Here is a 57671-nt window from a genome sequence, read left to right on the forward strand (position 1 = left end):
GGCCCCCACCGCGGGGCTCCCCCGCCGGGGGCCCGGCCCCACGGGGGTCTGCTTTTTTTCCCCCGCCCCCGGCCCCCCCCCCCCCCCCGCGGGCCCCCCCCCCCCCCCGCGGCCCCCCCCCCCCCCCCCCCCCCCGGCCCCCCCCCCGCCGCTACGATCTACCGGCCGCCAGGCTCTGCCCGGCGGTACGGTAGAATGTCCCTCTTTATTGAATAACCTGCCGACCATGAGCCACTACGAAGGCGATCTCCGGACACCGGAACAGGCCCGTTTCGCCATTCTCGCCAGCCGCTGGAACGCCCGCATCACCGACGTGCTGGTGGCCGGTGCGCGCCAGAGCCTGGCCGGCAACGGCATCGACGAATCCGCCATCGACGTGATCCGCGTGCCGGGCGCATGGGAACTGCCGCTGGTGGCCGCCCGTCTTGCCGCCGCGCACGAGCATGCCGCGATCATCGCCCTGGGCTGTGTGATCCGGGGCGACACCCGTCATTACGAACACGTGGCCGATGGCTGCGCCGAGGGCCTGATGCGCGTGCAGCTGGACTTCGGCGTGCCGGTGCTCAATGGCGTGCTGGCGGTCGAGCGCGCCGAGGATGCCGAGGCCCGCGCCGGTGGCAGCCATGGCAACAAAGGTGAAGAAGCCGCACTGACGGCGTTGGAAATGGTCAATCTTCTGGAGCAGCTGCCATGAACAAGTCGAACCCGGGCAAGCCCTCCGGTAAACCCGTCCGCCGCGATGGCGTGGATCCGGTGCTGCGTTCGCGCGCGCGCCGCCGCGCCCTGCAGGCCATCTACGCGTGGCAGATCTCCGGCGGCAACGCTCAGACGGTCGTCGCCCAGTTCGCCCACGAACAGGCCCGCGAAATCGCCGACCTGGCGTACTTCGAGGCACTGGTGCACGGCGTGCTCGACAACCGCAAGGACCTGGACGAGGCGCTGGACCCGTACCTGGACCGCGGCATCGAGGAAGTGGATGCCATCGAGCGCGCCGCGCTGCGCGTGGCCGCCTACGAAATGCGTTTCCGCCTGGACGTGCCGTACCGCGTGGTGATCAACGAGGCCATCGAATCGGCCAAGCGTTTCGGCTCCGAGCACGGCCACACCTACGTGAACGGCGTGCTGGACCGCGCGGCGGTCGAGTGGCGCAAGGTCGAAAACGGGGGCTGACCCCGGGCCGGGAACACCCATGTCCCTCGCCGAATTCTCCCTGATCGAACGCATCCGCACGCGCACCCACGCGCGTGCCGATGTGCTGCTCGGCATCGGTGACGATGCCGCGCTGCTGCAGCCGCGCGCCGGCGAGCAGCTGGTGGTGACCGCCGACACGCTCAACAGTGGCGTGCATTTTCCGGCCGAGACCGCGCCGTACGACATTGGCTGGAAAACCCTGGCCGTCAATCTTTCCGACCTGGCGTCGATGGGCGCGCGACCGGCGTGGTGCACGCTGGCGTTGTCGTTGCCCGATGCGCAGACCGACTGGATCGACGCCTTCGCCGACGGCTTCTTCGCGCTGGCCGACGAACACGGCATCGTGCTGGTCGGCGGCGATACCACGCGCGGCCCGTTGTCGTTGTCGGTCACTGCCATGGGCCAGCTGGTGCCTGGAACGGCGTTGCGCCGTGATGCGGCCCGGGTCGACGACGAGGTGTGGGTCAGCGGAACGCTGGGCGATGCGGCCATCGCGCTGCGTGCCTGGCAGGGTGGCACCCTCGACGTGCGCGGCGTTGCCGACGATGCACAGGTCGATTACCTGCGCCTGCGGCTGGCGCGACCCACCCCGCGCGTGGCCTTGGGGCGCGCGCTGGTGGGCGTGGCCCACGCGGCCGTGGATGTATCCGATGGCCTGCTCGCCGACCTCGGCCACATCTGCGAACGGAGTGGCGTGGGCGCCCGGATCGACCCCAAGCGCCTGCCGGTATCCGCCGCCGCCCGTGCTCGCGTCGGTATCACGCAGGCTCGTGAGGCGGCGCTGCGCGGCGGTGATGATTACGAACTCTGCTTCACCGCCGCACCGTCACAGCGCCCCGCCATCGAGGCGCTGTCGGCACGTCTGTCGCTGCCGCTCACCCGCATCGGCACGATCATCCCGGGCAGCGGCATTGCCCACGGCAGCGACGACGACGCCCCGCGCGGCTACGAGCATTTCAACGAGCTGTAAGCCGCTCAAGCCGGTGGCAGCACCTTGCCCGGATTGAGGATCCCGTCCGGGTCCAGCGCGTGCTTGATCGCCCGCATCGCCGCCAGCGTGGCCGGTGTAAACGCCTGTGCCATGAAGTCGCGTTTGGCTAATCCGATACCATGCTCACCCGACAGCGTGCCCCCCAGCGCCAGGGTCAGTTCGAAGATCTTCGGCAGCGCGGCGTGCGCGCGTGCGTTCTCGTCGGCGTCGTCGGGGTGATACAGGATGTTGACGTGCAGGTTGCCGTTGCCGGCATGGCCAAAGGTGACGATGGTCAGCGTGTACTGCTGCGCCAGCGCCTGTACACCGGCGACCAGATCCGGAATGCGCGACACCGGCACCACCACGTCCTCGTTGATCTTGCCCGGTGCGATGCTGCGCAGCGCGGGCGACAGCGCCTTGCGCGCGGCCCACAACGTTTCGCGCGCGCTGCCTTCCATGGCCACATCCAGGGCCAGCATCCCATCGCCTTCGGCGGCGGTGGCGAGCGCCTGCAGCAGGTAGGGCAGGGTGTCGTGATCGCCATCGGCCTCGACCAGCAGCATCGCGCCGGCCTCCGGCACGTCGGCGCCATTGCGGCGCAGCAGCTCCAGGCTGCGTGCATCCATGAATTCCAGGCGGGTCGGTACCACCGGCTGCGCCATCAGCCGCGACACCGCCGCTGCGGCCGCGTCGGCATCGCGGTACAGCACGCGCAGGCCGGCCTGGGCCACCGGCGCAGGGGTGAGCTTCAAGGTGGCTTCGACGATCAAGGCCAGCGTGCCCTCGCTGCCCACCAGCAGGTGGGTCAGGTCGTAACCCGTGGCGTCCTTGGTATAGGCGCCGCCGCACTGGATCAGCTCGCCAGCGCCGGTCACCGCCACCAGCCCCAGCACGTTGTCGCGGCTGGTGCCGTACTTCACCGCGCGCGGGCCGCCGGCATTGCAGGCCAGGTTGCCGCCGATGCTGCAGATGTCGGCACTGGAGGGGTCCGGTGCCCAGAACAGCCCGTGCGGCATCAGCGCCTGCTGCAGGTCGCCGTTGAGCACGCCGGGTTCCACCACCGCGCAGCGGTTGCCGGGCTGGATGTCGAGGATGCGGTTCATGCGTGCGAACGACAGCACGATGCTGCCGTTCACCGGCACGGCCGCGCCGGTGGTGCCGGTGCCAGCGCCGCGCGCCACCACCGGAACGCCGTGGGCGCGGCAGGCGCGCACGATCTGCACCACCTGATCGCGGTCGCGCGGCAGCGCCACGCCGTTCGGTAGTGCGTGCCGCCAGGAGTTGTCCTGTGCGTGCGCGGCGAGCGCGGCAGCGTCGGTACGCCAGCCGTCGTCGCCCAGCAGCGCGTGCAGGGTGGCGATGAAGGCAGGGGGCAGGGAAGGGGAGGTCATGCCGGATTCCGGGGTTGCGCGGGGGCGCGCTGGATCAGCCGCCAGCCGATCACGGCAAGGACCAGCGGCAGCCACACCCAGCGCAGTTCAGAGAGGACCGTGGCCAACCCGCGCGCGCTGAAGAACTGGCCGGCGAAGGGCGAGACACGGATGGGGCGCCACGGCGCGAACAGGCGTTCGCCGCTCCACGGCCACCACAGGGCGACACCGAGGCCACCCGAGGTCAACGCGTCGAGCAGTGGATGCGACAGCGCGCTGAGGCCGACAAACGCGGCGGCCTGTACTGCGCTGGCCCGCAGGCGGGTGTACAGCAACGCGGCCAACAGGGCCAGCAGGGCGGCGAACAGGATCGAATGACTGGCGCCGCGATGGCCGAAGCTGTCGGCGTAGGGAATGTGCAGGGCGAAGGCCAGCACGTCGGCATCGGGCAGCATCGCGGCGACCATCCCGGCGCCCAGCAGCCGGCCGGAAATGCGCCCCCGGTCGGACGCGCACCACAGCGCCAGCGGAATGGCGGCATGGGTAAACACGCTGGGCATCAGCAATCCTCCAACCGGAACGCATCGCGCAGCCAGACCAGCTGCAGGGGCTCGCCACTGCCGTCAATCACATCGAAGCGGCACGGCTGCTGTGCCAACGCCGGATGCGCCAGCAGGAACAGCCGCGCAGCGAGGACCAGCTTGCGTCGTTTGCGCAGGTCGACCGAGGCGGCGCCGCCGCCGAAACGGGCGGTGGCACGGTAGCGCACCTCGACGAATACGGTGGTGTCGCCATCGCGCATCACCAGGTCCAGCTCACCGCCCTTGTAGCGCACGTTGCGTGCGAGCGGGCTCAGCCCGGCGCGGCGCAGGTGCGCGAGTGCGGCGGTCTCTACCGCCGCACCCCGCTGTGCCCGTTCGCTGGGCACGGCACTCAGTTGTTGCTGGCGACCGGCATTGGACGGCCGCCGCTGAAGGTCGACCACGCCGGCACCCGCAGCACGTTGCCGTTGCTGTCCAGGAACAGGGTGCCGGTGGCGCCGGCCAGGCCGCCTTCGGCGGCGACCTTGTCCAGGTAGGCGCTGATCTTCCAGGCGTCGAAGCCGAACGCGAACAGCCGGCCGGCCGCACCGCGTGCGCTGGGCAGCAGCTGCCCGGCGGTCGCGGCGGACGGCAGGCCGGCCACGCTGCGCACGTTCCAGGCTTCGTTCGGGTAGACGATGCCGTCCAGCGCCACGTCTTCTTCGGCCTTGCCGGTGCCCAGCGTGAGCTGCGAGGTGCCCACCCGCGTTGCACCGCCGGCACCGGCCAACGCCAGCTGCGGGGCCAGCGCGCGTGCCTGCGGTGCCTTCACCGCCAGCAGCACGCCGTCCACGGCGCCGGCCGCGCGGATCTGCGCGCCGATGTCACCGACCGCCTCGCCCACGCCGACGGTGGCCAGCACCTGGCCGCCGCGCTGGGTGAAACGTTCGCGGAAGGCGGCGGCAGTGCGCCGGCCGTTCTCGTCATTGCTGTGGATCACCAGCACCTTGGTGCGCTCGCGGCCGCGCAGGAACTCGGCGGCGATGATGCCGTCGTCCTCCGGTGCCAGCGAGAAGCCGGCGCTGCCGGCCGGCGGGCTGCTTTTGCCGCGATTCAATGCGAGCACCGGTACCGGCAGTTCGGTGCGGCCGAAGACCGCATCCACTTCGTCGCGGCCCAGCGGCCCGACGATGAAGTCCGCGCCGGCCACCACCGCCTTGTCGTAGGCGGCCACCGCACCCGCGGCGGTGCCGGCGGTGTCGATGAACTGGATGTCCGGGCGACGACGGGTTTCGCCGTAATAGCCACTGAGCAGGCCGTCGCGCACCGGCTGCGCGGCGGTGGCCAGGCGGCCGCTGAGCGGCAGCAGCACGGCCATCTTCACCGGCGGGCGGTAACCGTCGCTCATCGCCGGCGGACGCTTGCTGGTGTCGAACTGGGCCACGCCGTCGCGGTCGAACGGGCGCGGCAGCGGCAGGCCGCGCGCGATCAGTGCACGCCCGGCGAAGTTGTACAGCGGCTCGTTGGCCGGCAGCGCGGCGGCGCGTGCGCGCAGGGTGGCGTCGTCCAGCTTGCCGAGCAGGCCGGCGATGGCCTGCTGGTTGTCGGTGCGCGCCTGCCCGGTGAGCGAGGCGTGCGCGCGGGCGCGCTCGGTGGCCGCACCGATGGCGTCGCCGTTGGCCTGCAGCGCGTTGGCACGGGCCAGCTGCCAGCGCGTGCGCAGTGGTGCCGCCACGGTGTCGGAGGGTTCCTTGAGCAGCGCCAGTGCCTGCGCCGGCTGCTTGTCGGCCAGGGCCAGCTCGGCGCTGGCCAGGTTGTAGCGCTGGAGGGTGGCGCCGCTGAGCTGGCGCGGGGTGACCTGGGCCAGCAGGGTGCGCGCGCGGGCGGCGTCGCCCGCTTCATGCCAAGCGAAGGCCGCATCGGCCAGCGCGGCGCTGCGTGCATTGCCGCGCAGGGTGTTGGCCAGCGCTTCGAGCTGTACGGCGGCGTCGCGCGGTTTGCCCTGGTCGATCAACGCCAGGGCCTGGCTCTGCGCCGGCGACTCCGGGGCGCTGGTCAGGCTGGTCGTGGCGCAGCCGGCAAGCAGCAGCAGCGACAACGACAGGGCGGAGATCCGTGCGGCGGGCTTGTTCATGATCAGGTCCATTCGATGGGGGCAGCGGCCGTAGTCGTGTACACGGTACGATTCTACCCTTGACCTGCGAGTGCCGTTGCGATGAGTGCTGTCCCCACCCTGTATGTCGTTGCCACCCCGATCGGCAACCTGGCCGACCTGACGCCGCGCGCGCAGGACGTGCTGCGCTCGGTGGCGGCGATCTGCGCCGAGGACACCCGCCGCAGTGGCCAGCTGCTGGCGCACTTCGGCATCCAGCAGCCGCTGGTAGCGCTGCACGACCACAACGAAGAGGCCTTGGCCCAGCGCATCGTGGCGCGGCTGCAGGCCGGCGAATCGCTGGCCCTGGTCAGCGATGCGGGCACGCCGCTGGTCAGCGACCCCGGCTACCGGCTGGTGCGGGCGGCACGCGAGGCCGGCATCCGGGTCAGCCCGGTACCGGGCGCGTGCGCGGCGATCGCCGCCTTGAGCGTGGCCGGCCTGCCCAGCGACCGTTTCACCTTTGAAGGATTTTTGCCGGCGAAGGCGTCCGGCCGCCGCGAACGGTTGCAGGCGCTGGCGGGGGAAACCCGCACGCTGGTGTTCTACGAATCCTCACACCGCATCGCGGAGTCCCTGGCGGACATGGTTGCCGCGTTTGGCCCGGAGCGCCCTGCGGTGCTGGCGCGCGAACTGACCAAGCTGTTCGAGACCGTGCTTGATGGCGACCTGGCCAGCCTGTTGGCGCAGGTGGAAGCGGACGACAACCAGCGCAAGGGCGAATTCGTGGTGATGGTGCAGGGCGCCGCGAATGATGAAGAAGCGCAGTTGGCCGCCGGCCGTCGGATGTACGCCAAGCTGAGCGAGCATCTGCCGCCGTCCACCGCGGCCAAGCTGGCCGCCGAATTGACCGGTGCCCCGAGAAAATCGCTGTACGGCGGTTGATCCCGCGCAGCCACCCATGGGGTGGCTCTACCGTGGGGGCAATACGCTATGTAGAGCCACCCCATGGGTGGCTGCGCGCGGTGCCGGCACGAACGGCAGCCACCAACGAACGGCAGCCACCAACGAACGGCAGCCACCCATGGGGTGGCTCTACGGGTGTTGAACGAAGGAAGGGCGGAGCCGGCCGATAAGCCGGGTTTTGTCGTGGACAGTCATTCCTCTAGGCGCTGCGTCACCACAGCGCTCAAGCAACCTACCCGGTCCCGACGCGGGCCACGCCATTAGGACCCTATTTGGTCTTGCTCCAGGTGGGGTTTGCCGTGCCGGTCTGTTGCCAGACTCGCGGTGCGCTCTTACCGCACCATTTCACCCTTACCGGCTCCCCGAAGGGAACGTAGGCGGTATCTTTCTGTTGCACTTTCCGTCGGCTCGCGCCGCCCAGGCATTACCTGGCACCTTGCCCTATGGAGCCCGGACTTTCCTCGGCATCCGCAAGGGATGACGCGACTGTCTGGCCGACTCCGCCATGCGCAGTTTCGCACATCCACCGCATTACCGGGGCGGTAGCGGTGATCCAGTGGCGGCCGGTACAGCAGAAACAGCCGCGCCCACCGTCAATCGGGTGTCGCCGATGCAGGCGCCTTCCGGGCCGAACCGCCGCTCGTGGATGAAGCCCTGGCCGTTCACGTCCAGCGCGATGATCGTGCTTGCGCGCGTTCCATAGTCGGGGCTGCGGATGAACGCCGACGACAGCCAGCGCTCGCGGTCCAGGCCGATGCCGGTGTCGGGCAGGCTGGCGTCATCGGCGCGGGTTTCGTCGACCAGCGCCGCCCACAGCGGCGCCAGATCCTCGCGGCCGGCATCGACCCAGGCCCGCAGCGCGGCATTCAATGCGAGCGTCTTCGGCCAGGGCGCGTCGAGCGGTCCGTTCGACATGCCATGGATGCCGGGCGCCAGCGGCTGGCGCAGCAACGGGTGGTTGCCCAGGAACTGGCAGCTGTCGCGGTCGGCCAGCAGCAGGTTGAACGAAGCGAACGCGGGGGCGTCGGCGGCCAGGGTGGCGGCGAAGGCGGCCGCCGGGGTGTCGGCACGCAGGTAATCGGCCACCAGCGCGCCGCGCGACGGGCCGCTCTGCCGCGCCAGCGGGTCGCGGACGTTGGTGACTACCGCCATGCGGCCGTTGGCACCCACGCCGGCCCAGGTGCCGCCCGAACGCAGGTCGCGCCCGGCCAGCAGGCCGGCGTCCGGCGCCGCCCAGGCCGCCAGCGGCGCCGTGGGGCGGGCGTGGAACTCATCGCGGTTGCCGGCCATCAGCAACTGCCAGCGGGGGTGGACCTTCCAGGCCAGGGCGAGCAGACACATGGGTCGCATTGTGCCGGTTTTGCGCAGGAACGGGCTGGTTGCGACGGGGCTACCGATGAATGCGCGGCGATGTTTCACGCGGCCTCCACAGGCCTGAACTTCGGCCCAATCTCAAAAAATGAGACGAAACAGCAACTTGTGGATAAGCCTTGAACAAGTCTCTAAACATTGCTGCAAGCCCTTGATGTCCAAGGCGATTTACCGCTCGCAAAGTTGTTGACAACCCAATCGGCACTGCTAAGGTGGGCAACAGAGGCAAAACCGGGTTTTTTGTGGTTTTTCGTGGTTCAATGTTTCACCGGGCGAAGGAAAAGGTGCACGCGTCGTGTTTCAGGGCGAGACGGCCATCACGGTTGACGATAAAGGACGCATGGCGGTTCCCACCGCGCATCGCGACCTCGTCGCGCGTGTGAGCAACAACCGCCTGGTCCTGACCTACAACCCCTTCGAGTCCGGCTGCCTGTGGCTGTACGCCGAACAGGAGTGGGAGCGGGTCCGCGACGACGTCATGGCCAAACCCAACACACAGCGCGTCGTGCGCCTGCTGCAACAGAAGCTGGTCGGTTCGGCCGCGCATCTGGAGCTGGATGGCAACGGCCGCATCAGTATTCCGGCAAGCCACCGCGGCGCTGTTGGCATTGAAAAGAAGGCGGTGTTGCTCGGTATGGGCGACAAATTCGAATTGTGGAGCGAGCAGGCTCATCGCGCGTTGATCCAGCAGACGTTGTCTGACGGGGATCTGAGCGATGGGTTGCTCGACCTGAAGTTGTGACCCGGGGTGCCCGGGTGCGCGGTGGCGCGCAGACCGGTCACCTTCCGGTGTCGCAGTCGCCGGCGGGCCACCTGCCGGTGCTGTACACGCAGGTCCTGGACGGCCTGAGGGTGATCGAAAACGGAACGTATCTCGATGGCACGTTTGGTCGTGGCGGTCACGCCCGCGGCGTGCTCGAGCAACTCGGTCCTGGAGGCCGACTGCTGGTCATGGACAAGGATCCGGAGGCAATCGCGGTAGCCGAGCGTGATTTCGCGCCGGATCCGCGCGTCTCGATCTTCCGTGGCAGCTTCGCCGACCTGCTGCACTGGAATGAGACCGCCGAAGGCCTGGACGGCGTGCTGTTCGACCTGGGCGTGTCCTCGCCGCAGCTGGACGTGGCCGAGCGTGGCTTCAGCTTCGGCAAGGACGGCCCGCTGGACATGCGCATGGACCCGGACAGCGGCGAAAGCGCGGCGCAGTGGCTCAATCGCGTGGAAGAGCGTGAGCTCATGGACGTGCTGTGGACCTATGGCGAAGAGCGCCAGGGGCGCCGCATCGCCCGTGCGATCATCGCGCGCCGCGACAAGCAGCCGTTCACCCGCACCGCCGAACTGGCCGAGCTGATCGCCTCGGTGATGCCGCGTGGCAAGGACAAGATCCACCCGGCTACGCGCAGCTTCCAGGCCATCCGCATCCACATCAACCGTGAACTGGCCGACCTTGAAGCGGGCCTGGACGCGGCGATGGCGCGGCTCAAGCCCGGTGGCCGGCTGGCGGTGATCAGCTTCCATTCGTTGGAAGACCGCATCGTCAAGCAGTTCATGAACCGTCACGCCAAGGCGCCGCCGACCAACCGCCGGCTGCCCGAGCTGGCCGCGTTCGTGCCGACGCTGGACCTGATCGGCGGCGCCATCAAGGCCGAGGACGACGAACTGGCGGTCAACCCCCGCTCGCGCAGCGCCGTGCTGCGCGTGGCCGAAAAGCGCGCGGTGGCCGGATGAGCCGCCTGCTGCTGGTCGTGCTGCTGGCCTGCACCATCGCCTCGGCGATCGGTGTGGTGTTCATGCGCCACCGGCACCGCCAGACCTTCGTCGAGCTGTCGCGCGTGGAGCGCGCCCGCGACGAATTGAACATTGAATTCGGCCGCCTGCAGCTGGAGCAGGCGACCCTGGCCGAAGCCACCCGCGTTGATCGCGTGGCGCGCGAGCGGCTGGGCATGAAGTTTCCCGAGGCGGCCGACGTCGTGGTGATCCGGCCATGAACAAGTCCGGTCGCAACCGCGCACGCAACAGCTTCAACCTTCGCCAGCGCCTGAAGTGGGTGGCCCTGGCGCTTGGCCTGTGCTCGGTTTCGCTGGTCGGTCGTGCCGCCTACGTGCAGCTGGTCAACAGCGACTTCTACCAGCGCCAGGGCGAAGCGCGCTACCTGCGCGAACTGCCGATCAATACCTCGCGCGGCATGATCACCGACCGCAACGGCGAGCCGGTGGCAGTGTCCACCCCGGTCGCCTCGATCTGGGTGAATCCGCAGGAGCTGATGCGCTCGCCCGACCGCATTCCGGAGCTGGCCACCGCGCTGGGCATGCCGCTGGACGAACTGACGTCCAAGCTGAGCCAGAAGGCCGACAAGGAATTCATGTACCTGCGCCGCCGGATCAATCCGGACGAGGCAGAGAAGGTGGTGGCGCTGAAGATTCCGGGCGTGGCCTCGCAGCGCGAGTTCCGCCGCTTCTACCCGCAGGGTGAGGCGATGGCGCACGTGCTCGGCTTCACCAACATCGACGACCGCGGCCAGGAAGGGCTGGAGCTGGCCTTCGACGAATGGCTGCGCGGCAAGGCCGGCGCCAAGCGCGTGATCCGCAACCGCAAGGGCGAGACCGTCGAAAGCGATCTGCTGCGCGCCGCCGAGCCGGGCAAGGACCTGACCCTGAGCATCGATCGCCGTATCCAGTTCCTGGCCTTCAAGGAGCTGCGCAACGCGCTGATCGAGAACAAGGCCGCAGGCGGCTCGATGGTGATCATGGACGTGGCCACCGGCGAGGTGCTGGCGATGGTCAACCTGCCCACCTACAACCCGAATTCGGTCGGCGGCGCCGCGCCGGACACGCGCCGCAACCGCGCCGTGACCGACCTGGTCGAGCCCGGCTCGACCATGAAGCCGCTGACCATCGCCTCGGCGCTGCAGTCCGGCGCGGTCACCAAAGACACCACGGTGGACACCAACCCGGGCTACATGGCGGTTGGCCGCTACACCATCAAGGACGTGCCGCGGAACAACGGCGTGCTCAATGTCACCGGCGTGATCACCCGCAGCTCGAACATCGGCGCGGCCAAGATCGCCGCCAAGATGCCGGACCAGGTCTTCTACGACCACATCCACAGTTTCGGTTACGGCGTGGCCCCGCACAGCGGCTTCCCCGGTGAATCGGCCGGCGTGCTGCCGCGCCCGGCGCGCTGGAGCGGTCCGTCCAAGACCACCATGTCCTACGGCTACGGCCTCAATGTCAGCCCGCTGCAGATCGCCACCGCCTACTCGGCGCTCGGTAATGGCGGCAAGCTGATCGCGCCGACCTTCGTCAAGGGTCAGCGCAACGAAGGCAAGCAGATCATCGATGAGGCCGTCGCCAAGGAAGTGGTGGCGATGATGGAGACGGTGGTCACCCAGGGCGGCGCCAAGCAGGCTGCGGTGCTGGGCTACCACGTGGCCGGCAAGACCGGCACCGCACGCAAGGCCGGCCCCGGCGGCTACGAGCGTGGCCATTACAACGCGCTGTTCGCCGGCGTGGTGCCGGCCACCAACCCGCGTTTTGCCACGGTAATCGTCATCAACGACCCGCAGGCCGGCAAGTACTACGGCGGCCTGGTGTCGGCCCCGGTGTTCCACAACGTCATGGAGGGCGCACTGCGCCTGATGGACGTGCCGCCGGACGACATCGATTCCTGGTTGGCCGCCCAGCAGTCCGGAAAGATGGGACACGCCGCTTCGTCGCTGCCGACCCCGCCGCCGGCGGAGGCCGTGGTCGCGCCCGATGCCGCCGCCGAATTCGATGCCGCGCTGCCCAGCGCGCACGCCACGGTGCCGCCCGCGCAGGGAGGCACGCAATGAGCCAGATGATGTTGCTTTCGCAGTTGCTTCCCGATGTGGCGCTGAGCCACGACCCGTCCATCACCGGCCTGGTGCTGGACAGCCGCGCCGTGCGCCCCGGCAACGCGTTCGTCGCGATCGCCGGTTTCGGCGCGCATGGACTCGGCTTCGTCGACCAGGCCCGTGACGCGGGCGCGACCGCGATCCTGTTCGAACCGCCCGCACCGGACGAGTTGCCCGCACCGGCCGACGCCATTGCGGTGCCGGGCCTGCGCGCGCGCATGGGCGCGATGGCCGACCAGTTCCATGGGCACCCGTCGCGTGCGATGACCATGGTGGGTGTGACCGGCACCAACGGCAAGACCTCCACCGTGCAGCTGCTGGCCCAGGCCTGGCACCTGCTGGGCACGCGCAGTGGCAGCATCGGCACGCTAGGCGTTGGCCTGTACGGCGACGTCGTGCCGACCGGCTTCACCACCCCGCTGGTGCTGCAGATGCATGAAGTGCTGGCGCAGCTGCGCGACCAGGGCGCGGGTGCGGTGGCGATGGAAGTCAGCTCGCACGCGCTCGACCAGGGCCGCGTGGATGCCGTGCACTACGACGTGGCGGTGTTCACCAACCTCACCCGCGATCACCTGGATTACCACGGCGACATGGCCCAGTACGGCGCGGCCAAGGCCAAGCTGTTCCACCGCGCCGGCCTCAAGGCCGCGGTGGTCAACCTGGACGACAGCTTCGGCAGCGAACTGCTGCGCACGGTCGATGCCGGCATCGCCCACATCGGGGTCAGCTCGCGCGGTGCGCAGCAGGCCACGCTGCGTGCCGATTCGCCCCGGCTCGACGGCCGCGGCATCGCCTTCGACCTGGTGGTCGACGGTGCGCGCTACCCGGTGCAGTCGCCGCTGCTCGGCCGCTTCAACGTGGACAACCTGTTGGCCGTGGCCGGCGTGCTGCATGCGCTGGGCCATGCGCCGGACGCGATCGCGGCGCTGATTTCGCAGCTGCAGCCCATTGCCGGGCGCATGAACCGCCTCGGCGGCGAGCGCGGCCTGCCGACCGTGGTGGTCGATTACGCACACACCCCCGACGCGCTGGAACAGGCGCTGCAGAGCCTGCAGGGACACCTGCAGGGCCGGCTGTTCTGCGTGTTCGGCTGCGGTGGCGAACGCGATGCCGGCAAGCGCCCGCAGATGGCCGCCATCGCCGAACGGCTGGCCCAGCAGGTGATCGTCACCGACGACAACCCGCGCGGCGAAGACGGCGACACCATCGTGGCCGACATCCTGGCCGGGTTCACCGCGCCGGACGCCGTGACCGTGCAGCGCAACCGCGCGCGCGCGATCGGCCTGGCAGTGAAGCTGGCCGGTGCGGGTGACATCGTGCTGGTGGCCGGCAAGGGTCACGAGCCGTACCAGGAAGTGCGCGGGGTCAAGCATGACTTCGACGACACCCTGGTGGCGGCGGCCGCGCTCAGCGCGAAGGAGGGCCTGCTGTGAAGCGCACGCCGCTCTCTTTGATCGCCCACTGGGCCGGTGGCGAGATCCATGGCGAGGACACCGCCATCGACGCCATCAGCAACGACACCCGCACCCTGGCCCCGGGCAGCCTGTACGTGGCGCTGCGGGGCGAGCGTTTCGACGGCCATGACTTCGCCGCCGATGCGATCGCCCGGGGTGCCAGCGCCATGCTGGTCGAGCGCCTGCTCGACGTGGCGGTGCCGCAGATCGTGGTCGGCGACAGCGAGCACGCGCTCGGCCGCATCGCCGCCGGCATGCAGCGCGACCGCGCCGCCCGCGTGTTCGCCATCACGGGCAGCAACGGCAAGACCAGCGTCAAGAGCCTGCTGCTGGCGATCCTGGAGCAGGTCGCGCGCGAGCAGCAGACGGTCGTGTACGCCAACCCGGGCAACCGCAACAACGAGATCGGCCTGCCGCTGGCGGTGATCGACGCCCCGGAAGATGCCGACTTCGCCATCTACGAGATGGGTGCCGGCAAGCCGGGCGACATCGCCTACCTCACCGACATCGCGCGCCCCCAGTACGCGTTGGTCAACAACATCGCGCCGGCGCACCTGGAGCGCATGGGCAGCCTGCAGGGCGTGGCCAGCACCAAGGGCGCCATCTATGCCGCGCTGCCCGCCGATGGCGTGGCGGTGATCAACGCCGACGACGCCTTCGGCATCTGGTTCGAACAGCACATCATCGGCACGCCGCCGCGCAGCCGCCTGCTGCGCTACGGCTTGGACCACAGCGCCGACGTGACCGCGCAGGCGATCCGCGCCACCGCCGCAGGCAGCCAGTTCCTGCTGGTCAGCCCGGTCGGCAGCGTGGAAATAACCCTGGCGCTGCCGGGCAGGCACAACATCAGCAACGCACTGGCTGCCGCTTCGCTGGCGCTGGCCGCGGACATCGGCTTGGCGTCGATCGCCGCCGGCCTGGCCCGCGCCGAGCCGGTGCCCGGCCGCCAGATCGCGCACCGGCTGCCCAGTGGCGCCGTGCTGATCGATGACAGCTACAACGCCAATCCCGGCTCGCTGGCCGCCGCCATCGACGCGCTGGCCGCGGCGAAGGACGAGGCCTGGCTGGTGCTGGGCGACATGCGCGAGCTCGGCCCCGATGGTGAGGCGCTGCACGCGCAGGCCGGCCGCCGCGCGCGCGACGCCGGCCTGAAGCGGCTGTACACGCTGGGCACGCTGAGCGCGGCGGCATCGCAGGCGTTCGGCGACGGCGGCCGTCACTTCCAGAGCCACGACGCCCTGGCCGCCGCGCTGGCCGACGAACTGCATGCTGGTGTGCGCTGCCTGGTCAAGGGCTCGCGCGGCAGCGCCATGGACAAGATCGTAAAAGCGCTGCTGGCGCGAGGAGAGGAAACCCCCCATGTTGCTTGAACTGGCCCGATGGTTGCAGCAATTGGAGAGCCTGTTCGGGCTGTTCGGCTATCTGACGCTGCGCGGCATTCTTGCCGCGCTTACCGCGCTGTTCCTGTCGCTGTGGCTGGGCCCGGCGATGATCCGCAAGCTGGCCCAGTTCAAGGGCGGCCAGCCGATCCGCAAGGACGGTCCGCAGACCCACTTCTCCAAGGCCGGCACGCCGACCATGGGCGGTTCGCTGATCCTGCTCACCATCACCCTGTCGGTGCTGCTGTGGGCCGACCTGCGCAACCGCTACGTGTGGGTGGTGCTGGCGGTGATGCTGTGCTTCGGCGCCATCGGCTGGTACGACGACTGGATCAAGATCGTGCGGCGCGACCCGAACGGCCTGAAGTCGCGCTGGAAGTACCTGCTGCAGTCGATCTTCGGCCTGGCCGCGGGCTTGTTCCTGTTCTACACCGCCGATGTGCCCGCGGCGCTGACCTTCTATATCCCGATGTTCAAGTCCGTGGCGCTGCCGCTGGCCGGGATCAGCTTCGTGGCCATTGCCTACTTCTGGATCGTCGGCTTCTCCAACGCGGTCAACCTGACCGACGGCCTGGATGGGCTGGCGATCATGCCGACCGTGCTGGTGGCCTGCGCGCTGGGCGTGTTCGCCTATGCCTCGGGCAACGTGGTGTTCTCCAACTACCTGCAGATCCCGCAGATCCCCGGGGCGGGTGAGCTGGTGATCATCTGTGCGGCCATCGCCGGTGCCGGTCTTGGCTTCCTGTGGTTCAACACCTACCCGGCCATGGTCTTCATGGGCGACATCGGCGCGCTGGCGCTGGGCGCGGTGCTGGGCACCATCGCCGTCATTACCCGCCAGGAACTGGTGCTGGTGATCATGGGTGGTGTGTTCGTGATCGAGACGCTGTCGGTGATGATCCAGGTGGCCTCGTTCAAGCTCACCGGCAAGCGCGTGTTCAAGATGGCGCCGATCCATCACCACTTCGAACTGAAGGGCTGGCCCGAGCCGCGCGTGATCGTGCGCTTCTGGATCATCTCGGTGGTGCTGGTGCTGATCGGCCTTGCCACGTTGAAGGTCCGCTGATGAACGACCTGTCGCGCCAGGCAACCCGCCTTGAAGCCATCGGAGGCCGCTTCGATACGTGGCTGCTGGGCGCGATCATCGCGCTCACCGGGCTGGGCGTGGTGATGGTCGCGTCGAGCTCGATCGCATTGATGAGCAGTCCGTTCTACTACCTCAACCGCCACCTGATCTTCCTGGCGGTGGGTATCGCGCTGGCGGCCGTCGCCATGCGCACCGAGCTGAAGACCATCGAGCAGTACAACCAGATCCTGCTGCTGGGCTGCTTCGCGCTGCTGGTGGTGGTGTTCGTCCCGGGCCTGGGCAGCAGCGTCAACGGCGCACGGCGCTGGATCAACCTGGGCTTCTCCAAGTTCCAGACCGTTGAAGCGGTGAAGGTGCTCTACATCGTGTGGCTCTCCAGCTACCTGGTGCGCTTCCGCGACGAGGTCAATGCCACTTGGCCGGCGATGCTCAAGCCGCTGGGCGTGGCCGGCGCGCTGGTGGTGCTGCTGCTGCTGCAGCCCGACTTCGGCTCCTCCACCCTGCTGCTGGCGATCACCGCCGGCATGCTGGTGCTCGGCGGGGTGAACCTGCCGCGCATGTCGATGCCGATCGTGTTCGGCCTGGTCGCGATGAGCGCGCTGGCGATCATCGAGCCGTACCGCATGCGCCGCATCACCTCGTTCTGGGACCCGTGGGCCGACCAGCAGGGCGATGGCTACCAGCTGTCCAACGCGCTGATGGCGGTCGGCCGTGGCGAGTGGACCGGGGTGGGCCTGGGCAACTCGGTGCAGAAGCTGTACTACCTGCCTGAAGCGCATACCGACTTCATCTTCTCGGTCACCGCCGAGGAGCTGGGCTTTGTCGGCACCTGCCTGATCGTGGGCCTGTACGCGCTGCTGGCCGGCCGCGCCTTCTGGATCGGCATGCGCTGCGTGGAAATGAAGCGCCACTTCTCCGGTTACATCGCCTTCGGCATCGGCCTGTGGGTGAGCATGCAGAGCTTCGTCTCGATCGGGGTCAACCTCGGCATCCTGCCGACCAAGGGCCTGACCCTGCCGCTGATCTCCGCCGGTGGTTCCAGCGTGCTGATGACCTGCGTGGCGATGGGCCTGCTGCTGCGCGTGTCGTACGAGCTGGACCGCGCCGAGCGCCGCCAGGCGGTACGCATGGGTGCGAGCGAGCTCGATGAGCCGGCAGAGCGCGTCGAGGTGCCGGCCACTGCCGCCGCCATGGCAGATGCCGCGCCCAGTGCGTCGGCAGCCCGCGACAGCGCGCCGCGTGGCACCAGCCGCATGCAGCAGCGGATTGAACCGACCCTTGGGAGGATGGGATGAGCGCCCCGAATCTCCAGCGCCCGGTGATGATCATGGCCGGTGGTACCGGCGGGCACATCTTCCCCGGCCTTGCCGTGGCCAAGGTGCTGCGCGAGCGCGGCATTCCCGTGACCTGGCTGGGCAGCGAGGGCGGTATGGAAACCCGCCTGGTGCCGCAGCACGACATCCATATCGACACGCTGGCCATCAGTGGCCTGCGTGGCAAGGGCAAGCTGGCGCTGCTGACCGCGCCGGGCCGCCTGCTGCGCGCGGTGCGCGCGGCCGGCTTCCTGATCCGCGACCGCCAGCCGCGCGCGGTCATCGCGTTCGGCGGTTTCGCTTCCGGTCCCGGCGGCTTGGCCGCGCGCCTGCACGGCCTGCCGTTACTGGTGCACGAACAGAACCGCGCCCCGGGCCTGACCAACCGCGTGCTCTCGCGCTTCGCGCGCCGCGTGCTGACCGGCTTCCCGGGCAGCTTCGCCCAGCGCGAAGAGGCGGTGGGCAGCCCGGTCCGTGCCGAGATCGCCGCCGTCGCTGCACCCGAACAGCGGCTGTCCGGTCGCGAGGGCCCGCTGCGTGTGCTGGTGCTCGGTGGCAGCCAGGGCGCACGCGCGCTCAACAACGCGGTGCCCAAGGCACTGGCGGCGCTGGGCAGCAGCGTGGCGGTGGACGTGCGTCACCAGAGCGGCGAGAAGCTGCACGCCGAAGCACTGCAGGCCTATCAGGACGCCGGCGTCAGCGCGCGCGTGGAGCCGTTCATCGCCGACATGGCCGAGGCATTCGCCTGGGCCGACCTGGTGGTGTGCCGCTCGGGCGCGTCGACCCTGGCCGAACTGTGCGCGGTCGGCGTGGGCAGCGTGCTGGTGCCGTTCGCGGCTGCCGTGGACGACCACCAGACCCGCAACGCGGAATACCTGGTGGAGCGCGGCGCGGCCGTGCTGCTGAAACAGGACGACACGCTGGCCACGCAGTTGCAGGGCGTGCTGCGTGATCTGTCCGAACATCCGGCCCGCCGCATGCAGATGGCCACGGCCGCGCGTGCGCTGGCCAAGGTCGATGCGGCCGAACGCATCGCCGACATCATTCTCGAGGAATCCAAATGAACACCGCACCGCGCCATGGCGCAAGCCCGACGCGAGGCCGCGCATGATCCGCCGCCTTCACGACACCAACGACCTGGTCCGCGCGTTCCCGCGCGTGCACTTCGTCGGCATCGGCGGCACCGGCATGAGCGGCATCGCCGAGGTGATGCTGACGCTGGGCTATGAAGTGTCCGGCTCGGACAATGCCGACAACGCCGCCACCCGCCGACTGGCAGGCCTGGGTGCGCGCGTGATGCGCGGCCACTCGGCCGCCAACGTGCTGGGCACCGACTGCGTGGTGGTGTCCAGCGCGATCCGCGACGACAACCCCGAACTGATGGAAGCGCGCAGCCAGCGCATTCCGATCATGCCGCGCGCGGCGATGCTGGCCGAACTGATGCGCTTCCGCCGCGGCATCGCGGTGGCCGGTACGCACGGCAAGACCACCACCACCAGCCTCACGGCGGCGGTGCTGAGCGAAGGTGGGCTGGACCCGACCTTCGTGATCGGTGGCCAGTTGCTGGCGGCCGGCGCCAACGCCAAGCTCGGCGGTGGCCAGTGGCTGGTGGCCGAGGCCGACGAGAGCGACGGCAGCTTCCTGCGCCTGAACCCGCTGGTGTCGGTCATCACGAACATTGATGCGGACCACCTGGAAAACTACGGCAACGATTTCGCCCGGGTCCAGGCCGCATTCGCCGAATTCCTGCAGCGCCTGCCGTTCTACGGGCTGGCGGTGTTGTGCATCGACGACCCGGAAGTGGCCGCGCTCGCCGCGCAGACGCCGCGTCATGTCATGAGCTACGGCATGAGCAGCAATGCCGACGTGCGCGCCGAAGACGTGGTCCAGGACGGCCCGCGCATGCACTTCACCCTGCGCCTGCCCGAAGGCAGCAGCTACCCGGTCACGCTGGCCCTGCCGGGCGCGCACAACGTGCTCAATGCACTCGCCGCCGCCGCCGTGGGCTGGCAGTTGGGCGTGGCGCCGGACGCCATCGCCCGTGCGCTGGAAAGCTTCGCCGGCATCGGCCGTCGCTTCAACGACCTGGGCATCGCCACCACGCCCAGCGGCGCCAAGGTGCGTGTGATCGACGACTACGGCCACCATCCGCGCGAGCTGGCCGCCGTGTTCGCCGCCGCGCGTGGCGGCTGGCCGGACCAGCGCCTGGTGGTGGCGTTCCAGCCGCATCGCTACAGCCGCACCCGCGACCAGTTCGATGCGTTCGCCGCGGTGCTGTCCGAGGTCGACGCGCTAGTGCTCTGCGAGGTCTACCCGGCCGGTGAAGCGCCGATCCCGGGTGCCGACGCACGCTCGCTGGCCCGCGCCATCCGCGCGCGTGGCCGCAGCGAGCCCGTGGTGGTCGGCCAGGCCGCCGAACTCTCGCACGTGCTGCCCGACGTGCTGCAGGACGGCGACCTGCTGCTGCTGATGGGCGCCGGCGACATCGGCTATGTCGCCCAGCACCTGGCAACCGACGGCTTCAAGGAGACCCCTGCGGCATGAACACGATCACCTTCCCGCCGCTGCGCGTGACCGACCCGGCCGTGTTCGGCCGCGTCGCCGTGCTGCTGGGCGGTACCTCCAGCGAACGCGAGGTGTCGCTGGACTCCGGCCGCAACGTGATCGAGGCGCTGCGCGCGCGTGGCGTCAACGCCACCGCCGTGGACGGCATTCCGGCGCTGGCGCTGGCGCTGGTCGAAAAGCGCTTCGACCGCGTCTTCAACATCCTGCACGGCCACAACGGTGGCGGTGAGGACGGCATCGTGCAGGGCCTGATGGAGGCCTTCGGCGTGCCGTATACCGGTTCGGACGTGCTCGGCTCGGCGCTGGGCATGGACAAGATCCGCACCAAGCAGGTCTGGCTGTCGCTGGACCTGCCGACGCCGCAGTACCGGAAGGTCACCGCGGAAAACGTGCACGCCAACGCCGCCGAACTCGGCCTGCCGGTCGTGGTCAAGCCGGCCAACGAAGGCTCCAGCGTCGGCATCAGCCGGGTCACCGACGACGCGGGCCTGGATGAGGCGGTCGCGCTTGCTGCACGCTACGACGGCCAGCTGCTGATGGAGCAGATGGTGGTCGGTGACGAGCTGACCGTGGGCATCCTGGGCGACCAGGCGCTGCCGTCGATCCGCATCGTGCCCAAGGGCCAGTGGTACGACTACAACGCCAAGTACATCGCCGACGACACCCAGTACCTGTGCCCGGGCCTGGAAGGCGACGACGAAGCGGAGATCCGCCGCATCGCGCTGGACGCGTTCCGTGCCGCCGGCTGCCGTGGCTGGGGCCGCGTCGACGTGATGCGCGACCGCACCAGCGGCCGCTTCTATCTGCTCGAAGTGAACACCGCCCCGGGCATGACCAGCCATTCGCTGGTGCCCAAGGCGGCCGGGCAGGCCGGGATCGGTTTCGAGGAACTGGTCTGGCGCGTGCTGGAACAGACCCTGCCCGAAGGCTTCGGAACCGCGGAGCCCACCTACGCATGAACGCGGTGCTGCGCATCTTCGTCTGGTTGCTGGCCCTGTCGCTGGTAGCGCTGCCCGTGGTGGCGGTGCTCAACGGCTGGGTCGGTGCCGAACGCTGGCCGTTGGCCAAGCTGCGCGTGCACGGCGAATTCAAGCGGGTGCCGGCCGAACAGCTGCAGCAGGTGGTGCTGCCGTATGCGAAGTCCGGCTTCTTCGCGGTCAAGCTGCAGGACGCCCAGGACGCGATCGAAACGCTGCCCTGGGTGGAGAGCGCGCAGGTGCGCAAGCAGTGGCCGGACGTGCTGGAAATCACCCTGGTCGAGCACAAGCCGTTCGCACGCTGGGGCAAGGACCGGCTGCTGTCCGAGCAGGGCAAGCTGTTCGCCACCCCGCAGAAGCTGCAGGACCTCGCGCTACCGGACCTCGAAGGTCCGGACACCCAGACCGAGGAAGTGGTGGCGCTCTACAACGATGCGCGCGCGCTGTTCGCACCGGCCGGGATCGACGTGACCCGGGTACGGATGGATGCGCGTGGCAGCTGGTCGCTGCTGTTGAGCAACGGCACCGAAGTGGTGGTGGGCCGCGACGATGCGCGCTCGCGGCTGCAGCGCTTCGTGCGCGTGCTGCCGCAGCTGGCCAACCAACAGGTGCCGATCGAACGCGCCGACCTCCGATATACCAATGGTTTCACGCTGAGCTGGGGTACCCCGGCCCCGGCCGCGCCGGCCAATGTGGCGCACAGGACGCAGGACAGGACATGAATCGCAAGGGTGACAAATCGCTGATCGTCGGGCTGGATATCGGCACCTCCAAGGTGGTGGCGCTGGTCGGCGAATATTCGCCGGGCAACCCCATCGAGGTCATCGGCATCGGCTCGCACGAATCGCGCGGACTCAAGCGCGGCGTGGTGGTGGATATCGAATCGACCGTGCAGTCGATCCAGCGCGCGGTCGAAGAGGCCGAGCTGATGGCCGGCTGCGAGATCCGCTCGGTGTACGCCTCCATTTCGGGCAACCACGTGCAGTGCAAGAACTCGCCGGGCATCGTGCCGATCCGTGATGGCGAAGTGACCTGGGGCGACCTGGATCGGGTGCTCGACGCCGCCAAGGCGGTCGCTATCCCGGCCGACCAGAAGATCCTGCATGCCATCCCGCGCGAGTATGTGCTGGATGATTCGCAGGAAGGCATCCGCAACCCGGTCGGCATGACCGGCGTGCGCCTGGAGGTGCACGCGCACCTGGTGGTGTGCGCGCAGTCGGCCGCGGCCAACATCAGCAAGTGCGTGCAGCGCTGCGGCCTGCAGGTGGACGACCTGGTGCTGTCCTCGCTGGCCTCCAGCGTGGCCGTGCTGACCGCCGACGAGCGCGAGCTGGGCGTGGTGCTGGTCGACATGGGCGCGGGTACCACCGACCTGGCCGTGTTCGTGCAGGGCGCGATCTGCCACACCGCATCGCTGCCGATCGCCGGCGACCACGTCACCAACGACATCGCGCACATGCTGCGTACCCCAACCCCGGAAGCCGAGCAGATCAAGGTGCGCTATGCCTGCGCCCTGGCCCAGCTGGCCACCGCCGAGGAAAGCATCCAGGTGCCCAGCGTCGGCGACCGGCCGCCGCGCCGCATGCCGCGCCACGCGCTCGCGCAGGCGGTGCAGGGCCGTTACGAGGAAATCTTCGAGATGGTGCAGGCCGAACTGCGCCGCTCCGGCTTCGAGGAACTGGTGCGGGCCGGCATGGTGCTCACCGGCGGTGCCTCGAAGATGGAGGGCGTGGTCGAGCTTGCGGAAGAAATGCTGCAGATGCCGGTACGCGTTGGCATTCCGCAGCACGTCACCGGTCTGGGCGAAGTCGTCGGCAACCCGGTCCACGCCACCGGCGTGGGTCTGCTGCTGATGGGCAGCCAGATCGAACACCCCCGCCGTCCGTCGCTGCCCACCGGCCGCGCGGGCAGCATGTTCAAGAAGCTCAAAACCTGGTTCCGGGGCGAGTTCTAACGCCCCCGCGGTAGAGCGAGGCCATGCCTCGCTGCAACACCTGCAACACAACGCACCAACGGCAACACACAACCCACACAGCCGCAACGGCAACATGACGCGCAAAAGGCAGGAGGCCTGAACGCCCATGCCACCAGAAGCGGATATAACGAGGACACGGACATGGCGCATTTCGAACTGATTGAAAAGATGGCACCCAATGCGGTGATCAAGGTGATCGGCGTGGGCGGCGGCGGCGGCAACGCCGTGGCGCACATGGTCAGCACCAGTGTGGACGGCGTGGAATTCATCACCGCCAACACCGACTCGCAGGCCATCAAGAATTGCGGTGCCAAGCTGCAGCTGCAGCTGGGTACCAACGTCACCAAGGGCCTGGGCGCAGGCGCGAATCCGGAAGTGGGCCGCCAGGCCGCACTGGAAGACCGCGAGCGCATCATGGACGCCCTGCAGGGCGCCGACATGGTGTTCATCACCGCCGGCATGGGCGGCGGCACCGGTACCGGCGCTGCGCCGGTGGTGGCACAGCTGGCCAAGGAGATGGGCATCCTGACCGTCGCCGTGGTCACCAAGCCGTTCCCGTTCGAAGGCCGTCGCCGCATGCAGGTTGCGCTGAAGGGCATCGAAGAACTGAGCCAGCACTGCGACTCGCTGATCACCATCCCGAACGAAAAGCTGATCACCGTGCTGGGCCGCAACGCCACCATGATCCAGGCCTTCCGTGCCGCCAACGACGTCCTCCAGGGCGCCGTGCAGGGCATCGCCGACCTGATCGTGCGCCCGGGCCTGATCAACGTCGACTTCGCCGACGTGCGCACCGTCATGTCCGAAATGGGCCTGGCGATGATGGGTACCGGCACCGCGCGTGGCGATGACCGCGCCCAGGCCGCTGCCGAAGCCGCCATCCAGAACCCGCTGCTGGACGATGTGAACCTGGCCGGTGCCAATGGCATCCTGGTCAACATCACCGCCGGCGCCGACTTCACCATGGCCGAGTTCGACGAGATCGGCCGCACCATCGATGGCTTCGCGTCCGAAGACGCCACCGTGGTGGTCGGTACCGTGCTGGATCCGGACATGCAGGACGAAGTCCGCGTGACCGTCGTGGCCACCGGCCTGAACCGTGCCGTGGCTGCCAAGACCCAGCGTCCGGGCGAGCGCGCGCCGATCAAGCTGGTCCGCAATGCCACCACCGGCCAGCCGGAATTCGGCGACTTCGACAATGGCGGCGACGCCGTGTCCAAGGCCGTCGGCGGCATGGGCCTGGGCCTGCGTCGTCCGAGCGCGGACACCGTGGCGGCCTCGGCCCCCTCGGCCGGTCCGGCGACGGCTGAACTGCCCAACGATTACCTGGACATCCCGGCGTTCCTGCGCCGCCAGGCGGACTGAGGATTGCCAGCCGGGGTCTTGTCCTCCCCGGTGAGCGCCTCCATGTCCCTTGCTGCCGGGCCAGGATAGGCCCGGCAGTCTGCCGCCTCCGGTTCAGAAAGGAGCGGGAGTACTGCGTGTTATTCTTGTTTGTCACTGCCGCGCTGACCGCGCGCTTCCCCGGTTGGGCCCCCATGATTCCGCAACGCACCCTCAAGAACACGATCCGCGCCACCGGCGTTGGCCTGCACAGCGGTGACAAGGTCTACATGACCCTGCGCCCGGCACCGGTCGACCATGGCATCGTGTTCCGGCGCGTGGATCTGGACCCGGTGGTGGAAGTGCCGGCACGTGCCGACCTGGTCACCGAAGTCACCCTGTGCACCGGGCTGACCTGCAACGACGCCAAGATCCAGACCGTCGAACACCTGATGTCGGCCCTGGCCGGTCTGGGTGTGGACAACATCATCGTGGAACTGTCCTCGGCCGAGCTGCCGATCATGGACGGTTCCTCGGGCCCGTTCGTGTTCCTGCTGCAGTCGGCGGGGATTGCCGAACAGAACAAGGCCAAGCGTTTCATCCGCATTCTCAAGACGGTGGAAGTCACCGAAGGCGACAAGGTCGCCCGCTTCGAGCCCTATGAGGGCTACAAGCTCGGCTTCACCATCCAGTTCGACCACCCGATGATCCCGGCCAAGCAGTCGCGCGCCGAGATCGAGTTCTCCACGGCGGCCTACACCAAGGAAATCTCCCGCGCGCGCACCTTCGGGTTCATGCGTGACCTGGAGTACATGCGCGAGCGCAACCTGGGGCTGGGCGGTTCGATGGACAACGCCATCGTGCTCGACGAATTCCGCGTGCTCAACGACGACGGCCTGCGTTACGCCGACGAGTTCGTGCGCCACAAGATCCTCGATGCGATCGGCGATCTGTACCTCGCCGGCGGCCAGGTGCTGGGTGCCTACGAAGGCTTCAAGTCGGGTCATGCGCTCAACAACAAGCTGGTCCGCGCGTTGCTGGCCGATGCCACGGCGTGGGAGTGGGTGAGCTATGACGCGGCGGCTGAAGCGGCGCCGGTGGTTTATGGGGTTCCGGCTTACGCTTGATCGGGCGTCCGACCGTTCCAGCCACCCATGGGGTGGCTCTACGCCGTAGGGTGTTGATTTTGTTGGGTAAATTGCGGCGCTTCGGCGCCGTTTTGCGTTTTCGGGGTTAAGCCCGCGTGATCTTGACGTCGGTGAACCGTCCACGTACCGGCGTCACGGATTTGTGAACCCGATCCGGTTCTGGGCCGGATTTAACTCAATTTTAATAAAAGACTAACGACTGGAGGGCGAACGGCAGCTACGATGCTCCCCGGCTCCCCGCCAGATTCACATGATCGTGACGACGGCGAGGAAGGGGCGGGATGCCCCGATGCTTTCAGGACTTGGAGGAATCCACATCCTGGAGACAAGCCAACGCGTCGCGTAGCCCTTTGTGCGTGGCGGCTGAAACTGCGTGGGGGCCATTCCGGTTGTCGATCGCTGGGGAGCGTGGCGGAGGGGCAGACGCAGTTTTGACGGTCACCTTGGTGACCTTCAGCCCGATGGACCGGGCCGCGTCGATCAACTGAGCCTCGGCAAGCCGGACTTTGGCGTGCCAGACAGGAGATTCGACGACAAAAACGAGGTGCTCGCCGTTCACATTGGCCAGCCGGCAACGGGTGGCAAGCGTGGGAGGCAAATGGGGGCGCAATTGACGGTCCAGCGCGTCGAGCCACAGGGCACGACGCAGCGGGTTGCCGGCCTTGTCTCCCATGACTGCATCCAGCGCCGGTTTCGGCGTTGAGGCAGGACGGGCACTGGATTTCGGCTCAGACATGAAAACTCACTGATGGCATTCAAAAAGATCGTAATCAAAACGCGTGAAGGAAAGGCCAAGACGCCGCTGACGCGTTTGCGTTTTTACTTCGAAGACAGGCCCCGCGCCCTGCTGGGCAGTGTACTCGGGCTGGGTTGCCTGATCGGCGTCGCTGCCGGTTTCGGCGGCAGCCAGCTCAATGATTCCCGGCTTCATGCCAAGGTCGCCCAGCAGGAACGTGAGCTGGCGCAGGCCCGGGCAGAGGCCCAGACCCAGGTCAACGCCCTGGCCGCCCGCATGGGCGAGCTGCAGGCGCAGGCCACCCGGCTGAACGCCCTGGGCGAACGGCTGACCCAGATGGGCAAGCTGGAAGACGGCGAGTTCGACTTCAACGAGACCCCCGGCCTCGGTGAAGGCGAGCCTGGACCGACCCAGGACATCCCGGCCAGCGCGGTCAACGCCGACTTACAGGTGCTGGAGCAGCGCTTCGCTGCTTCAGGCCGCCAGCTCTCGGTGATGGAATCGCTGCTGTTCGACCACCAGCTGGAACAGAATTCGGTGCCGGGTCGCATGCCGATCCGCAACACCTACATCACCTCCAACTTCGGTACCCGCAGCGATCCGTTCGGCCGCGGTGCTGCTACCCACAAGGGCATGGACTTCCACGCCAAGGTCGGCGACCCGGTCATGTCCGTGGCCGACGGCGTGGTCAGCTTCGCCGGCGTGAAGGGCGGCTACGGCAACGTGGTCGACGTGGACCACGGCAACGGCTATGTCACCCGCTACGCGCACAATTCGCGCCTGGTGGTGAAGCCGGGCGACCTGGTCCGGGCCGGGCAGGAAGTGGCCAAGGCCGGTTCCACGGGCCGTTCCACCGGTGCCCACGTGCACTTCGAGGTCTGGGAACGCGGCCAGGTGGTCAACCCGCGCAAGTTCCTGGGCGATGGCGGCAATACCCCGGTCGGGCGGGTTTCCCGCGGCTGAGGGCGCCATCTGGCGGATCGACGGCGCTTGAAACCAAGCGCCCTCGTCCCAAGCTACAATGGGTGTTGCCATAGACAGGGCGCGATGCGCCCTGTTTCGTTTGCGGCGGGCGGCTCCCCAAGGAGCGTCGCCGTTGGGGCGTCTCATTCCAACCGGTTCCTTCAATGATCAACAGCCTGCTTACCCGCGTCTTCGGCAGTCGTAATGAACGACAGCTGCGCCAGCTCAACCGCATCGTCGCCAAGATCAATGCGTTGGAGCCGGAAATCGAAAAGCTCTCCGACGAGCAGCTCAAGGCCAAGACCCCGGAATTCAAGCAGCGCATCGCTGACGGTGAAGCCCTGGACAAGGTGCTGCCGGAAGCCTTCGCCGTCTGCCGCGAGGCCAGCCGCCGCGTACTCGGCATGCGCCACTACGACGTGCAGCTGATCGGCGGCATGGTCCTGCACCTGGGCAAGATCGCCGAAATGCGTACCGGTGAAGGCAAGACCCTGGTGGCTACGCTGCCGGTCTACCTCAACGCGCTGGAAGACAAGGGCGTTCACGTGGTGACCGTGAACGACTACCTGGCCCGCCGCGACTCGGCGCAGATGGGCAAGCTGTACAACTGGCTGGGCATGAGCGTCGGCGTGGTGTACCCGGGCATGCCGCACAGCGACAAGCGCGAGGCCTACGCCAGCGACATCACCTACGGCACCAACAACGAATTCGGCTTCGACTACCTGCGTGACAACATGGCGCTGTCGCGTGCCGACCGCTACCAGCGCGGCCTGCACTACGCCATCGTCGACGAAGTCGACTCGATCCTGATCGACGAAGCGCGTACCCCGCTGATCATCTCCGGCCCGGCCGACGACTCCCCGGAGCTGTACATCCGCGTCAACCGCGTGGTGCCCAGCCTGATCCGCCAGGAAGCCGAAGAAGGCGAGGGCGATTTCTGGGTGGACGAGAAGGGCAAGCAGGTGCACCTGTCCGAGGCCGGCATGGAACATGCCGAGCAGCTGCTGGTCGATGCGGGCATCCTCAATGCCGAGACCGAAGGCCTGTACGCCGCGCAGAACCTGACCGTGGTCCACCACCTCAATGCCGCGCTGCGCGCGCATGCCATCTACCAGCGCGATGTGGATTACATCGTGCGCGATGGTGAAGTGGTGATCGTGGACGAATTCACCGGCCGTACCCTGGCCGGCCGCCGCTGGTCGGATGGCCTGCACCAGGCGGTGGAAGCGAAGGAAGGCGTGCCGGTCCAGCGCGAGAACCAGACCCTGGCGAGCATCACCTTCCAGAACCTGTTCCGCATGTACAAGAAGCTGTCCGGCATGACCGGTACGGCCGACACCGAAGCCTACGAATTCCAGAGCATCTACGGCCTGGAAGTGGTGGTCATTCCGACCAACCGCCCGACCATCCGCAAGGACTCGCCGGACCAGGTGTTCCTCAACCGCAACGGCAAGTTCAATGCGGTGCTGCTGGACATCCAGGAGTGCAACAAGCGCGGCCAGCCCGTGCTGGTCGGCACCACCTCGATCGAAACCTCGGAAATGCTGTCCGAGCACCTGCGCAAGGCCGGCGTGCACCACGAAGTGCTCAACGCCAAGCAGCATGATCGCGAAGCGACCATCATCGCCAACGCCGGCATGCCCGGTGCGGTGACCATCGCCACCAACATGGCCGGTCGCGGTACCGACATCGTGCTGGGCGGTTCGCTGGAAGCGCAGCTGCACGAGCTGGGCGAAGAAGCCAGCGCCGAGCAGCGCGCCCAGGTCAAGGCCGATTGGCAGGTTCGCCACGACCAGGTCAAGGCCGCCGGTGGCCTGCACATCGTGGGCACCGAACGCCACGAATCGCGCCGTATCGACAACCAGCTGCGGGGTCGTTCCGGCCGCCAGGGTGACCCGGGCTCGTCCCGCTTCTACCTGTCGCTGGAAGACAACCTGATGCGCATCTTCGCCTCGGACTGGGTCCAGAAGGCGATGCGCATGATGGGCATGAAGGAAGACGACGTCATCGAGGACCGCCTGGTCAGCCGCCAGATCGAGAAGGCGCAGCGCAAGGTCGAAGCGCACAACTTCGATATCCGCAAGAACCTGCTGGACTTCGACGACGTCAACAACGACCAGCGCAAGGTGATCTACGCCCAGCGCGACGAGCTGCTGGACGCCGAGTCGGTGAAGGAAAACGTCGACGGCATCCGTGGCGACGTGATCTACGACATCGTGGCGCGCTTCGTGCCGCCGAACTCGATCGACGAACAGTGGGACCTGCCGGGCCTGGAGGCCACGCTGGCCTCGGACCTGGGCGTGCAGATGGACGTCACCGGCCTGGTCAAGCTGCATGAAGAGCTGGATGCCGAGGCGATCGCCGAAAAGGTGCAGGCCCGCATCGACGAGCACTTCGCGGAGAAGGAAGCCGGCGTCGGCGACGAGACCATGCGCGCGCTGGAGAAGCACGTGATGCTGACCGTGCTCGACCAGAGCTGGAAGGAGCACCTGGCCCGCATGGATTACCTGCGCCAGGGCATCTACCTGCGTGGTTACGCGCAGAAGCAGCCCAAGCAGGAATACAAGAAGGAAGCGTTCGAGCTGTTCTCGGAAATGCTGGAGAACGTCAAGCGCGAAGTGGTCACCCTGCTGGCCCGCGTGCGGATCCGCAGCGAAGAGGAAGTGGCCGCACTGGAGCTGGCCGAACGCCAGCAGGCCGAAGCCCGCCTGCTGCAGTCGCAGTTCCAGCACCAGAACGCCGGTGGCTACGGCGCCGACGAAGAAGCGGCCGAAGTGGAAGCCCAGCGCAATGGCGTCTCGCAGGTCACCCGCGAGGAAGCCAAGGTGGGCCGCAACGATCCGTGCCCCTGCGGCAGCGGCAAGAAGTTCAAGCACTGCCACGGTCAGCTGAGCTGATCGGACCGGATGCGAAAAGAGCCCCGCGAAAGCGGGGCTTTTTTTTTGTGCTGTGGGTCGTGCAATGCGACCTGATGTGTCTGCTGTTGTGTGATCCGCTGCGCTGAAGCGTCACTTTCAGGAAACGCCGACAGGGAGGCGTGGCGCATCCTCACCCGCTTCTCGGATGTATCCCAGAGGCGCGCGAAGGCATGCGCAGTAACGTCCTCAGCCCTGCCGTGGGTGCCTTGCTCCCGCGTCAGAACCGACATGCGTTGCGTGCCACGGCACGCACGCGCGTCGCGTTTCCCTGAGTCGCCATCCATGGAGTGTCATGAACAGGATCCATCGCCCGGTGCGCCATCGCACCTCCACCCCTTCCTCCTTTCTGCGCCCGGGCAACGCCCGCGTGCGCCGCCGCTCGCCGCTGAGCGCCGCCCTGCTGGTTGCGCTTGGCGTGTCGGCCGCCTCTCTGCCGGCGGCCTTCGCGGCCGTGCATGAGTTCAGCGCCGACGAGACGGTCAACGACCCGCGCCAGTACGCGGAAGGGTTCCGCATCAATTCCGGCGCAACCATCGATGTCGCCGGGCCGGGGATGATCACCTCCGGCGCGGCCGTAACGCTGGGTAGCGCGCAGAGTGACCACGGCAGCCTGCGTGTGTCAGGCGTGGGCCCACGTCTCGTCGTGCAGGGCACCCAGTCCATGCGTGTCGGCGACGGCGGAACCGGCCAGTTCCGGATGGACGGCGGCGCCGAGGCCACCATCTGGAGCCTGCTGGCGATGGGGTTCAAGGCCGGCAGCACGGGCACCACCGAGGTCAACGGCGACGGCACGCAGCTGTCCGCGGGCTGGCTGCAGGTGGGTCGCGCCGGCGACGGTGCGCTGCACATCGCGGACGGTGCGTCGGTCGTCACCACCCGGTCCTACACCGGCGCCAACAACCATGGCCTCAGCATCGGCGCAGAGGAAGGTTCCACCGGCATCGTCAGCGTGGGCAGTCGCGGCACCTTGAAGGTCACCGACAACTACCTGCGCGTGGGCGAGGCCGGTACCGGCGTCCTGCATATCAACGACGGCGGCCTCGTGGTCGCCGAACGTGGGGTGGGCGTGGGCACCGACGCAGATGGGAGCGGCGCCATCATGATCAACGCCGGTGGGCAGCTCAAGACCGCCCAGCTGACGTTGGGCGGCGGCACGCGTTCCAGCGGGTCCCTCGGCATCAGCGGCACGGGCGCGCAGGTGGACGCCAGCAGCGTATGGGTGGGCTCCCGCGGCGATGGCACGCTGCGCGTGGAAGACGGTGGCGTGCTGCGCGCGGACACCGAGGTGCGTGCGGAGCGCTACGACGGCGTGGGCGCGGGCATGTTGGGACAGAAGGGCCGGATCGAAGTCAGTGGTGCCGGCTCGGCGATCCAAGCGCCGCTCGTTCACACCACCAATGAGCTGCTGATTGAAGGCGGTGCCTCGATCCGCTCCGACACCGCCCTCATCAAGGATTCCTACGCGGACGGCCCGGCGGTGGCCACCCTCACCGGGGCCGGGTCGAACTGGACCAACCGTGGTGCGATGGAGATACGTGGCAACGTCGATGTTGTTGATGGCGCCACCCTCGAGACCGATACGCTGTCCATTTCAGGCGGGCTCAACTCGGCCACGCTCGCCGCGAAGCTGGTCAACGAACAGGTCCGCGTCAGCGGTGCCGGATCATCGATCCGCGCGTCCAACGGCATTGCTGTCGGTGCCGGCGTGTTTGAGCCGTACGGCATGCTGAGCGTTGCCAACGGCGGTGTCCTCGATGGCGGTACCGGGTTCGCGCTGGGGGTGTCGGGCTATCTGGTCGTGGGTGGCGGCGTCGACCAATGGGTTGCGTCCGTCGGCCCATCGTGGCGACCGGCCGAGGCCGCGGGCGAACTGTCCGGCGCGCCGATCGAGATGGCCGCTGGAGCGGGCGGTCTGGTGTTCAACCACACCGGCAACATTGAACTGGCCAATACCATCAGCAGCGTGAGCTGGACCGCCGGTGCGGTGACCAGCGTGGCCGGCACCACCACCCTCAGTGGTGACCTCAGCGCCTTTGGCGGCGACGTCAACGTGGCGGGCGGTGTGTTGGTCATCAACGCCGACATGTACACCGGCCAGGACCATGTCCACGCGGACCTGTCGCCCGCACAGCAGATCAACGTCAGCGGCGGCACGTTGGTGCTCAATGGCAGTTCGGGCTTCCGGCAGGCCTTCGATGACTCCAACGGCAGCCGCGTCGTACGCAGTTCCAGCGTACGCGTGCACGATGGCGGGATCCTGGCCGGCAACGCGACCGTGGGGCGCACCGAGGTGTCCAACGGCGGCGTGCTCTCGCCCGGCAACGGCGGTATCGGCACGCTCACCATCGATGGCGATCTGTTCGTCAATGCAGGTGCCGACGATGCAGCAGGCGTGGCGTCCAAGGCGTTTTACGAGGTGGATCTGCTCGGCAATGGCCAGGCCGATTTCATCGCCGTGACCGGCAGGGCGCACATCGGCCGTGGTGCCGACATCGCTGGCAACCACGGCGACGCCGGCGTGCGCGTGACGGGTCTGGACCCGGCCGTCAGCTACCAGCAGGGCCACACCTACGCGATCCTCGACGCGGCCGGCGGCATCGACGGCGGCTTCGATGATGTCAGCTCGACCTCGGCATTCATCACCCCCACGCTGACCCGGACCGACACCCAGGTGCTGTTGAACATTGCCGTCAACAGCGCGGATGCAGTGATGGACCCGGCGGCCGGAGACGGGGCGCCGCCCGCCGTGTTCCGCACCGTGGCCGTCACCGGCAACCAGCGCGCCACCGCCGCCGCATTGGACTCCCTGACGCAGTCGGGCGACGCGCTGGCGTTGTACAACAGCTTGCTGATGCTGGATGAGGCGGCCGCCCGCGTCGCGTTCGACGCACTCTCCGGCGAGGTGCATGCCAGCGCACGGGCGCTGCTGCTGGACGACCGCTTCCTGCGCGACGGCATCTCCCAGCGCCTGCGCCCGGACCCGAGCATGACCCCCAACGGGTCATCGGCGTGGGTGGCCACCAGCGGCGCGTCGCAGCGGCAGAACGGAAACGACGGCGTCGCCGGCACCCGCAACCACCGCCAGGGGCTGATGGCAGGGTACGACTGGACCTTTGGCGAGCACTGGACGGTAGGCCTGGCCGGTGGGCCCGAATCGCTGCGCCAGCAGATCCACGAACGCACCGCGACCACCGAGGTCGATGCCCTGCATGGCGGTCTCTATGCCGGGTTCCGCGCTGACCAGGCCTGGCTGCAGGCGGGCGCCAGTTACGCCGACTACGCGGTGGAAACCCGCCGCGCGCTGGGCGCCGGCAGTGCCTGGGCGCAGACCCTGGAGAGCCGTCAGGATGCGCATGCGGTGTCGGTGTTCGCCGAAGGCGGTTGGGACATCGAACTGGATGCGCTGACCCTGAGTCCGTATCTGGCCGTGGCCTACACCCGCCTGTCGAGCGAGGGCACCGTTGAAACCGGTGGCAGTGCGGCACTGGCCATTGCCGCCAGCAGGGACGAGGTGTGGACCACCACGGCGGGTGTTCGTGCTGCGTGGGACATCAGCGGCGGGCAGCAGGACGGGGCTCGCCTGGAGGCGGGGCTGGCCTGGCAGACGGCGGCGGGTGAACTGCGTGCGGACTCCCGTCATGCGTTCGTGGTGGGCAGCGACGCCTTCACCGTCGGCGGCCTGCCGCTGGCGCGCAACGTTGGCATCGCCGAGCTGGGCGTGTCGGTCAAGCCCACCGACAACAGCCGCCTGTCGATGCTCGCGCAGGGGCGTGCCGGTGGCGGCCAACGCGAGGTGGGCGCTCAGTTGAACTGGAGCGTGGCGTTCTGATCGCATCGGATCGGACGCGATGAAATCGAAAAGACCCCGCAGCAATGCGGGGTTTTTTTGGCTCGCAAATTGAGACGTGAATCACACAAATTCACTCAACACAGGTCAAAACAGCGCCGCAGATGACGCTGCACGCCTGACGCATGGGTGGCGAGCGCCACCCCCAGGCATTACCCTGTGCCTCCGGCCGCGGAAGGGGTTCCGCTGCGGGAGTGTCGCGCACCTGTGCCACGGGGAGTGGCCGCGTCGCGTTTTCGAGTCGCTATCCATGGAGTGTCATGAACAGGATTTTTCGCCTGGTGTTCAACCGCACCACCGGCCTGATGCAGGTCGCCTCCGAGCTTGCTTCCACGCACGCTTCCCCCGCGCAGTCCACCGCAGCCGTGCATCGTCGTGCGCCGTTGTGCGCGGCCATGACGGTGGCGCTGGGACTTTCCGCCGCCTCGCTGCCGTCGGTATCTGCCCAGGTTTACCCGTACACGGCCGATGAGACCATCACCACCCCGACCTCCCATTTCAACGGCTTCATGGTCGGCCCAATTGGACCCACGCCGGTCACGGTGACCGTGACCGGTAGCGGCACGCTCGTGTCCAACAGCGGCGGCGCGTCGGTGGCCACCAATGCAGGCAGCGAGGGCACCCTTACCGTGAACGGTCCGCAGGCCCTGCTGAAGGTCGACGGCAACGGTGCGACGCTGGTGGGCGAGCGCGGCAAGGGCACGCTGAACGTGCAGGGCGGCGGCCATGCCGACTTGAGCGGCCTGCTTGCGTTGGGCTCCGCGGCCAACGGCACCGGTCTGGTGGTGGTGGACGGCGCTGATTCGTTCCTCAACGCCGACGTCATCGAGGTGGGCCGCTCGGGAACAGGCACGCTCAACATCGCGAACAACGCCAAGGTCGAGGTGCGCAACACCGGCGGCAGCTATGGCATGAATGTCGGCGCTCTCGCCAGCGGCAATGACCGCAGCACCGGCATCGTCACCGTCGGCAGTGGTGGCCAACTGGTTGTCACCAACGCGGTGCGCCTGGGTGATGCCGGTACCGGTACGCTAAACGTGGACAACAACGGCAAGGTCAACGTCGGCGGCGACCTGCTGATGGGCGTCCGGGCCGGCGGCGTTGGAGCGCTGAACGTGAATGCAGGGGGCACGGTCACACTCGCGACCGGCAAAACGCTGAACATTGGCGTGGCGCAGGACGCGGTGAGCACGGTGACCATCGACGGCATCGGCGCAGTGGTGAACGCGCCCAACGTGGTCGTTGGCGGCAACGGTGGCGGCATTCTGAACGTGCAGAATGGTGGCGTGCTCAACGCAAGTGCGCTGGTGGCCGAGGTCGGTGGCAACAACCCCAACCGGCTTTCGACGATCAACGTGAGTGGCCCGAATGCGCGGATCAACGCCGGCACCGTAGAGCTTACTTCGGTGCAGCTCATGCTCGGCGGCTCCATCGTGTCGAACACCGCGCTGATCAAGGACAGTTCGAGCATCTCAGTGGCGCCCAGCATGATTCTGGAAGCCGGCTCGCACTGGACCAACAGTGGGCTGATGACGGTCAACAGCTCCTTCAACGTCATGGCGGGCGGGCGCTTGACCAGTGACAGCCTGCAGGTGTCCGGTGGCATCAACGCTGCCACGATGAGCCCTGCCGTCGTGACCGAAGGTGTGCACGTGAGCGGCGCGGGTTCGCTGATTACCGCCACCAACGGCATCACCGTAGGCGCAGCGGCCAGTGAGCCGTTCGGCCTCCTGATTGCCAGCGATGAGGGGCGCATCGACGCGGGCACCGGCCTCACCCTGTCCGGCAACGGCTTCCTGGTGCTGGGCGGGGAAGCGGCCAACTGGACGACGGCCACCGCAGCCTTCAATTGGAAGGCGGCCGAGACCGCCGGTGCGATCTCCGGCGCGCCGATCGACATGCAGGCCACGTCCGGCGGCTTGGTGTTCAACCACACCGGCGATATCAGCTTGGCCAACACCGTGCGCAGCGTGCCCAGCGGCACCACCTGGACCGGTGGTGCACTGATCAACGTGGCCGGCGACACCACGCTGACCGGCGACCTAAGCGCTTTCGGCGGAAAGGTCGACGTCCGCGCCGGCACGCTGGTGCTCAACTCCAACCTTTACACCGGCCAGGGCTACACCGACCCGTCGCTGGCGCTGGCCCAGCAGATCGATGTGTCCGGCGGCACGCTGGTGCTCAACGGAAGTGCCGGCTTCCAGCAGACCCTCAACCTGGGCGGCACCACCAGCGTGGTGCGCAGCTCCAACGTCAGCGTGCGCGATGGCGGCGTGCTGGCGGGCAATGCCACCGTGGGCGATACCTACGTGACCAACGGCGGCGTGCTCTCGCCGGGCCGGGGCAACGTGGGCACGATCACCGTTGACGGCAATCTGTTCTTCAACGCGGGCGTATCGGGCGCGGTCTCGTCGGCCGCGTTCTACGACGTGGACCTGCTCGGCAACGGCCAGGGGGACCTGCTGAAGGTCACCGGCCAGGCCTTCGTCGGGCGCGGCTCGAACCTGGCCAACAACGGTGACGCCGTCATGCGCGTGAACGGGCTGGACCCGGCCACCAGCTATCAGAACGGTCGCACCTATACCGTGCTGGATGCTGCCGGTGGCGTGCAGGGCGGCTTCGACGGGGTGAGCTCGCGGTCGGCCTTCATTACGCCCACGTTGAGCCATAACGGCAACCAGGTGGTGCTGACCATCACGGTCAACAATGGCGGCACCACGCCGGTCGATCCGGGTAATCCGGGTAATCCGGGTACGCCGGGTAATCCCGGAAATCCCGGTACGCCGGGAACCCCGGGAACCCCGGGCACGCCGCCGCCGGAAGTGTTCAATCCCGTGGCGCAGACCCCCAACCAGCAGGGCATTGCGAACGGCCTGAACAGCCTGCAGCAGTCCGGTGAGGCGCTGGCGCTGTACAACGCGCTGCTGATGCTCGACGAGGCGAGCGCGCGGACGGCCTTCAACGAGCTGTCCGGCGAAATCCACGCCAGCAACCGCGCGATGCTGCTGGATGATCGCTTCCTGCGCGAGGGCGTTTCCCAGCGCCTGCGGCCGGACCCGACCATGGCCGTGGAAGGCGCCTCGCTCTGGGTGGCCGGCAGCGGCAGCTCCAAGCGCCAGGACAGTGACGATTCGGCCGCGCGCGTGCGCCAGAACCGTGCCGGTGTGATGGCCGGCATCGACCTGAGCGTCGGTGGCAGCTGGACGCTGGGGGTGGCGCTGGGCTCGGAGCGGCTGCGCAACAAGGTCGACGACCGCAACGCCGACAGCGACGTGGACGCCCTGCACGCCGGCCTGTACACCGGCTTCCGTGGCGAGTCGTTCTGGTTGAACGGCGGCGCCAGCTACGCCGACTACCGCACGGACACCCAGCGCCGCGTGGGCGCCGGGCAGGCTTGGGCGCAGACCCTGGACGGCCGCCAGGACGCCAGCGCGATCACCGGCTTTGCCGAGGGCGGTTGGGACATCGAGCTCGACGCGCTCACGCTCACGCCGTACCTGGCGCTGGCCTACACGCGCCTGAGCAGTGACGCCTTCGCCGAAACCGGTGGCAGTGCGGCACTGGCGGTGGACTCGAGCGAGGACACGGCGTGGACCAGCACCGCCGGCCTGCGTGCGGCCTGGGACATCAGCGCGGACCAGGAAGGCGGCACCCGCATCGAGGCCGGCCTGGCCTGGCAGCATGCCGGTGGCGACCTGCGTGCCGACACCAGCAACCGCTTCGTGGCCGGCAGCGACCGCTTCACGGTGAGCGGCCTGCCGCTGGCCGGCGACGTGGCCATTGCCGAGCTGGGCTTCTCGTTCAAGCCCACCGACAACAGCCGCCTGTCGTTCTTCGCACAGGGTCGCAGTGGCGACGGCGCCAGCGAGTTCGGTGGTCAGCTGAACTGGAACATCCTGTTCTGATCGAAGGGGCTGGATGAAGCAAACGAAGGGCCCCGAAAGGGGCCCTTCGTGTGTCGAAGCATGTGTGGCTAAGACACGGTAGACAGCGTGGCATGTAGGCCGGACGTGTCCTCGACCAGACGCTGGGCATCGGTGGCGTCCATGAGCACCATGCGGATGCGGTTGCGGCGGCACTGCACGGTGCCGTCATAGGCGAGGGTCCGGCCAGTAAGCCGCCTGATCGCCAACGCGCAGGTCGTTTCAGACAACACCTGTTGCCGGTCAAGCAACGCGACCACCACCAGAATGGCCTCGCGGTTGCCAACCCGTCCGCACCGCGAACTCACGCGGATCTGGCCGGACTCCTGCTGAAGCAGCAGCGCCACCGCTTCGGTCAGCGCACGGTAGGCCGCCAACTGCAACGCCACCGTCAAGCGACAGGGATCGCCGATCAGGCGAGGTTGGGCCATGCGGTCGGTGGTGGACCACGCTTCACTGATTCCGCCCACCTGCAGTGCCAGATAAAGCCCGACATGCTCCAGCGCGGTGGGGTAGACCATGCTGGCCTGTTCGCGGAATTTGCGTGAGTACAGGCTGGAGGTGCGAATCAGGTTGCTGGCGATTTCATGATGGCCTTTTCGTTTCAGCCAATCGGCGGTTTCGCTGAGGTAGGTATCGATGCCGTCACCAATCCGGTTGATGTCTAGCGCACGCTGTCGCAGGTCCGTTTCGCCCGCCATCTGCGAAGTCTTCGCGAGGTTCGCCGACTGTTCCTCATCGAAGTCGCGCTGTTTGTACCGATGGTAGTAATGGCTGATGGTTGAGCCGAGCGCGAGCAGCGAAATCTCGATCACCACGAAGAACTGTTGCGTGCTGTACATGTCGGGGTCGAACGAAGCGGGCAAGCCGGTACTGGTGATGGAAAAACCAATCGATGCACTTAGAACGGGCAGGCTGACGGCGGCTCCCCACCAGCCGTGCAGTCGCGTCAGCAGGATGGCTGGAAGTGTCATTGACAGGTGCAGTGCGGTCTTGGCCGTTACGTACTCCGGAGGAAGCTGCGTGGCCAAGATGCCTGGGATAAGCATCGCCGTGAGGCAGGCGACAGTGGGAAGACGGTGCGAGGCGATCCAGTGGGTGCCCGTGTTTCGCCGCATCCACAGCAAGGCGAATGGGACAGCCGTCAGGATGCCGATGAAATCTCCGAGGAGATAGCGCGCCGCTCTTGAGGGCAAGGGCACGCTGGGAGGGATTGGCCACAGCAGCTGGGACATGCCGACGTTGAGCAGCGTTACAACCATGGCCGCGGCTGCTGCAACTGAGAGTATCCAGACATCTGTCGTGCGTTCCATTGCCTTGCGATGAAGGCTGATGACCAGCATCACAGCTGGCATCAAGAATGCCGACCCAAGCACGAACCAAGCAAGTCCGTGCGTTTCGATCATCGGGTAGCGCAGGTGAGTGAAATAGGCGTACTCGCCGATGAGCAGGTAAGGCCATAGTCGTGGCGGACAAAGCAATAGGGCTGCGACCCGGATGCCGGCGCCGATATGAAACTGGTCAACCGACACCTGTCGTGCAGCCCAGAAGGCCAATGCATACAGCACAGCAATCAACAGCCCATCGGGATAGATGCGCACGCGCAGCTTCAATTGAATTCCATTCTTCCACCAGTGCAACAGCACGCTCCGCCTCCTGTTGAGTACATGACGGCATCCACGGTGTGATGTCGGTGCGCGTCGTGCGAGGGAAGGTATCGGCGGTGCTTTGTGCAGGCAATTGATCCGATGCACTTTTCAGAATATGTTGAATGCGCGCTTTGTCGTTGGACTTTGATGCGCATCACTCTGGTAGTTGGATGCACTGCCAATGCGAGTGGCTAAAGCGACTATTTCGGTAGCTTTCACGCACGGTTGGCCGATTGCATGGCCTGGCGTCAACGGCGCGTTCTTTCAGGACAATTCCGTCTGGTCTGCCGGCTCGCGCGGCCGATTGCGCGGCGGCGCCGGGTCGGTGAATGCGCTTTCGTCGCCCCCCACGGGGGATTGCGCACCCCGGCGGTCATTCGGCATCCTGCCTGCATGCCCTCCCCCAAACGCTCGATCCATGTCGTGGCCGGCGTCATCACCGACGCCCGTGGCCGCATTCTGCTCAATCGTCGCACCGAGAACAGCGACATGGCCGGCCTGTGGGAATTCCCGGGCGGCAAGCGCGAGGCCGGTGAGACCTCGGAGCAGGCGCTGGTGCGCGAGCTGCGTGAAGAGTTGGGGATCGAGGCCGAGGTGGGCGAGTGGATCATGGACGTGCCCCAGGTCTACCCGGACAAGCACCTGCGGCTCGAGGTGCGGCATATCCGCAGCTGGAAGGGCTCGCCGCGCGGTCGTGAAGGCCAGGCCATCACCTGGGTGACTCCGGACAAGCTGTCGCGTTACTCCATGCCGCCGGCCGACCTGCCGGTGGTGGCCGCGCTGCGCCACCCGGACCGCTACCTGATTACCCCCGAACCGGATGCGGACGACGCCGCCGCCCACCAGGCGTGGGTCGCCCGGCTGGCCCGGGCACTGGAGGCAGGCGTTCGCCGCGTCCAGCTGCGTACGCCCACCAGCCCGGCGCGTGTCGCGCTGGCCGAGCAGGCCGTGGCCCGCCACCGGGGCGGCGTGCAGTGGTTGCTCAACCGCGATATCGACCTGGCGCGGCGGCTGGGAGTCGGCGTGCACCTGGGCAGCGAACAGCTGCTGCAGCTGGATACCCGGCCGCTGCCGGCCGGGCAGTTGGTGGCCGCCTCCTGCCACGACCTGGCCCAACTGCAGGCCGCCCAACGGCTGGGCTGCGATTTCGCGGTGCTGGGCCCCGTGCAGGCCACGACCAGCCACGCCGACGCCACGCCGATAGGCTGGGCCGGCTTTGAATCGCTGCGTGCGCAGGTGTCGCTGCCGCTGTACGCGTTGGGCGGGCTGGGGCCGGGCGACATCGTCGAGGCGCGCCGCCACGGTGCGCAGGGCATCGCCTCGATCAGCCAGCTGTGGGCCGGCGAGGCCGCAGGGGCCGGCCGCTGAGCCAGCGACGACGCTGCGCCCGGCCGGGCTCAGCGCACGGGCGCACCTCCAGGAACCAGCGTGACGACATCATGCGGGTGCTCCCCGCCACCCTGCACGCGCACCGTACCCGTGCCCGGGCCATGGGGACTGTGCAGCGAAAACGCGTAGAGCGTTCCCCATCCCAGCCCATGCGCATCGTCATCGCGTGCGGTCCAGCTCAGCCGGCCCGGCGCCGTGGAGACGGTCCAGTCGTTGTCGGGTTGCGCGTCGACATCGTGGAATCCGATGCCCCCGGGATCGACCGTGCCGGCCACCTCGACCGACAGTGCGCGCAGGCCAACGTGGTCGTGCAGGCGCAGGTTCGAGCCGCTGCCGCCCAGCCGCGCGGTGCCCGCGTCGATGTTCATCAGCGCGTAGTCGTAGCGCCACTGGCCGTTCGGCAGCTGGCGCGCCTTCATGGCCAGGATCGCGGAGCCGTTGCCGGTGTCCACGCGGGTGTTGCGTTCGGTGGGGTGGTTGCTGCCCGGCGCGACCCAGCGGTCGATGGCCGGGCCAAGCGCGTAGCCGCTGCTGCGGAACGTCCATAGATTGTTCGACCAGCGCGGCCGCACCCGCTGGGTCGCCATGGAGTTGAGCGGGTTGATGTCATCGCGCGCCACGTACCAGGTTTCAAACAACCAGCGTGCGCCCCGATGGGCGGTGGGCGAGACCTGCTGTTCGTTCACCCGCAGCCGGCCCTGGTATTGGTCGTCCTCCCTGGGATAGGTGGGCCGACCGGTGCAGTCCGGGTCGAACACGGAGCCACAGCGCCCCCACTGCCCGCTGTGCGCGAGGATCTCGTTGCGCGGGGACATGATCCACAACGCGTCATTGGTGCCGGCCGAATACAAATCCTCGCAGCCCGGCCCCACGGCGAAGCCGGGGGGCTCATCGGGATACAGGCAGTTGCTGTTGATCGCGAAGAAGGCATGCTTGGCCCAGGACGCGCCGATCTGCTGCAGGCCGCCCTCGGCGTTGACGCGGTACATGTTCCAGACCAGATACGGGTGCTGGTCGTTCTGGTACGGGCCGCCATCGTCGGAGAACATGCGACGCCAGGGAATACTCGCGGCCCAGCGCGCGCTGCTGGTGCCCAGCGGGTCGCCGGGAACGGTGGGCAGCAGCTCACCCGCGTTGAGGTTGTTCTTCAGTTCCGCATCCGGGGTGATCACCATCTCGCCACTGCCCGCGTTGCCACTGCACCCGTTGCAGCGGGTGAACTGCACCTTGTTCTCCAGCATCATCAGGTCGGTGCGGTAGACATCGCCGTCGGGTGCGGGCTCGCCGTCCCAGTGCCGCACCGGCGCCGGTACGCTCACCTGCGCGCCGGGCTGGGCTGCCTGGGTTTCAAGCCCCAGGCTGGCGATCACCCAGCCGGCGACCTCGGGCCTGCCGATGCGCGCCGCCAGCGCCGCGCTGATGCGCAGGTCCGAAGACACCACCGAGAGCCGCTGCCGCGCGGCGTCCAGCGTGGTCATCATCGCGTCCAGCTCGAACAGCACGGCGCCGCTGGCATCGAGGATGCCCAGGGTGTCGTTGCGGTTGGGCAGCGCGGCCAGCCGCAGCTGCTCGAGCGCGATGGGCGCTCCGGTCGGCAATTGCAACTGGCCCGCTGCGGCGAGATGCAGGGCGCCGCCCTGATAGCGCTGGATGGCACCATGGCGTGCAGCGATCGTGAGCGCATGCGCGCCGGAGACCCCAAGTGCGGGGCTGACCACGGTCGCGGCGTGCGGCGCATGCACGCCCGGCATGTCCAGGCGCAGCCCCAGGCGTTCGGCCAGGTCCTGGTTCCACTGCAGCTCGACCTCGCCCCCCGCGAACGACCACTGCCCGTGTGCAAGGAGCAGGGGAGCATCAGCGGCGGCCCAACCCGGAACGGCGGGCGCGAGCAGGGCCAGCAACAGCAGCGTGCGGCGCGCAGCGACTCGGTGTACATGCGTGATCATCGGGAACCTCCTGTCATCGGAGGCGCCAGTATCCGGACGCGACTCAGGCGCGAATGTGCGCTGATCTCTGCATTTTGGCGGCGATCGAAAGATGCAATCGCACCGCTGCAAAAGCGCCTAAAGCGTGATCCAGAAGCAGCCGTACTGGCGGCGCAGGCCGAACACGGTGCGTGCCGGCGTGGCCGTGCTGCCCAGGGTCTGTTCCAGCCGCAGGCCAATGGGGCGCGGACGGCCGGCGGGCGGGGCGGCGGCCTCCACGGCTTCCACCAGCGTGGCATCCGGGTTGGGCGGCGGCGGTGGCAGCGGCGCGTCGGTCTCGGGGTAGACCGGCGCGATGTCGATCAGCGGCCGCTGCACCACCGATTCCAGCCGCCCGATGATCTGGTTGGCGGCCGCGTTGGAGACGTTGCCCCACAGATAGATCGACGAGAGCCGGTTGACGTCCTGCAGGCTCACCGCATCGCGGATCTGCCCGGTCAGTTCGCTGAGCCGGCGCGCGCAGCCGGCGCGGTAGATGCCGGTGTTGCCGACCGATGCATTGCCCGCCGGCATGCGTGCGGTCGCGCCCACGGCATCGCAGCTGCGATCGGTGAACACGGTCTGGCCCTGCGCGTTGGTGCAGCGGTTCACGCGCTGCGCCTGCGCCGACGCCACGGAGGGGCCGCACAGGGCACAGAACGCCAGCAGGAGCAGGACAAGCAATTTCATCGCAGCAGAGTAGCGGCGCCTGCGTTATCTGCAAGCGATTGCATTGCCCGCGCTCAGCGGCCCAGCAGTTTCAGGACCTGGGTGGTCGGCTTGGCCAGGTTGAGCGTGTAGAAATGCAGCCCCGGCGCGCCACCGGCGAGCAGCCGCTCGCACAGCTGGGCTACCACGTCGGCACCGAAGGCGCGCACCGACTCGGCATCGTCGCCGTAGGCCTGCATGCGCTTGCCGATCCAGCGCGGGATCTCCGCGCCGCACTGCTCGGAAAAGCGGCGCAGCTGGCTGAAGTTGGAGATCGGCATGATGCCCGGCACGATCGGCACCTGCACGCCCAGCTTGCGCACGGCGTCGACGAAGTGGAAATACGCGTCGGGGTTGTAGAAGTACTGGGTGATTGCCGCGTCGGCACCGGCGTCGATCTTGGCCTTGAAGTGCTTCAGGTCCAGCAGGGCGTCCGAGGACTGCGGGTGGGTTTCGGGGTAGGCGCCTACCTCGATGTGGAACGCATCGCCGTGTTCGGCGCGGATGAAGCTGATCAGTTCCGAGGCATAGCGCAGGTCGCCGGGGTGGCCCATGCCCGAGGGCAGGTCGCCGCGCAGGGCCACGATGCGGCGGCAGCCGATGGCCCGGTACAGTTTGAGCAGCTCGCGGATTTCTTCGCGGCTGCCGCCCACGCAGGACAGGTGCGGGGCCGCGTCGAAGCGATGGTGCTGCTTGAGGTGGCGCACGGTCTCGGAGGTATAGCTGAGGGTCGAGCCGCCGGCGCCGAAGGTACACGACACATACTCCGGCGCGTAGGACTTGAGCTTGCCGGCGGTGCGATCAAGCTGGGCGCGCTGCTCGTCGGTCTTGGGCGGATAGAACTCGAAGCTGATGGCGGTCATGGGCGGCGGCGGCGACGGGTGTGAACCCATCATATCGCTTCATCGCGATGAATGTGAAGTGCGTCGCACCCGCCGTGCACGGGGCCGGGTCTACTGTAGACCTTACAGGCAGAGGGTAGCGACGATGGACATTCTGGTTACGGGTGGCACCGGCTTCATCGGACGGCGCCTGTGCGCGCGCCTGGTGGCGCAGGGGCATGCGGTGACGGTACTGACCCGCCACCCCGGCCGCACGACGGTTGCCGGGGCGCACAGCGTCGCCCGGCTGGAGGATGTCGGCCCGGTACACGCGGTGGTGAACCTGGCCGGCGAGCCGATCATGCAGGGCCGCTGGACGCCGGCGCGGAAGCAGGCGCTGCTCGATTCGCGGCTGGGCACCACGCGTGCGCTGCTGGCCTGGATCGGGGGCCTGCCCGAGCGGCCGCAGGTGCTCGTGTCCGGCTCGGCGGTCGGCTACTACGGCCCGCGCGGCGATGAGGTGCTGGACGAAGCGGCATCGCCGGGGCATGACTTCGCGGCGATGCTGTGCCGGCAGTGGGAAGCCGAAGCATTCAAGGCCGAGGCGCTGGGACTGCGCACCTGCGTGCTGCGTACCGGCATCGTGCTGGACCGCGACGGGGGCGCGCTGGCGAAGATGCTGCCGCCGTTCCGGTTCGGTGCGGGCGGCCCGATGGGCGATGGCCGGCAATGGATGAGCTGGATCCACCGCGAGGATCTGGTGGGGCTGATCGTCTGGTTGCTGGAGCATGAAAACGCCCGGGGCGCCTACAACGGCACCGCCCCCGAAGCGCTGCCCAATGCCGCCTTCGCGCGCACACTGGCGGCCACGCTGCACCGGCCTGCGCGGCTCATCACGCCGGCCTTCGTACTGAAACTGGCCTTCGGCGAGATGGCCGGGCTCCTGCTGACCGGGCAGCGCGTGGTGCCGGCGCGCGCGCTGCAGGACGGCTACCGCTTCCAGTACCCGGAACTGGCGCAGGCACTACACGCGATTCTCGATGGATGACGCGGGTTACCCTGTGCACCCCTTAGTGCCGCAGCGTAGCCATGTCCATCGTTCTGACTGAATTCGCCCGTCCCCGCCTATTTCCCCGCACCCCGCGCGGAAACACCATCCAGGACTGCACGGCGGCGCAGTTCGAGGCGCACCTCAACACGCATGCACCGTTCAAGGTGCTCGACGGCTACGCGCCGTTCTGCAAGCTGTTCGTCTACGAGAACTGGACCAGCACGCGTTGCCTGACCGTGCCGATCACCGATGCCAACCGCCACCAGCTGCACAGCGGTTACGAAGCGCGCAACCGCGCGGAGCTGCCGGTGCTGGTGCGCTGGTTCGAAGGGGTGGAATCGCCGCGGGCGAACTATCTGGTGGTGATTCTGTACAGCGCGGAGCAGCTTGCACTGGAAGGCTCGCCGATCGAGGCGGACTGGGGCATCGTCGGCTGCATCTACACCGCGGAACCGGAAGAGGTGCCGATGGCGCCGATCACCATGATGCGCAACGCACTCGGGGTGGAGGAGGGTGGTTCGGGCGTGCCGCTGGACCGTGAGGCCTATCAGCGTGCCGTGGCCTTCTGGGAAAGCAACGCCAACTGGCGGCCGTGATTCAGGCACCCTGACAGCGGAAACGGGCACCTCGCAGTGCCCGTTTCCAATACATGCCGTCGATCACTGGCTGTCGAATGCGGCGATGCTGGTTTCACATTCCGCGCTGTCCGGATCGACTTTGTCGCCGTGATACTTCCTCGCGGCGTCGGCGGCCAGGGGGAGCGCGGCGGCATTGTCGGCTGCGGTGACCTTGTAGAAGCCCTTGAGCCCCTTGCCCGAAGGCGCGGGCAGGCGGTCGCCGTCCTCGGACCAGACCATGCAGTAATACAGGGTACCTTTTGCGGCCGGCGCCGCGGTCTGCGCGAGGGAAACGGATGTACTGCCCAGGAGTGCCAGCAGCACAGGCAGGGTGAGGTAGCGATTCATTGGATTGCTCCCGGTGTTTCAGGTGCGACCCCCGCAGTTGGATCATCCTCACCTTGGTGTTAGTGGGCTGTGCAGCCGCCAAGCCACGCAGGGCGTGGCTCTACGCCGACGGGCGGCCGATGGGGGCGTAATTGCCCTCGGTCAGGGCCAGCAGGTCGCTGGGGGCCAGCGCTACTTCCAGGCCACGGCGGCCGGCGCTGACGTGCAGGGTGGGCAGCGTCTGCGCGCTGGCGTCGATGAAGGTGCGGTGCTTCTTCTTCTGCCCCAGCGGGCTTATGCCGCCGACCAGGTAACCGGTCGCGCGCTGCGCCGCGTCGATCTCGGCCATCTCGCACTTCCGGCAGCCGGCCGCATCGGCCAGCGCCTTCAGATCCAGCATGCCGCTGACCGGCACGATCGCCACCAGAAGTTCGTGTTTCTCCGTGCTGGCCAGTAGCGTCTTGAACACCTGCGCAGGGTCCAGCCCAAGTTTGTGCGCCGCCTCGTCGCCATACGAATCCGCACCCTTGTCGTGCGCATAGCTGTGCACGGTGTGGGCGATGGCCAGGCGCTTGAGCAGGTTGATGGCAGGGGTCATGGCCGCATCCTAGCGCAGCATCGGCGGCGAAGATTGACCCAGACTGCTGCGGTACGCCGAAGGCAGGACACGACAAAAAACGGGCGCCTTTCGACGCCCGCACGGATGTCGATCGCGTCCTAATCCGTCTGTTGGTTCTCTCGCATCTTGCAGCTTGCCCCGGTCGGGGTTGCCGCCACCATCGCCATTTGCTCGGCCTGCTCGCTATTGGATGCTTGCACCGTCACCGGCGATACAAGCGAGCCTCCCTTGTAGGACAGCGTGCAGTTGAACGGGAACACCATAGTCGGCAACCCCTTCGCTACCTGCGCCACGGCCAGCGAAGATATCGCGCCGCCAGCGACACAACCAATCACAACCACAGCGGCCAATTTGGTCAGGGTATTCATTTGGAATGCTCCGGACTGATCCAGATATTCCCCCGCCGGCGGATGATCGGTCGTCCCCCGTTAGCGGTGCGTGCACGGCGGTTGCCCCGCTTTCAATCGGGCAAAAAAAACGGGCACCCGAAGGTGCCCGTCGCGTGGGGGTAGTGCCAGCCCATGGCTGGCAACCCTCATGCATCAGTAGCGGTAATGCTCCGGCTTGAACGGACCTTCGACCGGCACGCCGATGTAATCGGCCTGGTCCTGGGTCAGGGTGGTCAGCTTCACGCCGATCTTCTCCAGGTGCAGGCGCGCCACTTCTTCGTCCAGCTTCTTCGGCAGCAGGTACACCTTCTTCTCGTAGCTGTCCTTGTTCGCCCACAGGTCGATCTGCGCGAGCGTCTGGTTGGCGAACGAGTTGGACATCACGAAGCTCGGGTGGCCGGTGGCGCAGCCCAGGTTGACCAGGCGGCCTTCGGCCAGCAGGAAGATCGCGTTGCCGTTCGGGAACACGTACTTGTCCACCTGCGGCTTGATGTTGACGTGCTGCACGCCCGGGAAGCCGACCAGCGCATCGACCTGGATTTCATTGTCGAAGTGGCCGATGTTGCAGACGATGGCCTGGTCCTTCATCGCGCTCAGGTGCTCGATGCGGATGATGTCCTTGTTGCCGGTGGTGGTGACGTACAGGTCGGCACGGCCCAGGGTGGATTCGATGGTGTTGACCTCGAAGCCTTCCATCGCGGCCTGCAGGGCGCAGATCGGGTCGATCTCGGTGACCACCACGCGCGCGCCGTAGGCACGCAGCGAGGCGGCGCAGCCCTTGCCCACGTCGCCGTAGCCGCAGACCACGGCAACCTTGCCGGCCAGCATCACGTCCATGGCGCGCTTGAGGCCGTCGGCCAGCGATTCACGGCAGCCGTACAGGTTGTCGAACTTGGACTTGGTGACCGAGTCGTTGACGTTGATCGCCGGGATCAGCAGGGTGCCGGCCTGGGCCAGCTGGTACAGGCGGTGCACGCCGGTGGTGGTCTCTTCCGAGACGCCCTTCCAGTCCTTGACCACGCGTGCCCAGTAACCCGGACGCTCCTTGGCCACGCGCTTGAGCAGGTCCTTGATGACCTGTTCTTCGTGCGAGGCAGCCTTTTCGTTGACCCAGTTGCTGCCATTTTCGAGCTCGTAGCCCTTGTGGATCAGCAGGGTGACGTCGCCGCCGTCATCGACCACCAGCTCCGGACCGGTCAGGGTGCCGTCGGCCAGGGTGAAGGTCAGTGCGTCCAGGGTGCAGTCCCAGTACTCTTCCAGCGACTCGCCCTTCCAGGCGAACACCGGGGTGCCGGAAGCGGCGATGGCCGCAGCGGCGTGGTCCTGGGTGGAGAAGATGTTGCACGAGGCCCAGCGCACGTCGGCGCCGATGTCCTTCAGCGTTTCGATCAGCACGGCGGTCTGGATGGTCATGTGCAGCGAGCCGGTCACGCGCACGCCCTTCAGCGGCAGGGTGGCGGCGTGCTTGCGGCGGATCGACATCAGGCCCGGCATTTCATGCTCGGCGATATCCAGTTCCTTGCGGCCCCAGTCGGCCAGCGAGATATCGGCAATCTTGTAATCACCTTCGGTGGAGAAGGTCTTGGCAACAGCGTTCATGCAAAAGCTCCGGTAATGGACGAATGGCTCGTCTTCGCCGGGCGCCGTTGGAACCAGCCCTGCCACCGAGCCTGGCCGCCCGGATCAGGTCCGGGATCGGTCGCAGCGCCCCTCGGTGGAGGGGATGCCCATTATATCCCGGCGCACCGCCCGGGCATGAATCGGTGCGCGCCCCAACCATCGGCAGGGGGGCAAACCGCGCCCCGCTGTTAAGGTCCAAGGTTTGCACAGGATGGGGATCGAAGATGACAGGCAATGATCGTCGGCGCCGCGCGCGCCTGGGCAGCGCGCTGATCGTGGGCATGGCCCTGCTGGCGGTGGCACCGCTGGGTCTGGCCGCGACGGCAGCCGGCAAGGCCCCGGCCAGGCCGGTGGCCGCCGCGAAGGACGTGCAGGGCTACCAGCTGCCTTCCGCCGCGCTGCAGGCGGTCGCCAACGCCCCGCGTGCGCCTACGCTGAGCCTGTCGCCGCGCCGGGATATCGCGGCCCTGCTGCAGGCCCCGCCGCTGCCCTCCATCGCCGAGGTGGCCCAGCCCGAACTGAAGCTGGCGGGCGTGCGGATCAATCCGGCGACCTATTCGGCCAGCACGTTCACCTTCGCCGACAAGCTGTGGCTGATGAACATCGCCGACGGCAAGGAACGCCAGATCACGGGCCTGCCGCAGCCGCTGTCGGTCGCCTCGCTGGCCTGGTCGCCGGACCAGCAGTACCTGGCCTTCAACCAGGTGCATGCGGCCAGCGGTGCCAATGAGCTGTGGATCATCGACGTGGCCAGCGGCACGGCGCGCCGCCTGCTGGCCGACCTCAACACCGTGTTCGGCAGCGGCTATGACTGGCTGCCCGACAGCCGCGGGCTGGTGGTCACCCAGCAGGTGAAGGGCCGGGGCCCGGCGCCGGCGGCCGGCGGCATTCCGGCCGGACCGGCAATCCAGCAGACCCAGGCCGACGCCGGTGTGCGTGCGATCCGTACCTACCAGGACCTGCTCAGCAATGAGGCCGATGCGCGCCTGTTCGATCATTACGCCAGCGCGCAGCCGGTTCGGGTCGCACTCAACGGGGTGACCGCGCCGCTGTCCACCGCCGGGGTCTATCTGGACGTGAGCGTGTCGCCGGATGGACAGCACGTGCTGGCCCAGCGCGTGCAGCGCCCGTATTCCTACCTGGTGCCGGCCGACGATTTCCCGCGCCGCATCGAAGTACTCTCGGCCGCCGACGGCCGCCTGGAACACACCGTGGCCACGCTGCCGCTGGTGGAAGGTCTGCCGACCGGCAACGATGCGGTGCCCACCGGGGTGCGCGACGTGAGCTGGCGCGCCGATGCCCCGGCCACGCTGGTCTGGGCCGAGGCGCAGGACGGTGGCGACCCGGGCCGTGACGCCAAGGTGCGCGACGCGGTGCTGATGCAGGCCGCGCCGTTCGAGACGCCGCCGGTCACGCTGGCGCAGCTGGGCAGCCGCTACGCGGGTATCCAGTGGGGCCGTGGCGACCTGGCGCTGCTCAACGAGTCGTGGTGGAAGAGCCGCGTGGTCAAGCAGTGGCGGATCGCGCCGGACCAGCTCGACCAGGCGCCGCAGCTGCTGTCCGAACGTTCGTCGCAGGACCGCTACAACGATCCCGGCCGGCCGGCGCTGGTGCGCGATGTGAACGGTCGCTCGCGACTGCAGATCACCGCTGACGGGCGCAGCATCTTCCTGCTGGGCCAGGGCGCGTCGCCGGAAGGCGACCGTCCGTTCGTGGACCGCTTCGATCTGGAAAGCCGCAAAACCACCCGCCTGTTCCATTCCCAGGCACCGACCTACTCGCTGCCGCAGGCGCTGCTCGACCAGGAAGGCGGTTCGGTGCTGCTGACCCGTGAATCGCCCGATACGCCGGCCAACTACTTCGTGCAGTCGCTGGACGATGCCACGGCCGCGCCGCGCGCGCTGACCCGTTTCGAGCACCCGCTGCCGCAGCTGCGTGGGGTGAGCAAGGAGCAGATCCGCTACAAGCGCAACGATGGGGTGGACCTGACCGCGACGCTGATGCTGCCGCCGGGCTACAACGTGAAGAAGGATGGCCCGCTGCCGATGCTGATGTGGGCCTACCCGGGTGAGTTCAAGACCGCCGCAGCCGCCAGCCAGGTCACCGATTCGCCGTACCGCTTCAACGCGATCAGCTACTGGGGTCCGCAGGCCTTCCTGGCCAAGGGCTATGCGGTGCTGGTGAGCCCGTCGATGCCGATCATCGGCGAAGGCGACAAGGAACCGAACGACACCTACCTGCCGCAGCTGATCGCCAATGCCGAAGCGGCGGTGGACGAAGTGGTGCGGCGTGGGGTCACCGACCGCGACCATATCGCCATCGGCGGGCACTCGTATGGGGCGTTCATGACCGCCAACCTGCTCGCGCACACGCGGCTGTTCAAGGCTGGCATCGCACGCAGCGGCGCGTACAACCGCACGCTCACGCCGTTCGGATTCCAGGCCGAGGAACGCAACTTCTGGCAGGCGCAGGACGTGTACCTGAAGATGTCGCCGTTCAATTTCGCCGACAGGATCAAGGACCCGATCCTCTTCATCCACGGTGAGGACGACAACAATTCCGGCACGTTCCCGATCCAGAGCGAGCGGATGTTCGCGGCGGTGAAGGGCCTGGGCGGGACCGCGCGGTTGGTGATGCTGCCCAATGAGTCGCACCATTACCGCGCTCGTGAGTCGCTGATGACGATGCTGGCCGAGAGCGAGCGTTGGCTGGAGCAGACGATCGGTCCGGGTAAAACAAAGTGACGTAGAGCCGGGCTCTGCCCGGCTGCTGTTGCAACACATGCAGATGAAACCAATTGTGCGGCGCAATGCGCCGCACAATCTGGGTTAGGCTTGATGCGATTCCGTTCCCGAGGCCAGTGCGTCGCAGATGAACGAGTACCGCAGCAGCATCGTCTTTGCCACCCCCGATATTCCCCTGCGTGACGACGTGCGCCGACTGGGCGCGCTGGTTGGCGACCTGCTTGCCGAGCAGGTGTCCACGCAGTTCTTCGATGACGTGGAACAGGTGCGCACGCGCGCCATCGCACGCCGTGAGAGCGACGCGCCGTTGTCCGACCTCAACGATGCGCTGACCGGGCTGCCGCCCGAACGCGCCGAGGCGATGGTGCGTGCGTTCAGCACCTACTTCCAGGTGGTGAACATCGCCGAGCGCGTGCACCGCATCCGCCGCCGTCGCGACTACCAGCGCGCCGGTACGGCCACCGCGCAGCCCGATGGCCTGCAGGATGCCCTGCAGAAGCTCAAGGCACAGGGCGTGACCCTGGCCGAGCTGGGCGAATGGTTGCCGCGCATCGATATTGAACCGGTGTTCACCGCGCACCCCACCGAAGCGGTACGCCGCGCGCTGCTGGAAAAAGAGCAGCTGATGGTGGCCAGCCTGGTCGACAACCTGGATGGCCAGCGCACCCCGGGCGAGGCCGCGTCGGACGCGGCGCGCTTCCGCATGGCGCTCACCGCGTCCTGGCAGACCACCGATTCCTCACCCGTGCGGCCCACGGTGGACGACGAGCGCGAACACGTCGGCTTCTATCTGGTGCAGGTGCTCTACCGCGTGATTCCGGTGCTGTACGAATCGCTGCAGCAGGCGCTGCTGGACACCTATGGCGAGAGCCTGCCGCTGCCGCGACTGCTGCGCTTCGGCACCTGGGTGGGCGGTGACATGGACGGCAATCCCAATGTGGATGCTGGCACCATCCGCAACACGCTCGATGCACAGCGCCAGGCGGTACTGGGGCGCTACCAGAAGGATCTGCTGCAGTTGGCCAGCCTGCTCAGCCAGTCCACCGAACGGGTGGCGGTCAGCGACGCGCTGCAGGCGCGTGTGCTGCACTACCAGCAACTGCTGCCCCAGGTGACCTCGCGCCCGCGCCACGCCGACATGCCGTATCGCCTGCTCAACGACCGCATGCGTGCGCGCGTGCAGGCCACGCTGGACGATGCCGAAGGCGGCTATGCATCGCCGCAGGAACTGGAGGACGACATCACGCTGATCCTCGACAGCCTGCACGCCAACAAGGGCGACCATGCCGGCGGCTTCGCGGTGCGCCGCCTGCTGTGGCGGGTGCGCACCTTCGGTTTCCATCTGGCGCGGCTGGACGTGCGCCAGGAATCGAGCGTGCACGGGCGGGCGCTGGCCAGTGTGCTGGATGGCCAGGACGCCTGGGATGCGGCCGATGCGCTGGCCCGTGCGAGCCGGTTGGCGCCGTTCGCCAGCGGCGAGCAGGCACTGCCCGCCAGCACGGAGGAGGGTGGGCAACGACTCGATGCGGTGTTCGCCGCGCTGGCCGATGCCCGCCGTCGCCACGGCGCCGACGCGTTGGGCAGCTACATCATTTCGATGGCGCATGACCGCAGTGACGTGCTGGCGGTACTGGCGCTGGCGCGGCGTGGCGGGCTGGTGGACGACGACGGTGCGGTGCCGCTGGATATCGCGCCGCTGTTCGAAACCGTGGACGACCTGCAACGCGGCACCGAGACGCTGCGCGACCTGCTGGCCGACCCGGTCTACCGCGCGCATCTGGCCGCACGCGACGACGTGCAGATGGTGATGCTGGGCTACTCCGACAGCGGCAAGGACGGCGGCATCGCCGCGTCGCGCTGGGGATTGCAGCGCGCCCAGGTGGAACTGCTGGAGGTGGCGGCCGAGAGCGGTATCCGCCTCACCTTCTTCCATGGCCGCGGCGGCTCGATCAGCCGTGGTGGCGGCAAGACCACCGACGCGGTGGATGCCTCGCCGCGCGGCAGCATCGATGGCCGCCTGCGCGTCACCGAGCAGGGCGAAGTGATCCATCGCAAGTACGGCATCCGCGCGCTGGCGCTGCGTTCGCTGGAGCAGTCCACCGGTGCGGTGCTGCGCTCCAGCCTGCGCCCGCGTGCGCCGGAGCCGCGCGAGGCGCAGTGGCGGCCGGTGATGGACCTTGTGGCGGAGAAGAGCGCCGAGGCCTACCGCGCGTTCGTGGGTCAACCCGACTTCATGCAGTACTTCCGCCAGGCCACGCCGATTGATGTGATCGAGCGGATGACGCTGGGCTCGCGGCCCTCGCGCCGGCTGGGGCAGGACGCCGCGTTGACCAATCTGCGCGCGATTCCGTGGGTGTTCGCCTGGAGCCAGGCACGGGCGGTGATCCCGGGCTGGTACGGGGTGGGCAGCGGACTGCAGGCGGCCATCGACGCCGGGCATGGCGCGGCGTTGCAGGAGATGGCGCGCGACTGGCCGTTCTTCAGCACGTTCCTGGACGACATCGCGATGGTGCTGTCCAAGGGCGACATCACCATCGCCGAGCAGTTCTCGCGGTTGTCCGGCGGGCTGCATGAGCGGTTCTTCCCGCAGATCCAGCGCGAGCTGGCGCTCACCGGCAAGCTGATCCTGGACATCACCGGGCAGGACGAGCTTCTGCAGCATGACCAGCGGCTGGCGCTGTCGATCCGCCTGCGCAATCCCTACATCGACCCGATCAGCGTGCTGCAGGTGGACCTGCTGCGCCGCTGGCGCGCCAGCGGTGGCGAGGATGACGATGTATTGCGCGCCCTCGTGGCGTGCGTGAACGGTGTATCCCAAGGCGTACAGAACACTGGCTGAGGGACGTATCGACCAACGGTCGATACCTACTCGGGCGACGGTGGGTTCGACGCCAGCAGGGCGCGGTGCCGCTCTTCCATTTCCGCCCGCAACTGCCGGCGCAGCAGCGCGGCGGTATGGCGGCGGCGCTGGTTGCTGGAGTCCAGCTGCAAGGGTGGCACCGGCGTGGGCTTGCCGTCGTCATCGACGGCCACCATGGTGAAGAAGCAGCTGTTGGCGTGCCGCACGCTGCGCTTGAGGATGTCCTCGGCGACCACCTTCACCCCGATCTCCATCGAGGAGGTGCCGGTGTAGTTGACCGAGGCCAGGAAGGTGACCAGCTCGCCCACGGCGATCGGTTCGCGGAACGTCACCTGGTCGACCGAGAGGGTCACCACGTAGCGGCCGGCGTAGCGGCTGGCACAGGCGTAGGCGACCTGGTCGAGCAGGCGCAGGATCGCGCCGCCGTGCACCTTGCCGGAGAAATTGGCCATCTCCGGCGACATCAGCACGGTCATGGTCAGCTGGTGGGATTGGATGTCGATCGTCATTGCCCGAGTGTACCGCTCAGCGTCCCTCCAACTGTGCCAGCTGTTCCCCGGTGGGGAAACCACGGGTCAGGTAGCGCGGCGGGTACAGATGGCGGGGATCGGCTTCCAGCAGGTGACCCACGATCGGCATCGCCGTGTTCCAGGGTGCCCGGACCACGCGGGAGTCGTTGTCGTCAGGAACCACGAAGGCCAGGTAGTCGGCCTGGGGCAGGGATGCCTCCACGCCCTGGGCCCAGCTGGCGATCGAGAAGGTGTCGGTGTCGTTGCGGTACACCATGAAGGTGGCCACGAACACATCGACGCCGTGGGCCTCATGCACGCGCTGCAGCAGCGCCTTCTGCTCCTGGTAGGCGTCCTGGCGGAGCGACAGGCGCAGCTGGTGCTGCTTCTGGCGCAGTTCGGCCGTCGCGGGCTCACGGACCGTGATCCGTCCGTCGTCGTCATGGCAGAACAGTTCCGATGAGATCGCTCGTCCTGCCTTGATCTCCTCCAGCGCGATGTCGAACATCTGGCGTTGTGCCGCCTCGTCGTTCTCCCCGGCCACCATCATCAGGTCGCGGGTGGCAAGCAGGAACACGGGGCGCCCGGTCACCGGTACCCGGTTCACCAGTTCGGGCAGCAGGGCGCGGCTGCTGTCGTAGCAGTCTGCCCACGCGGCGCGGAACAGGCCGGGCGCGATGGGCTCGAAGTCGACCGGCGCGATGTCACGCAGGTTGCTGCGCGCGATGCTGAGCGCCTCGTGCAGGGAAACGCCCCATTCCGGCGCCGGTCCTTGCTGCCGGGTGACCATGTGTTCGGCATGATCGATGGCGATCAGTTCCACGCAGTCCTCGCTGAGCTGGCGGTACTGCAGGGTGTTGGGGGTGTCCCATCCCTTGTCTGCAATGCCCTGCAGCCGGACATGCTCCAGCTGACCGAGGTTGCGGATGACCGGGCGCAGCAGCGGGCGCAGTTCCTCCCATCCGGGCTCGCGGTCATCGCTGGCGCGCAGGGTGCGCACGAACTGCTCCAGCGCCTGCTGCTGCTTGCCACGCGGCGCACTGACGTAGGCATGGTGGGCGTTGTGCAGGTTGAAGTAGCTGCTCTCACCCACCTGCACGCGGAACAGCGCGGCGTCGTAGGTCATCGGCTTGGTGACGCCGATGCGGCGTGCAGTGGCGATGAAGCGTTCGGCGAATGCGTCGTTGCCGGGGGTGTCCTTGAACCACTTGTCCAACAGGGTGGAGAGCATATGCGAGCGTCCTTGGTCGATGGCGACATGCTCGCTTGAGTTGGCGGTGGTTGGCAACGGGCAAAAAGAAGGGCCGCTTGCGCGGCCCTTCCTGTATCGACCAACGCCGGGCAGAGCCCGGCGCTACGCCGCTTTTATTTCAGCTTCGCATCCGCGCGCAGGGCGGCGGCGCGGTCGGTCTTCTCCCAGGAGAAGGCCGTGGCGTTGACCGTCTCGCCCGCGGCGTTGAGGTAGCTGAAATCCTTCGGCTTGCGGCCGAAGTGACCGTAGGCAGCGGTCTGCTGGTACATCGGGTGGATCAGGTCCAGCATCTTGATGATGCCGTACGGGCGCAGGTCGAAATGCTTGCGGATCAGCTTCTCGATCTTGTCATCGCTGATCTTGCCGGTGCCGAAGGTGGTGACCGAAATCGAGGTCGGCTCGGCCACGCCGATGGCGTAGGAGACCTGCACTTCGCAACGGTCGGCCAGGCCGGCAGCCACGACATTCTTGGCGACATAGCGGGCAGCGTAGGCGGCCGAACGGTCGACCTTGGACGGATCCTTGCCCGAGAACGCGCCGCCACCGTGACGGGCCCAGCCGCCGTAGGTGTCGACGATGATCTTGCGGCCGGTCAGGCCGCAGTCGCCCACCGGGCCGCCGATCTCGAACTTGCCGGTCGGGTTGATGTGGAACTTGGTGCCCTTGTGCAGCCACTTCGCCGGCAGCACCGGCTTGATGATCTCTTCGCGGACGGCCTCGATGAGGTCCTTCTGCTTGATGCCCGGGGCATGCTGGGTCGACAGCACGACGGCGTCGATGGCCGACACGGCGCCGTTTTCGTAGCGCAGGGTGACCTGGCTCTTGGCGTCCGGACGCAGCCACGACAGCGGCGAATTCTTCTTCTTGCGGATCTTGGCCTGCTGCTCGACCAGGCGGTGCGACAGGTGGATCGCGGCCGGCATGTAGCTGTCGGTCTCGTTGGTGGCGTAGCCGAACATCAGGCCCTGGTCGCCAGCGCCCATCTCTTCGGGCTTCTTGCGGTCAACGCCCTGGGCGATGTGCGGGGACTGCTTGCCGATCAGGTTCAACACGCCGCAGGTGGCGCCGTCGAAGCCGACGTCGGAGCTGTCGTAGCCGATGTCCAGGATCACCTTGCGGGTCACCGCTTCCAGGTCGATCCAGGCGCTGGTGGTGATTTCACCGGCCACAATCGCCACACCGGTCTTGA

Annotated in this window: 44 protein-coding genes, 1 other RNA gene, 1 pseudogene and 1 riboswitch (1 of these 47 running past the window's edge); of the genes and pseudogenes, 28 read left to right on the plus strand and 18 right to left on the minus strand. The window is 67.8% G+C overall.

Features of this window, described 5'->3' with window-relative positions; genetic code table 11:
* Positions 1-226: 226 nt before the first annotated feature.
* From ribH to thiL, 3 genes are read left to right on the plus strand one after another with little or no spacing between them, the layout of a single operon-like run.
* Complete coding sequence (gene ribH, locus ACOZHM_RS16360) at positions 227-694, plus strand: 6,7-dimethyl-8-ribityllumazine synthase (RefSeq protein ID WP_313347823.1); 468 nt, start codon at positions 227-229, stop codon at positions 692-694.
* Positions 691-1170, plus strand: coding sequence for a transcription antitermination factor NusB (nusB, locus tag ACOZHM_RS16365; RefSeq protein WP_421570374.1), 480 nt, complete (start codon positions 691-693; stop codon positions 1168-1170). Before ribH ends, nusB begins: the two co-directional genes overlap by 4 nt.
* 19 nt (positions 1171-1189) lie before the next feature.
* On the plus strand, positions 1190-2161 hold the full coding sequence (gene thiL, locus ACOZHM_RS16370; protein WP_421570375.1) for a thiamine-phosphate kinase: 972 nt from the start codon (positions 1190-1192) through the stop codon (positions 2159-2161).
* Between the two features lie 5 nt (positions 2162-2166).
* On the opposite strand, the gene ACOZHM_RS16375 is transcribed toward thiL, so the two are convergent.
* Genes ACOZHM_RS16375 through ACOZHM_RS16390 form a run of 4 tightly spaced genes read right to left on the minus strand, consistent with a single transcriptional unit; the run spans position 2167 to position 6189 of the window.
* Positions 2167-3555, minus strand: coding sequence for an FAD-binding oxidoreductase (locus ACOZHM_RS16375; protein ID WP_421570376.1), 1389 nt, complete (start codon positions 3553-3555; stop codon positions 2167-2169).
* On the minus strand, positions 3552-4094 hold the full coding sequence (locus tag ACOZHM_RS16380; RefSeq protein WP_421570377.1) for a metal-dependent hydrolase: 543 nt from the start codon (positions 4092-4094) through the stop codon (positions 3552-3554). The genes ACOZHM_RS16375 and ACOZHM_RS16380 overlap by 4 nt, the downstream gene beginning before the upstream one ends.
* Positions 4094-4462, minus strand: a complete 369-nt coding sequence (locus ACOZHM_RS16385) for a YraN family protein (protein ID WP_421570464.1) — start codon at positions 4460-4462, stop codon at positions 4094-4096. The genes ACOZHM_RS16380 and ACOZHM_RS16385 overlap by 1 nt, the downstream gene beginning before the upstream one ends.
* A 5-nt stretch (positions 4463-4467) precedes the next feature.
* Complete coding sequence (locus tag ACOZHM_RS16390; RefSeq protein ID WP_421570378.1) at positions 4468-6189, minus strand: penicillin-binding protein activator; 1722 nt, start codon at positions 6187-6189, stop codon at positions 4468-4470.
* 81 nt (positions 6190-6270) lie between these two features.
* On the opposite strand from ACOZHM_RS16390, the gene rsmI reads away from it, so the two are divergent.
* Positions 6271-7092, plus strand: coding sequence for a 16S rRNA (cytidine(1402)-2'-O)-methyltransferase (rsmI, locus tag ACOZHM_RS16395; RefSeq protein WP_421570379.1), 822 nt, complete (start codon positions 6271-6273; stop codon positions 7090-7092).
* A gap of 172 nt (positions 7093-7264) precedes the next feature.
* Here rsmI and rnpB read toward each other — a convergent pair.
* Together rnpB and ACOZHM_RS16405 are read right to left on the minus strand one after the other, a co-directional pair.
* Positions 7265-7615: RNase P RNA component class A (rnpB, locus tag ACOZHM_RS16400), an RNA gene on the minus strand.
* Positions 7616-7644: 29 nt separating this feature from the next.
* A complete protein-coding gene (locus ACOZHM_RS16405; protein ID WP_421570380.1) occupies positions 7645-8454 on the minus strand; it encodes an NRDE family protein in 810 nt (269 codons plus the stop codon).
* 325 nt (positions 8455-8779) lie between these two features.
* Between ACOZHM_RS16405 and mraZ the strand changes: the two genes are divergently transcribed.
* From mraZ to lpxC, 15 genes and pseudogenes are all read left to right on the plus strand, one after another.
* On the plus strand, positions 8780-9226 hold the full coding sequence (gene mraZ / locus ACOZHM_RS16410) for a division/cell wall cluster transcriptional repressor MraZ (protein WP_421570381.1): 447 nt from the start codon (positions 8780-8782) through the stop codon (positions 9224-9226).
* A 14-nt stretch (positions 9227-9240) separates the two neighbouring features.
* The gene (rsmH, locus tag ACOZHM_RS16415; RefSeq protein WP_421570465.1) at positions 9241-10209 is read left to right on the plus strand and encodes a 16S rRNA (cytosine(1402)-N(4))-methyltransferase RsmH; all 969 of its coding nucleotides are present in this window, start codon (positions 9241-9243) and stop codon (positions 10207-10209) included.
* Positions 10206-10469, plus strand: coding sequence for a cell division protein FtsL (gene ftsL / locus ACOZHM_RS16420; RefSeq protein WP_421570382.1), 264 nt, complete (start codon positions 10206-10208; stop codon positions 10467-10469). The genes rsmH and ftsL overlap by 4 nt, the downstream gene beginning before the upstream one ends.
* On the plus strand, positions 10466-12313 hold the full coding sequence (locus ACOZHM_RS16425) for a peptidoglycan D,D-transpeptidase FtsI family protein (protein WP_421570383.1): 1848 nt from the start codon (positions 10466-10468) through the stop codon (positions 12311-12313). Before ftsL ends, ACOZHM_RS16425 begins: the two co-directional genes overlap by 4 nt.
* A complete protein-coding gene (locus tag ACOZHM_RS16430; protein ID WP_421570384.1) occupies positions 12310-13788 on the plus strand; it encodes a UDP-N-acetylmuramoyl-L-alanyl-D-glutamate--2,6-diaminopimelate ligase in 1479 nt (492 codons plus the stop codon). The genes ACOZHM_RS16425 and ACOZHM_RS16430 overlap by 4 nt, the downstream gene beginning before the upstream one ends.
* Positions 13785-15179 carry a UDP-N-acetylmuramoyl-tripeptide--D-alanyl-D-alanine ligase gene (locus tag ACOZHM_RS16435; protein WP_421570385.1) on the plus strand — a complete coding sequence of 465 codons (1395 nt, stop codon included), beginning with the start codon at positions 13785-13787 and terminating at the stop codon, positions 15177-15179. Before ACOZHM_RS16430 ends, ACOZHM_RS16435 begins: the two co-directional genes overlap by 4 nt.
* Positions 15169-16254, plus strand: a complete 1086-nt coding sequence (mraY, locus tag ACOZHM_RS16440; protein WP_128097511.1) for a phospho-N-acetylmuramoyl-pentapeptide-transferase — start codon at positions 15169-15171, stop codon at positions 16252-16254. The genes ACOZHM_RS16435 and mraY overlap by 11 nt, the downstream gene beginning before the upstream one ends.
* On the plus strand, positions 16254-17570 hold the full coding sequence (gene ftsW, locus ACOZHM_RS16445) for a putative lipid II flippase FtsW (RefSeq protein ID WP_421570386.1): 1317 nt from the start codon (positions 16254-16256) through the stop codon (positions 17568-17570). Before mraY ends, ftsW begins: the two co-directional genes overlap by 1 nt.
* The gene (murG, locus tag ACOZHM_RS16450; RefSeq protein WP_421570387.1) at positions 17567-18652 is read left to right on the plus strand and encodes an undecaprenyldiphospho-muramoylpentapeptide beta-N-acetylglucosaminyltransferase; all 1086 of its coding nucleotides are present in this window, start codon (positions 17567-17569) and stop codon (positions 18650-18652) included. Before ftsW ends, murG begins: the two co-directional genes overlap by 4 nt.
* 43 nt (positions 18653-18695) lie before the next feature.
* Positions 18696-20132 carry a UDP-N-acetylmuramate--L-alanine ligase gene (murC, locus tag ACOZHM_RS16455; RefSeq protein WP_421570388.1) on the plus strand — a complete coding sequence of 479 codons (1437 nt, stop codon included), beginning with the start codon at positions 18696-18698 and terminating at the stop codon, positions 20130-20132.
* Complete coding sequence (locus ACOZHM_RS16460) at positions 20129-21112, plus strand: D-alanine--D-alanine ligase (RefSeq protein ID WP_421570389.1); 984 nt, start codon at positions 20129-20131, stop codon at positions 21110-21112. Before murC ends, ACOZHM_RS16460 begins: the two co-directional genes overlap by 4 nt.
* A pseudogene (locus tag ACOZHM_RS16465) lies at positions 21109-21786 on the plus strand (cell division protein FtsQ/DivIB); the annotation flags it as partial. The gene ACOZHM_RS16460 and the pseudogene ACOZHM_RS16465, both read left to right, overlap by 4 nt.
* Before the next feature lie 62 nt (positions 21787-21848).
* Entirely contained in the window at positions 21849-23084 is a 1236-nt protein-coding gene (ftsA, locus tag ACOZHM_RS16470) for a cell division protein FtsA (protein ID WP_017355446.1), read from the plus strand.
* A gap of 162 nt (positions 23085-23246) precedes the next feature.
* Entirely contained in the window at positions 23247-24470 is a 1224-nt protein-coding gene (gene ftsZ / locus ACOZHM_RS16475) for a cell division protein FtsZ (RefSeq protein WP_421570390.1), read from the plus strand.
* A 173-nt stretch (positions 24471-24643) separates the two neighbouring features.
* Complete coding sequence (lpxC, locus tag ACOZHM_RS16480) at positions 24644-25555, plus strand: UDP-3-O-acyl-N-acetylglucosamine deacetylase (protein ID WP_421570466.1); 912 nt, start codon at positions 24644-24646, stop codon at positions 25553-25555.
* Positions 25556-25871: 316 nt separating this feature from the next.
* On the opposite strand, the gene ACOZHM_RS16485 is transcribed toward lpxC, so the two are convergent.
* Positions 25872-26312 carry a DUF721 domain-containing protein gene (locus tag ACOZHM_RS16485; RefSeq protein ID WP_421570391.1) on the minus strand — a complete coding sequence of 147 codons (441 nt, stop codon included), beginning with the start codon at positions 26310-26312 and terminating at the stop codon, positions 25872-25874.
* Between the two features lie 12 nt (positions 26313-26324).
* On the opposite strand from ACOZHM_RS16485, the gene ACOZHM_RS16490 reads away from it, so the two are divergent.
* The 4 genes from ACOZHM_RS16490 to ACOZHM_RS16505 all read left to right on the plus strand — a co-directional run bounded on the left by ACOZHM_RS16490 (position 26325) and on the right by ACOZHM_RS16505 (position 37945).
* The gene (locus ACOZHM_RS16490) at positions 26325-27275 is read left to right on the plus strand and encodes a peptidoglycan DD-metalloendopeptidase family protein (protein WP_421570392.1); all 951 of its coding nucleotides are present in this window, start codon (positions 26325-26327) and stop codon (positions 27273-27275) included.
* A gap of 164 nt (positions 27276-27439) precedes the next feature.
* Positions 27440-30172: a preprotein translocase subunit SecA gene (gene secA / locus ACOZHM_RS16495; protein WP_421570393.1), complete on the plus strand. Its 2733-nt coding sequence runs from the start codon at positions 27440-27442 to the stop codon at positions 30170-30172.
* A gap of 313 nt (positions 30173-30485) precedes the next feature.
* Positions 30486-34022 carry an autotransporter domain-containing protein gene (locus tag ACOZHM_RS16500; protein WP_421570394.1) on the plus strand — a complete coding sequence of 1179 codons (3537 nt, stop codon included), beginning with the start codon at positions 30486-30488 and terminating at the stop codon, positions 34020-34022.
* Positions 34023-34300: 278 nt separating this feature from the next.
* Positions 34301-37945 carry an autotransporter domain-containing protein gene (locus tag ACOZHM_RS16505; protein WP_421570395.1) on the plus strand — a complete coding sequence of 1215 codons (3645 nt, stop codon included), beginning with the start codon at positions 34301-34303 and terminating at the stop codon, positions 37943-37945.
* A gap of 68 nt (positions 37946-38013) precedes the next feature.
* Here ACOZHM_RS16505 and ACOZHM_RS16510 read toward each other — a convergent pair whose 3' ends face one another.
* The gene (locus ACOZHM_RS16510) at positions 38014-39609 is read right to left on the minus strand and encodes an MASE1 domain-containing protein (RefSeq protein WP_421570397.1); all 1596 of its coding nucleotides are present in this window, start codon (positions 39607-39609) and stop codon (positions 38014-38016) included.
* A 396-nt stretch (positions 39610-40005) separates the two neighbouring features.
* On the opposite strand from ACOZHM_RS16510, the gene ACOZHM_RS16515 reads away from it, so the two are divergent.
* On the plus strand, positions 40006-40980 hold the full coding sequence (locus ACOZHM_RS16515; RefSeq protein ID WP_421570398.1) for a Nudix family hydrolase: 975 nt from the start codon (positions 40006-40008) through the stop codon (positions 40978-40980).
* A 29-nt stretch (positions 40981-41009) separates the two neighbouring features.
* Here ACOZHM_RS16515 and ACOZHM_RS16520 read toward each other — a convergent pair whose 3' ends face one another.
* From ACOZHM_RS16520 to metF, 3 genes are all read right to left on the minus strand, one after another.
* Complete coding sequence (locus tag ACOZHM_RS16520; protein WP_421570399.1) at positions 41010-42947, minus strand: hypothetical protein; 1938 nt, start codon at positions 42945-42947, stop codon at positions 41010-41012.
* Positions 42948-43064: 117 nt separating this feature from the next.
* A complete protein-coding gene (locus tag ACOZHM_RS16525) occupies positions 43065-43655 on the minus strand; it encodes a hypothetical protein (RefSeq protein WP_421570400.1) in 591 nt (196 codons plus the stop codon).
* Positions 43656-43708: 53 nt separating this feature from the next.
* Complete coding sequence (gene metF / locus ACOZHM_RS16530; RefSeq protein ID WP_421570467.1) at positions 43709-44536, minus strand: methylenetetrahydrofolate reductase [NAD(P)H]; 828 nt, start codon at positions 44534-44536, stop codon at positions 43709-43711.
* Between the two features lie 124 nt (positions 44537-44660).
* On the opposite strand from metF, the gene ACOZHM_RS16535 reads away from it, so the two are divergent.
* Both ACOZHM_RS16535 and ACOZHM_RS16540 read left to right on the plus strand, forming a co-directional pair.
* Positions 44661-45542, plus strand: a complete 882-nt coding sequence (locus tag ACOZHM_RS16535) for a TIGR01777 family oxidoreductase (protein WP_421570402.1) — start codon at positions 44661-44663, stop codon at positions 45540-45542.
* Positions 45543-45583: 41 nt separating this feature from the next.
* On the plus strand, positions 45584-46141 hold the full coding sequence (locus ACOZHM_RS16540; RefSeq protein ID WP_421570403.1) for a DUF3228 family protein: 558 nt from the start codon (positions 45584-45586) through the stop codon (positions 46139-46141).
* A 63-nt stretch (positions 46142-46204) separates the two neighbouring features.
* On the opposite strand, the gene ACOZHM_RS16545 is transcribed toward ACOZHM_RS16540, so the two are convergent.
* The 4 genes from ACOZHM_RS16545 to ahcY all read right to left on the minus strand — a co-directional run bounded on the left by ACOZHM_RS16545 (position 46205) and on the right by ahcY (position 49096).
* Positions 46205-46510: a hypothetical protein gene (locus ACOZHM_RS16545; protein ID WP_421570404.1), complete on the minus strand. Its 306-nt coding sequence runs from the start codon at positions 46508-46510 to the stop codon at positions 46205-46207.
* A 100-nt stretch (positions 46511-46610) separates the two neighbouring features.
* The gene (gene ybaK / locus ACOZHM_RS16550) at positions 46611-47087 is read right to left on the minus strand and encodes a Cys-tRNA(Pro) deacylase (protein WP_421570406.1); all 477 of its coding nucleotides are present in this window, start codon (positions 47085-47087) and stop codon (positions 46611-46613) included.
* Between the two features lie 119 nt (positions 47088-47206).
* Positions 47207-47476, minus strand: coding sequence for a hypothetical protein (locus tag ACOZHM_RS16555; protein WP_421570408.1), 270 nt, complete (start codon positions 47474-47476; stop codon positions 47207-47209).
* 174 nt (positions 47477-47650) lie between these two features.
* Positions 47651-49096, minus strand: coding sequence for an adenosylhomocysteinase (ahcY, locus tag ACOZHM_RS16560; protein WP_421570410.1), 1446 nt, complete (start codon positions 49094-49096; stop codon positions 47651-47653).
* Positions 49097-49128: 32 nt separating this feature from the next.
* Positions 49129-49216, minus strand: a riboswitch (S-adenosyl-L-homocysteine riboswitch).
* Between the two features lie 125 nt (positions 49217-49341).
* Here ahcY and ACOZHM_RS16565 point away from each other — a divergent pair.
* Positions 49342-51861: a S9 family peptidase gene (locus ACOZHM_RS16565; RefSeq protein ID WP_421570411.1), complete on the plus strand. Its 2520-nt coding sequence runs from the start codon at positions 49342-49344 to the stop codon at positions 51859-51861.
* Positions 51862-51988: 127 nt separating this feature from the next.
* Entirely contained in the window at positions 51989-54700 is a 2712-nt protein-coding gene (ppc, locus tag ACOZHM_RS16570; protein WP_421570412.1) for a phosphoenolpyruvate carboxylase, read from the plus strand.
* A 26-nt stretch (positions 54701-54726) separates the two neighbouring features.
* Here ppc and ACOZHM_RS16575 read toward each other — a convergent pair whose 3' ends face one another.
* The 3 genes from ACOZHM_RS16575 to metK all read right to left on the minus strand — a co-directional run.
* Positions 54727-55230, minus strand: a complete 504-nt coding sequence (locus tag ACOZHM_RS16575) for an acyl-CoA thioesterase (RefSeq protein ID WP_421570413.1) — start codon at positions 55228-55230, stop codon at positions 54727-54729.
* A gap of 16 nt (positions 55231-55246) precedes the next feature.
* Positions 55247-56461, minus strand: a complete 1215-nt coding sequence (locus ACOZHM_RS16580; RefSeq protein WP_421570414.1) for a hypothetical protein — start codon at positions 56459-56461, stop codon at positions 55247-55249.
* 134 nt (positions 56462-56595) lie between these two features.
* Positions 56596-57671 carry the 3' portion of a methionine adenosyltransferase gene (metK, locus tag ACOZHM_RS16585; RefSeq protein ID WP_421570415.1) on the minus strand. It continues 136 nt past the right edge of the window, so only the last 1076 of its 1212 coding nucleotides appear in the window; its start codon lies beyond the right edge, outside the window; its stop codon occupies positions 56596-56598.

Source organism: Stenotrophomonas sp. PD6 (genome assembly GCF_049199305.1).
Lineage (GTDB): Bacteria > Pseudomonadota > Gammaproteobacteria > Xanthomonadales > Xanthomonadaceae > Stenotrophomonas.

What these genes read in the sequence shown, in the direction of transcription:
- ribH (WP_313347823.1), top strand. Translation starts at nt 227, where the DNA reads ATGAGCCACTACGAAGGCGATCTCCGGACACCGGAACAGGCCCGTTTC.
- nusB (WP_421570374.1), top strand. Translation starts at nt 691, where the DNA reads ATGAACAAGTCGAACCCGGGCAAGCCCTCCGGTAAACCCGTCCGCCGC.
- thiL (WP_421570375.1), top strand. Translation starts at nt 1,190, where the DNA reads ATGTCCCTCGCCGAATTCTCCCTGATCGAACGCATCCGCACGCGCACC.
- ACOZHM_RS16375 (WP_421570376.1), bottom strand. Translation starts at nt 3,555, where the DNA reads ATGACCTCCCCTTCCCTGCCCCCTGCCTTCATCGCCACCCTGCACGCG.
- ACOZHM_RS16380 (WP_421570377.1), bottom strand. Translation starts at nt 4,094, where the DNA reads ATGCCCAGCGTGTTTACCCATGCCGCCATTCCGCTGGCGCTGTGGTGC.
- ACOZHM_RS16390 (WP_421570378.1), bottom strand. Translation starts at nt 6,189, where the DNA reads ATGAACAAGCCCGCCGCACGGATCTCCGCCCTGTCGTTGTCGCTGCTG.
- rsmI (WP_421570379.1), top strand. Translation starts at nt 6,271, where the DNA reads ATGAGTGCTGTCCCCACCCTGTATGTCGTTGCCACCCCGATCGGCAAC.
- ACOZHM_RS16405 (WP_421570380.1), bottom strand. Translation starts at nt 8,454, where the DNA reads ATGTGTCTGCTCGCCCTGGCCTGGAAGGTCCACCCCCGCTGGCAGTTG.
- ftsL (WP_421570382.1), top strand. Translation starts at nt 10,206, where the DNA reads ATGAGCCGCCTGCTGCTGGTCGTGCTGCTGGCCTGCACCATCGCCTCG.
- ACOZHM_RS16425 (WP_421570383.1), top strand. Translation starts at nt 10,466, where the DNA reads ATGAACAAGTCCGGTCGCAACCGCGCACGCAACAGCTTCAACCTTCGC.
- ACOZHM_RS16430 (WP_421570384.1), top strand. Translation starts at nt 12,310, where the DNA reads ATGAGCCAGATGATGTTGCTTTCGCAGTTGCTTCCCGATGTGGCGCTG.
- mraY (WP_128097511.1), top strand. Translation starts at nt 15,169, where the DNA reads ATGTTGCTTGAACTGGCCCGATGGTTGCAGCAATTGGAGAGCCTGTTC.
- ftsW (WP_421570386.1), top strand. Translation starts at nt 16,254, where the DNA reads ATGAACGACCTGTCGCGCCAGGCAACCCGCCTTGAAGCCATCGGAGGC.
- murG (WP_421570387.1), top strand. Translation starts at nt 17,567, where the DNA reads ATGAGCGCCCCGAATCTCCAGCGCCCGGTGATGATCATGGCCGGTGGT.
- murC (WP_421570388.1), top strand. Translation starts at nt 18,696, where the DNA reads ATGATCCGCCGCCTTCACGACACCAACGACCTGGTCCGCGCGTTCCCG.
- ACOZHM_RS16460 (WP_421570389.1), top strand. Translation starts at nt 20,129, where the DNA reads ATGAACACGATCACCTTCCCGCCGCTGCGCGTGACCGACCCGGCCGTG.
- ftsA (WP_017355446.1), top strand. Translation starts at nt 21,849, where the DNA reads ATGAATCGCAAGGGTGACAAATCGCTGATCGTCGGGCTGGATATCGGC.
- ftsZ (WP_421570390.1), top strand. Translation starts at nt 23,247, where the DNA reads ATGGCGCATTTCGAACTGATTGAAAAGATGGCACCCAATGCGGTGATC.
- lpxC (WP_421570466.1), top strand. Translation starts at nt 24,644, where the DNA reads ATGATTCCGCAACGCACCCTCAAGAACACGATCCGCGCCACCGGCGTT.
- ACOZHM_RS16485 (WP_421570391.1), bottom strand. Translation starts at nt 26,312, where the DNA reads ATGTCTGAGCCGAAATCCAGTGCCCGTCCTGCCTCAACGCCGAAACCG.
- ACOZHM_RS16490 (WP_421570392.1), top strand. Translation starts at nt 26,325, where the DNA reads ATGGCATTCAAAAAGATCGTAATCAAAACGCGTGAAGGAAAGGCCAAG.
- secA (WP_421570393.1), top strand. Translation starts at nt 27,440, where the DNA reads ATGATCAACAGCCTGCTTACCCGCGTCTTCGGCAGTCGTAATGAACGA.
- ACOZHM_RS16500 (WP_421570394.1), top strand. Translation starts at nt 30,486, where the DNA reads ATGAACAGGATCCATCGCCCGGTGCGCCATCGCACCTCCACCCCTTCC.
- ACOZHM_RS16505 (WP_421570395.1), top strand. Translation starts at nt 34,301, where the DNA reads ATGAACAGGATTTTTCGCCTGGTGTTCAACCGCACCACCGGCCTGATG.
- ACOZHM_RS16515 (WP_421570398.1), top strand. Translation starts at nt 40,006, where the DNA reads ATGCCCTCCCCCAAACGCTCGATCCATGTCGTGGCCGGCGTCATCACC.
- ACOZHM_RS16520 (WP_421570399.1), bottom strand. Translation starts at nt 42,947, where the DNA reads ATGATCACGCATGTACACCGAGTCGCTGCGCGCCGCACGCTGCTGTTG.
- ACOZHM_RS16525 (WP_421570400.1), bottom strand. Translation starts at nt 43,655, where the DNA reads ATGAAATTGCTTGTCCTGCTCCTGCTGGCGTTCTGTGCCCTGTGCGGC.
- metF (WP_421570467.1), bottom strand. Translation starts at nt 44,536, where the DNA reads ATGACCGCCATCAGCTTCGAGTTCTATCCGCCCAAGACCGACGAGCAG.
- ACOZHM_RS16535 (WP_421570402.1), top strand. Translation starts at nt 44,661, where the DNA reads ATGGACATTCTGGTTACGGGTGGCACCGGCTTCATCGGACGGCGCCTG.
- ACOZHM_RS16540 (WP_421570403.1), top strand. Translation starts at nt 45,584, where the DNA reads ATGTCCATCGTTCTGACTGAATTCGCCCGTCCCCGCCTATTTCCCCGC.
- ACOZHM_RS16545 (WP_421570404.1), bottom strand. Translation starts at nt 46,510, where the DNA reads ATGAATCGCTACCTCACCCTGCCTGTGCTGCTGGCACTCCTGGGCAGT.
- ybaK (WP_421570406.1), bottom strand. Translation starts at nt 47,087, where the DNA reads ATGACCCCTGCCATCAACCTGCTCAAGCGCCTGGCCATCGCCCACACC.
- ACOZHM_RS16555 (WP_421570408.1), bottom strand. Translation starts at nt 47,476, where the DNA reads ATGAATACCCTGACCAAATTGGCCGCTGTGGTTGTGATTGGTTGTGTC.
- ahcY (WP_421570410.1), bottom strand. Translation starts at nt 49,096, where the DNA reads ATGAACGCTGTTGCCAAGACCTTCTCCACCGAAGGTGATTACAAGATT.
- ACOZHM_RS16565 (WP_421570411.1), top strand. Translation starts at nt 49,342, where the DNA reads ATGACAGGCAATGATCGTCGGCGCCGCGCGCGCCTGGGCAGCGCGCTG.
- ppc (WP_421570412.1), top strand. Translation starts at nt 51,989, where the DNA reads ATGAACGAGTACCGCAGCAGCATCGTCTTTGCCACCCCCGATATTCCC.
- ACOZHM_RS16575 (WP_421570413.1), bottom strand. Translation starts at nt 55,230, where the DNA reads ATGACGATCGACATCCAATCCCACCAGCTGACCATGACCGTGCTGATG.
- ACOZHM_RS16580 (WP_421570414.1), bottom strand. Translation starts at nt 56,461, where the DNA reads ATGCTCTCCACCCTGTTGGACAAGTGGTTCAAGGACACCCCCGGCAAC.